The following is a 57,671-nucleotide window of genomic DNA, read 5'->3' as shown; positions in this document are numbered from 1 at the left end:
CGAAAACGCCCGGCCCGACCGCGAGATCGATCTGCCCCATCGGGGCGACGCCGGTCAGGTGCTGCAACGGAATGCGCTGGGCGCGCCGGTCCACCAGGGCGCGGTAGTCCGCGACGAGCACCGGATCCACCAGCGGCACCAAAGCCAACCGAGTCCGCTCGACCCCGAGCAGATGCGCGGCGAGCTGCTCGGCGTCCGCGCGCGGACTCGGCACCCCGGCGGCCTGCAGTTGTTCGACGGCTTCGTTGATCACTGAACGCAGAGACACTCGACCCACCACCCCACTCTCGCCGATTTCATTGCGCCATTGTTCACTTCCCGGAACCGGGACCGCGCACATCCACGCGCAGGCGCGGTCTATTCGGCCGCCATGCGGGCCTCGCGGTCGGCCTTGCCGAGCGCGTCGAGGAGCGCGTCGAGGTCGCCGTCCAGCACGGAGTCGAGGTTGTGGGCCTTGAAGCCGATGCGGTGATCGGTGATCCGGTTCTCCGGGAAGTTGTAGGTGCGGATGCGCTCGGAACGGTCCACCGTGCGGATCTGGCTGGCGCGACCGGCCGCGGCCTCCTGCTCGGCCTGCTCCTCGGCCAGCGCTTGCAGGCGCGCCGCGAGGACCTGCATGGCGCGGGCCTTGTTCTGCAGCTGCGAGCGTTCGTTCTGGCAGGTCACGACGATGCCGGAGGGCAGGTGCGTGATGCGGACGGCGGAGTCGGTGGTGTTGACGCCCTGACCGCCCTTGCCGGACGAGCGGTAGACGTCGATGCGCAGATCGGATTCGTCGATCTGCACCTCCTCGACCTCGTCCGGCTCCGGGTAGATGAGCACGCCCGCGGCCGAGGTGTGGATGCGGCCCTGCGATTCGGTCACCGGAACGCGCTGGACGCGGTGCACGCCGCCCTCGAACTTGAATCGCGACCACACGCCGTCGCGCGCGGCGTCGCGGCTCTTGATGGCGAGCGTCGCGTCCTTGTATCCGCCGAGGTCGGAGATGGTGGCGCCGAGGACTTCGACCTTCCAGCCGTGCCGCTCGGCGTAGCGGATGTACATGCGGGCCAGATCGGCGGCGAACAGCGCCGACTCCTCGCCGCCCTCGCCGGACTTCACCTCGAGCACCACGTCGTCGCCGTCGTGCGGGTCGCGCGGGGCGAGCAGGTCGGCGAGCGCCTGCTCCAGCTCCTCCACCTGACGCCGCAGATCCGGAATCTCGGCGGCGAAGGCCGGATCGTCGTCGGCCAGTTCCTGCGCGGCGGCCAGATCGTCGTGCGCGCTCTTCAGCTTGTTGTAGGTGGCCATGATCGGGGCGAGTTCGGCGAACCGCTTGCCGACGCGGCGCGCGGCGCCCGGATCGTTGTGCAGCGCCGGATCGGCCAGCTGCGTTTCCAGTCCCGCGTGCTCGGCCAGGATGTCGTCGATCGCGGACGGCTGCGTCATGATGCTTCCTTCTCTCGGTTCCCGGCCTGCGCCGGGTCGGCATTTCTCGTCATCCGGCGCGTACCGCACCGGGCCAACAAATGCGCCGACGCCCGGCCTGCAGTGCAGAACCGGGCGTCGGCGAGGAAGCTACTTGGCGTCGGCCTTCTTGCCCGCGCGCTTGCCGTAGCGAGCCTCGAAGCGGGCCACGCGGCCACCGGTGTCCAGGATCTTCTGCTTGCCGGTGTAGAACGGGTGGCACTGCGAGCAGACCTCGACGGTGATGTGTCCCGACTCCTTGGTGCTGCGAGTCTGGAAGGTGTTGCCGCAACCACAGACCACCGTGGTGTCGACGTACGTCGGGTGGATTCCTGCCTTCATGGATGGTGTCCTCTCGATAGTGGTCGCCGGGTCGCCACGCTGGGCGTGAACCGGAACCGCTGGTTCCAAACTCTGCTTCGCAGAGGTCGGCGGGATTGTCTGCGGGACGCAGACGCACAGCGGTCCAGTATGCCAGAACCGCTACTACGCACCCAAAACACACCGGGCAACCATTTTGTTCCCTGCTTCGTGTATCTAAGGCAACCCCGCATACGCAGCACCCCAGAAAGTGAGGGCACGCGGTTTCTTCGCCCCTACGGAACCCTTAAGTCGAGTAGTCCGCTACTCGGGAAGGCGAACAGCACTGTTCATAGAGTTCGTAGGTGTCGAGTTCCCCCTGCACATCGGCGTGCCGAGACAGAAAGGAGAACGCTATGAACAGCCGAATCGCCCTCGCGGTGTTCGTCCTGTTGATTCTCACTGTCGCGGTGGGCTGGTTCGCGATCCCCGAGACCACACCGTCCGCGGCCTACACGACCGCCGATACGGTCGCGTACTACGAGCGGTCCGCCGATTCGGACGACGACGTCTCGGTGTCGGCGACGACGATGTTGCTCGCCTGCATGATCACCGGCGCGGCCGCCATCGGCCTGATCTTCTTCCGCCCGTACACGCCGAAGGGGCTCCGCGACAGCGAAGCCCCTTCGGTGGCACGGAAACTCGTACCGTTACTCGTCCAGCGCGCCCGGCGCGGTCTTGCTGACCTGCATCAGGAACTCGAGGTTGTTCTTGGACTTCTTCAGGCGGTCGATCAGCAGGTCGATCGCCTGGTGCGAGTCCAGGCCGGAAAGCACGCGGCGCAGCTTGTGCAACACCGCCGCCTCGTCTGGGCTCAGCAGTAGCTCGTCCTTGCGGGTGCCGGACGGGTTGACGTCCACCGCCGGGAACACGCGCCGTTCCGCGATCTTGCGGTCCAGCTTGAGCTCGGCGTTACCGGTGCCCTTGAACTCCTCGAAGATCACCGTGTCACCGGTCGAGCCGGTCTCCACCATGGCGGTGGCCATGATCGTCAGCGAGCCGCCGTTCTCGATGTTGCGCGCCGCGCCGAGGAACCGCTTGGGCGGGTACAGCGCGGTCGAGTCGACACCACCGGAGAGGATCCGGCCCGAGGCGGGCGAGGAGTTGTTGTACGCGCGGCCCAATCGGGTGATCGAGTCCAGCAGCACCACAACGTCTTTGCCCATTTCGACGAGTCGCTTGGCGCGCTCGATGGCCAGCTCGGCGACCGAGGTGTGATCGCTCGGCGGACGGTCGAAGGTCGAGGCGATGACCTCGCCCTTCACCGAACGCTGCATGTCGGTGACCTCTTCGGGACGCTCGTCGACCAGCACCACCATCAGGTAGCACTCGGGGTTGTTGGTCGCGATCGCGTTCGCGATGTCCTGCATGATCGTGGTCTTACCGGCCTTCGGCGGGGACACGATCAGCGCGCGCTGGCCCTTGCCGATCGGCATGATCAGGTCGATCACGCGGGTCGTCAGCTTGTTGGGCTGAGTCTCCAGCCGAAGTCGCTGGTTCGGGTACAGCGGGGTCAGCTTGCTGAATTCGGGACGCCGCTTGGCCGCCTCGACGTCGCCGCCGTTGACCGTGTCCAGCCGCACCAGCGGATCGAACTTCTGCCGCTGGTTGGCCTGTTCGCCGTCGCGCGGAGCCCGCACGGCGCCGGTGATCGCGTCGCCGCGACGCAGGCCGTTCTTGCGGACCAGGTTCATCGAGACGTAGACGTCGTTCGGTCCGGCCAGGTAGCCCGAGGTGCGGACGAACGCGTAATTGTCCAGCACGTCGAGGATGCCCGCGACCGGCTGTAGGACGTCGTCCTCGCGGATCTCGAGCTCGCGGCTCTCACCGCCGCCGGTCTCGCGGTCGCGCCCACGACGACGCTCACGGAACCGGCGACCACGACGACCGCGGCCGCCTTCCTCGTCGTCGCCACCGCGACCGCCTTCGCCACGACCACCGTCGCCGCGACCACCCTGAGCGCGCTGCTCGCCGTTCTGACCGCGCTCACCCTGGCCACGCTCACCTTGACCACGCTCACCCTGGCCACGCTCGCGGCGCCGTTCGCCCTGCTCGGCTTCCGGCTTCTGCTCGTCACCACGCGCCTCGGCGGTCTCGCCGCCCGAACGCGCCTGGTCACGGCCGCGACGCTGCCGACCACGGCCGCGCTGACCACCTTCGCGGCCGGACTCTTCGCTGGTCTCGGCGGCGGGGGCGGAATCGTTCTGCGGCGACTCGGCCTGCGCGGACTTCGAAGGAGCGGGATCGGAGGGAGCCTCGGGCGCGGGCGCGGCGGCCTTCTCGGCGGGCGCGGCTTCCTTCGCCTTGGCCTCCTTGGCCGGAGCCTTCTCCTTCGCCGGCGCGGGCGTCACGTCGAGGGCCGCCTGCTCGGCCTTCTCGCCGCGCGCGGGCTTGTCCGACTTGGCGGACTTACCGGCCTGGTTCTCCTTGATGGCGGCGATCAGATCACCCTTGCGCATACCGGAGGTGCCTCGGATACCGAGCTCCCCCGCCAGCGCGCGCAACTGCGGCAACAACATTCCAGTCAGCCCCGATCGTGCGACGTCGGTTTGTTCGCTCATCTTCGAAATCTGTCCGGATTCACTTTCGCGGCCGCCCGAGGAACTTGGGTTGGATTCCACCCCGGGTGTCGCGAGCAGGTCCGTATCTGTCACGGAAATCCTTTCCTTCCCTCGACCGCCGTGTGCTGTTTCGAGGGTTCGTCCCGCAGTCCGGGCACTCTGCCGGACTCGGTATTGCCGTATCGCCTGCCCCGCCGGACCGGAGGCTTCGCCACCGGTTGTGAAAGGTGGGAGAGATCATTCCAGTTGCGCAGCTACGCAGTACCCCCATGGCCTGGAGGCTCGAGCCTGGAGCCTGCTGGAGCGATTGCCCTGATGAAGCACCGGCGTCTGATGCGCACGATGTACGGACTTGCTCAGAATAGCTGGCAACTGTGAACCTCGGCAAGGCAGACGCGCCGTCAGTCGACCTGGACGCCTTCGGCGAGTCCTGGCTCGACCACCCGGAGTCCGTCGGCCGCCGCGAGTTCTCGGAGTTCCGCTGGGAATTCGCTGGTACCGAGGGCCAACACGGTCGGACCCGCACCCGAGACGGTCGCCGGAATGCCTGCCGCGCGCAACCGCTCGATCCACGCCGTGGTGAGCGGTAGCGCGGGGGCACGCTGGCCCTGATGCAGCCGGTCGGCCGTAGCGGGCATGAGCAGGTCGGGACGCTGGGTCAGCGCGACGACGGCCAGCGCGGCCCTGCTGACGTTGAAGGCGGCGTCGCCGTGCGGCACCGTCTCGGGAAGCAGACCCCTGGTGTGCGCGGTGGACGAGCGGACCTCGGGAATCAGCACCACCGGGCGCAGGGACGGGTGCGGGTCGAGCCGGACGGCGCGGTACACCCGGCCGTGCTCGGGGATGTCCGCGCTCGCCTCGGTCGCGTCGGCGGCGGTCTCGGTCCAGGACACCACGATCCCGCCGAGCACGCTGGCCGCCGCGTTGTCCGGGTGGCCTTCGAATTCCGAGGCCAGCTGCACCAATCGTGCGGCGTCGACGGCGAGCTCGGGATCCAGCTTCGCGGCGAGCGCGCAGCCCGCGGCCAAGCCGCCGACCACCGCGGAGGCCGACGAGCCGAGCCCGCGCGAATGCGGAATCACGTTGCGGCACACCACATCGAGGCCGTCGGCCCACACACCGGCGGACTCCAGGCCGCGTTCGATGGCGCGCACGACGAGATGCGAAGGGCCCCACGGGACATCGTCGGCACCCTCACCCTCGACCCGGATCGTCAAGCCGGAATCGGTGGTGCGCACCTCGATCTCGTCGTAGATGCCCAAAGCCATACCGAGCGAGTCGAATCCGGGACCGAGGTTGGCGCTCGACGCGGGCACCCGCGCCGTCACCGAGAGTCCGGCGGGCAGGGTCCGCGACATCAACTGGCTTTCGCGTGAACTCAACTCAGGCCAGCTCGAGTCGGGCGGCGACCGCCACCGGGTCGACCGCGATCGGCTGCACCTGCGGCATACCGAGCAGCGCGGTGTCGGGATCCTTCAGACCGTTGCCGGTGACGGTGCACACCACCGTCAGGCCCGCGTCCAGCCAGCCTTCCCTGCGGGCCGCGAGCACGCCTGCCACGCTCGCCGCCGAGGCGGGCTCGACGAAGACGCCTTCCTTCGCCGCGACCAGGCGGTACGCCGCGAGGATCTCCTCGTCGGTGGCCGCGCGGAACGCGCCGCCGGACTGCTCCTTGGCCTCCACCGCGCCGTTCCAGGACGCGGGCGCGCCGATCCGGATGGCGGTCGCGATGGTCTCCGGGTCCTTCACCGGAGCGCCGTTGACCAGCGGGGCCGCACCGGCGGCCTGCACGCCGAGCATGCGGGGCAGGCCGTTGGTGATGCCGTCGGCGTAGTACTCGCGGTAGCCGCGCCAGTACGCGGTGATGTTGCCCGCGTTGCCCACCGGGAGCGCGTGCACGTCCGGCGCCTTGCCGAGCACGTCGCAGATCTCGAACGAGGCGGTCTTCTGGCCCTCGATGCGCGCCGGGTTCACCGAGTTCACCAGGCCGACGGCCGGGAAGTCGGCGGTGACCTTGCGGGCCAGCTCGAGGCAGTCGTCGAAGTTGCCCTCGACCTGAATGATCTGCGCGCCGAGCATGACGGCCTGGGCCAGCTTGCCCATCGCGATCTTGCCCTGCGGGATCAGCACCGCGCAGCTCATCCCCGCCCTGGTGGCGTACGCCGCGGCCGACGCCGAGGTGTTGCCGGTGGACGCGCAGAGCACCGCCTTCTGACCGCGATACTTGGCGTCGGTCATGGCCATGGTCATGCCACGGTCCTTGAACGAGCCGGTCGGGTTGGCGCCCTCGACCTTGAGGTACACCTCGCAGCCGGTCAGCTCGGACAAGTACGGCGCGGGCACCAGCGGGGTGCCGCCCTCGAACAGCGTGACCGGCTCCCAATCGGCCGCACCCGCGAGCCGATCACGGTAGGCCGCGATCAGACCCGGCCAGCGGGAGTGCACTCCTGCCTGCGGGGCGACGCCTGTCGCGCTCATGCCAGCCCTCCCTGCCTCGAACCGGGAGCAATGGTGCACCGGAAGCCTGTAAACCTATCGCTTCGAATGTCGGCGACGATCCGCACATTCGTACTCATTCTTCGGTGCCTTCCAATCTCAAAACGCTTGTCACTGATGTGACGGACGCCATCTCCGCCAAAGCCGACACGGTGTCCGCGAGCGCCGACTCCACCGCGTGGTGGGTCACCACGACCAGGCGCGCACCCTCGCCGTGCCCTTCCTGACGGACGGTCGAAATGCTCACCCCGTGCTTGGCGAATTCGCCCGCAACCTTGGCCAGGACGCCGGGGACGTCTTCGACCTGCAGGTTCACGTGGTAGCGGGTGGGCGTATCGCCGATCGGCGCGATCGGTAGCTCAGCATAAACCGATTCGCCCGGCGCGCGGCCACCGAAGAACTTGTTGCGTGCGGCCATCACCAGGTCACCGAGCACCGCGGAGGCGGTCGGAGCGCCGCCCGCGCCCTGCCCGTAGAACATCAGCCTGCCCGCGTTGTCCGCCTCGACGACCACGGCGTTGAACGCGCCACTGACCGCCGCCAGCGGGTGCTTGCGCGGGATCAGCGCCGGGTAGACCCGCACCGAGACGCGCTCCTTGCCGCCCTCGGCCAGGCTCGGCTCGCCGGGCCCCGCGTCCACGCGCTCGCAGATCGCCAGCAGCTTGACCGTGCAGTTCACCGCCGATGCGGTCTCCAGGTCCTCCGCGGTGATCTTGGAAATGCCCTCGCGGTACACATCGGCCGCGGTCACCCGGGTGTGGAAGGCCAGCGACGCCAGGATCGCGGCCTTGGCCGCCGCGTCGTAGCCCTCGACATCGGCGGTCGGGTCGGCCTCCGCGTAGCCGAGGCGGGTGGCCTCGGCGAGGGTCGCGGAGTAGTCCGCGCCGGTCTCGTCCATGGCCGAGAGGATGAAGTTCGTGGTGCCGTTGACGATGCCGACCACACGATTCACCCGGTCGCCGGACAGCGACTGGATCAGCGGACGCACGACCGGGATGGCGCCCGCGACCGCGGCCTCGAAGTACAGGTCGGCGCGGTTGCGCTCGGCGGCCGCGGCGAGTTCGCCGGTGTAATCGGCCAGCAGCGCCTTGTTCGCGGTGACCACGGATTTGCCCGCGTTCAGCGCGGCCAGGATCAGACGGCGCGCGGGATCGATGCCGCCGATGACCTCGACGACCAGGTCGACGTCCGGGCGGTCGACCAGCGCGTCCGCGTCGGTGGTCAGCAGTTCGGCGGGCAGACCGCGATCCTTGTCCAGGCTGCGCACCGCGACGCCGCGCAGCACGACGGGCGCGCCGACGCGCGAGCGCAGGTCGTCGGCGTGCTCGCGCAGAATCCGCACGACCTCGGTGCCGACATTGCCCATGCCGAGGACCGCGACACCGATCGGGCGATCGGTCCCCCAGGTACCGTTCTTGGCCACTTCGGTCATGCCTCAACCTCCAGACTCAGCAGATCCGCCACCGTTTCCCGGCGCAGCACCAGTCGCGGCTGACCGTCGCGAACGGCGACGACCGCCGGACGGGTCAACTGGTTGTATCGACTGGACATCGAATAGCAATACGCTCCGGTCGCGGCCACCGCCACCAGATCGCCGGGGCCGACGTCGGCGGGCATCCAGGTGTCGCGGATGACGATGTCGCCACTCTCGCAATGCTTTCCGACGACGCGCGCCACGACGGGCTGTGCGTCGGAGGAGCGCGAGACCAGGCGGCAGTCGTAATCGGCCTGGTAGAGCGCGGGGCGGATGTTGTCGCTCATACCGCCGTCGACGCTCACGTAGCGGCGGCGCAGGCCCGCGTCCAGCGAGACGTCCTTGGTGGTGCCGACCTCGTAGAGGGTGACGGTGCCGGGTCCGGCGATGGCGCGGCCCGGCTCGACCGCGATGGTCGGCTCGGGCAGACCCGCGCGGGCCGCCTCCTCGGCGACCAGGCGGCGCAGGTTCGCCGCGAACTCGCCGAGCGGCGGCGGGTCGTCGTTCGGCAAGTACGAAATACCCAGTCCGCCACCGAGATCCAGCGTCGAGATCTGCGCGGTGCGCTCCACGCCGAACTTGTCGATGGCCTCGCGCAGCAGGCCGAGCATGCGACGCGCGGCGATCTCGAAACCGTCGATCTCGAAGATCTGCGAACCGATGTGCGAGTGCAGTCCGACCAGCCGCAGGTTGCTGGCCTCGAAGACGCGGGCGAGCGCTTCCATGGCGTCGCCGCCCGCGATCGAGAAGCCGAACTTCTGGTCCTCGTGCGCGGTCGAAATGTATTCGTGAGTATGGGCTTCCACGCCGACGGTGACGCGGACCAGCACGTCCTGCACCACACCGGCGCGCCCGGCGACCGCCTCGAGCCGGTCGATCTCGATCAGCGAGTCGACCACCACGTGGCCGACACCGGCCTGCACCGCGGCCTCCAGCTCGGTGACGGATTTGTTGTTGCCGTGCAACGCGATTCGCTCGGCGGGGAAGCCGGCGTGCAGCGCGATGGCGAGTTCGCCGCCGGAGCAGACGTCCAGCGAGAGGCCCTCGTCGCGGATCCAGCGGGCGATCTCGCCGCACAGGAACGCCTTGGACGCGTAGTGCACCCGGGCGTTGGGACCGAAGGCCTGCACCATGTCCCGGCAGCGGGAACGGAAGTCGTCCTCGTCGACCACGAACAGCGGGGTGCCGAACTGCGCGGCGAGGTCGTGCACCGGCACACCGGCCAGCCGCACCACGCCGTCGGCGTCGCGAGAGGCGTTGCGCGGCCAGACATTCGCGGGCAGGTCGATCATCTGCTGCGGATCGGTCGGCCGCTCCGGCAGGTTGGGAGCATGGGGCAGGCGCGTAGCCTGCGAAGCGCCCGAAGAACTCAGCTCCGCGTGGCGTGGCCCGGCGGGGTGCGCGCTCATAGTTGTTCCTTCCTTACCGCACGCGCCGAGCACGTGGACAGATACGAATTCACGAGTCGCCCGCGCACTACATACGCTCCGGTGCGCTGACACCCAGCAGGCCGAGGCCGTTGGCGAGCACCTGGCGGGTGGCCTTCACCAGCTCCAGGCGGGCGGACTTGAGCGGAGTGACCGGCTCGTCGCCCTTGGGCAGCACCCGCATGTCGTCGTCGGACTGGAACGGGTGGTAGGCGCCGGCGAGTTCCTCCAGGTAGCGCACGACCCGGTGCGGCTCCCGGTTCTCCGCCGCCGTCGCGACCACCCGGGGGTACTCGCCGAGTGTGCGGATCAGCTCGCCCTCGCGATCCGAGGTCATCAGGGCGAAATCCGGTGCGACCGAAGCGAAATCGAACGCGGCCGAGTTGTCGATGATGCGGCAGGAGCGGGCGTGCGCGTACTGCACGTAGTAGATGGGGTTGACGCTGTCCTGCTTGGTCCACAGGTCCAGGTCGATATCGATGCTGGAGTTCACCGAGGACCGCACCAGCGAGTAGCGCGCGGCGTCGACGCCGATCGCCTCGACCAGGTCGTCGAGCGTGACCACGGTGCCCGCGCGCTTGCTCATGCGAACGGCCGCACCGTCTTTCAGCAGATTCACCATCTGGCCGATCAGCACCTCGACGGTGTCCGGGTCGTCGCCGAACGCCGCCGCGGCGGCCTTGAGGCGGCCGATGTAACCGTGGTGGTCGGCGCCGAGCATGTAGATGCACAGGTCGAAGCCGCGGGCGCGCTTGTCGTGGAAGTAGGCGATGTCACCGGCGATGTAGGCCGACTTGCCGTCGCTCTTGATGACCACGCGGTCCTTGTCGTCGCCGTACTCGGAGCTGGCGATCCACCAGGCGCCGTCCTTCTCGTACAGCTTGCCGGAGGACTTGAGCTCCTCGACGGCCTTGTCCACCGCGCCGGAGGCGAACAGCGAGCTCTCGTTGAAGTAGACGTCGAAGTCGGTGCCGAACTCGTGCAGGGTCTGCTTGATGTGGGCGAACATCAGCTCGACGCCCTCACGGCGGAACACCTCGTGCCGCTCGTCCTCGGGCAGGTCGACGACGCCCGGGTTCTCGGCGACCACCCGGTCGGCGATCTCACCGATGTAGGCGCCCGCGTACCCGTCCTCGGGGGTCGGCGCGCCGGTGGCGGCGGCGACCAGGGAGTTGGCGAACCGGTCGATCTGCGCGCCGTGGTCGTTGAAGTAGTACTCGCGGGTGACGTCGGCGCCCTGCGCGGCCAGGATGCGCCCCAGCGCGTCGCCGACCGATGCCCAGCGGGTGCCGCCGAGGTGGATCGGGCCGGTCGGGTTCGCCGAGACGAACTCCAGGTTGATCCGGGTGCCCGCGAGCGCGTCGGCGGTGCCGTAGGACGCGCCCGCCGTCAGCACCTTCCGCACGATCGCGCCCTGCGCGGCGGCGGCGAGGCGGATGTTCAGGAAGCCGGGGCCCGCGACCTCCGCCGAGGAAACGCTCTCGGTGGCGCTCAGCGCGTCGGCCAGCCAGGTGGCCAACTCGCGGGGATTCGTTCCGGCCTTCTTGGCCACCTGCATGGCCACATTCGTGGCATAGTCACCGTGTTCCGGATTGCGGGGGCGCTCCACGTTGACCTCGTCGGGCAGGACCGCGGGGTCCAGTCCACGTTCGACAAGCACCTTCGCCGCGGTGGAGCGAAGGAGATCTGCAAGGTCAGCTGGAGTCACGAGTCTCTATCCTATGGTCTGGGCAGGTGTACGCCGTCGGGCGGGCACTGCCCCGGATCCGTCCGCAATGAACAGCACAGCGGTTCATCACATCGAGAGAGCAACGAGCAATGCCGAGTAGCAACAGCGCCTCGAAGTCGGCCAAGGCCGTACGAGCCGCGGGGAAGGCGTCGCCTTCCCGCAAGGGGGGCGGCGGCAAGGGCCAACTTCCGAAGAAGCGCCAGGTCCCGTGGTTGGCCATCGGCGCGGCCGCAGTAATCATCGCATTGATCGGTGCCCTCGCCTACAACCTGGTCCCCAAATACCGCGAACAGGCCGAACTGGACAAGTACACGCCCAGTGCGCAGAAGAAGGACCCGTCGGATCAGATCGCGGGCGTGGTGAAGAAGGACTACGCGCAGGGCGCGGGCAAGCACGTCGACCCGACGCAGCGGGTGGCCTACGACCAGACGCCGCCGTTCGGTGGTCCGCACGACCAGGCGTGGGCCGACTGCACCGGTGTCGTCTACGCGAAGCCGATCCGCACCGAGAACGCGGTGCACTCGCTCGAGCACGGCGCGGTCTGGATCGCCTACAACCCCGACAAGGTGGACGCTGCGGGCATCGACACGCTGAAGAAGAAGGTCGAAGGCAAGCAGTACACGCTGATGTCGCCGTACCCGGGGCTGGACAGCGCGATCTCGCTGCAGTCGTGGGGCCACCAGCTGAAACTGGACGACCCGCAGGACAAGCGGATCAACCAGTTCATCACCGCGCTGCGGCAGAACCAGTACACCTATCCCGAGGTCGGCGCGGCCTGCTCCAACCCGTACTTCGACCGGGAGAACCCGGAACCGTTCGATCCCGCGCCGGCGGGGCCGGACGCGGTGCCGATGGATGGTGCGGGGATCCCGACCGATCCGTCCGAGCTCGGAGGTGGACTGCCGCCCGGTATTCCGGGTGTGCCGGGCATCCCCGGCGTTCCCGGCCTGCCTGGTACGCCCGGCCTGCCCGGTACCCCTGGCGCACCCGGCCTGCCCGGTACCCCTGGCGCACCCGGCCTGCCCGGCACACCGGGTCTGCCCGGTGCACCGGCCGCGCCGACGGCGGGTCCCTAGATGCAGGCCGACGCCGAAGCCGAGTCGGAGACCGGGTTCAAGGCGCAGGTGCGCAGGCAGGGGGTGGCGCTGCTGATCCTCGGCGCCATCGGCGCCATCCTGCTCGGGTTCGCCATCGGGACGCTCGTGCGTCTGCCGCTGGACGGCGGCTCCGGTGAACCCGACCCCAACGCGGTCGACATCGGCTTCGCCCAGGACATGTCCGCGCACCACGCGCAGGCCGTGGAGATGGCGGGCATCGCCCTGCTGCGCTCGACGGACAACGACGTGCGCAGGCTGGCCTACGACATCATGACGACCCAGCAGAATCAGGTCGGGCGGATGCAGGGTTGGTTGCAGCTGTGGAACAAGCCCGCGCAGGGCGCCGAGGGTTTCATGGGCTGGATGAGCGAACCCGACTCCGGGCACGGGCACGGCGGCGGGCATCAGATGTCCGGGTCGATGGCGAGCATGCCCGGCATGGCGACCCAGGAGGAACTCGCCGCGCTGCGCCAAGCGCCCGTGCCCGAGGCCGACGCCATGTTCCTGCGGCTCATGCTGCGCCACCACCAGGGCGGCATCCCGATGATGGAGTACGCGACCAAGCACGCCGCGACCACCGCCGTGCGCACCCTCGCCGCCAGCATGGTCGAAACCCAGCAGGCCGAATCCCGCCTGCTGACCACCATGCTGACCGCCCGCGGCGGCACCCCCCTCCCCCTCAACTGACCCGGCGTCGGGCCGGACCGTTCGAAAGCGCCCGGCCCGACGCCCTTTTTGGCGTCCAGCGCGCGATGCGATACGCTTGCCCCGCCCGATCGGACCACCCGGCCCGACCGAGACCTATCCCGCCCTCGTAGCTCAGGGGATAGAGCGTCTGCCTCCGGAGCAGAAGGCCGCAGGTTCGAATCCTGCCGAGGGCACTCCACTCGCTGCATGGCCCATGCCCACGGAGGGCGTGGGCCGTTGCTCGTTTCGTAGTGTTTTGTGGGGGTGCAACCCCCACGCCCCGCCCGGAGGGCTTTGCCCCCGGACCCCCATGGGGTGGGGTGCGTTTTGGGGGGATGTTCTGTCGGGGGTTTTTCTGTCGTAGCTGGGCCATGACCCATGTTCGATACGCGCGCCTCGACGCGTGAAGGGCAGGCCCTATGAGGTGAGGCAGGCGGAAGCCAGTTTCCGGCGAGCGCCAATCACCACAGAGCGGCTCGAACTCCTCCACCGCGGCTTACGTCCACCGCATTTCCATGACCGCTCGGCCGCCGCGGAGGGCTTCATCGCCGCTTTGGAGCGCAATCTCGGCAAAGAATTCTCTGATGAAGCACGTGATCAACTTCTGCTACATTTGCCGCGTGAACGGCTCGGTACCGGAGAAACAACCTGGTATGGGGCCGAATTCGCGTTGCCGGTTCATCGCGTTCCCGGTCTGCCTGGTCCTGGCAGCAGGTGCTCTGATTTTCGCCGATGCCCTGATGCGCGATACCGAGCAGCTTCAGCGCTTCGAGCAGCCTGCCGATGTCTGTTACGCCGACGGGTCGACCCACTACATCGGCCTCATCGAGGTTCGCAGTGCGCTGTTCCACCGGCAGCTGCCCTATTGGATCTATGCCGGTCGTTACCCGGAGATGGGGTACGGCCACTTCGTGGACGTCCCGAGCGACCATCGACTCGTCATCAGCGTCGTGGACTGGGAACCCGAAGGCGTGCGCGTGCATTTCGATTCCGCCCCCGCAGTGTTCATCCCCGCAGAGAACTTCACCTTCGGTCGCTGACGCAGTCGAGCGACTCGTCATTCGTGATCGAATTTCGTTCTGGGAGCGCCGCCGGAGTGAGTGAAGCCGGTCGAGGCACACGAGCGGTACCGTCGAGGCTACGGACGTAAGGGGTGGTTATGCCGTTGGTGTGGATGGTCATTGGCCTTGTGGTGTTCGCCGTGGTCCTCGACCGGCTGTTCGTGTTGGCTGAGATTCGCGGCTGGGTCGCCCCGCGCGGCAAGTTCGGCACCGGCGGCGCCGCTGGCCTTTTCGGGGAGTTACAGGCACTGTTCGCCCCGTCGAGCCAGCACACGCAGCAGGAGATTCGAAGCCGCCAGCTGCGCGGTGAACAGCTCGACAGCGCCGCTGATCCGCTGGGCGTGGATTTTGCGAAGGGCGTCGTGCGCCTGCCCGGTGCGAAATGCGCGCAGCGTCAGTCGGACACGCCCGACACCTGAGAAGGCAACCACGAATCCGCCCGGCACCTCGTCGAGGTGGACATAGTCGCGCCATCGGCTGTCCTCGCCTCGGGCGGGGAGCGGAATCGGTGTGTGGCGTTCTTGTCCGAGCCGTGCAGTACGGTCCCGAATCAGACGATCTTGGACGGCACGGTGGGTGTCGCGCCATCTGGTGACAGGCGGCGAGCTGCCTCGGCCGCGAGCGTCTTTTGCACCGGCACAGCGCATTTCGATATCAGAGAGAACTCATGGACCTGCATCAGTCCGCCAGCCGCTACTTCGGCGTCCGCGTTCCCGCTCGTGTGGCCGAGGCCGTCGACGATCGGCTGCTCGAGTATTGGACGGGCGATCGTGGCCCGCTCGTGGACGCCCACTTGGCGATCAACTACCCGTACTTCGGAGCGATCGACAAATCGCTGAGCGGATTCCTCGTCATCGATGACGAAGGGGACGACTACACGCTGCTGGATCTGCGCGGCGATGGCCGGGTGTGGTGGCAGGATCACGAAACCCGCGAATTGGACCTGTGGTTCGAGTCTTTCGATGACTGGCTGGCCTACCGGGACGAACTCGAGCGGGCCGAGGAGAACGACGAGGACGAGCGGTCGAGATTCGATATTCGCGACTCCTTCCGTCCACGTTCATTCGCCGCGGAGACCGGGCCCGGCCCGACCAGCGCCGAGCTGGCGACGCGCTATCAGTGGCTGATGTGGTTGCTGGCGCAGCCGTTGCTGCACGACGGAAAGCCCATGCAGTCCGCGGAAGACCTGGCCTCCAGTGCCGCCGGGCACTTCACGCACCTGTGGAGTGCTACCGACGCTCAGCAGGTATTCGAGGTGGAATTGCCACTGCTGCACCGAGATCCACATCTGGCCATCTACTGGCTGCTGCACACCGGCCTGCTCGCACAGGACGACGACCGCGAACGCGTACTCGCCGAAATCGGCCGTGCCGGGGAGCGTCCTGAGCTACTGGACGCCTTCGCCGAGTCCTTCGGAACGCTGGCGATCGACGGCGACGTGGCGTCCGTGCCGGAGTTCCGTGTCCGCCGTTCGCTGCTCCAGCAGTTCGTCGCTCCCGATGACGAGGCGCGAACGCGGGCCGCGCTCACCGCCATGGAGATGGCGCCGGAGCACGTGCCGCTGGCCCGGGCGAGCTGGATCAATCACGGCTTGGACGACGGAACGCTCACCGCCGAACAGGTGGGCGCCGCCCTGGATCGGATGCCTGTCACGACCGGTACGGCACTGCTGCGAGCCGAAGCGGATCGGCGAGCTGGACGCGATCACAGCCCGGCCGCGGACACTCTCGTGCGTTTGCTGCCCGCATCCACCTGCGCTTGGTCGCTTCGCGTGTGGGCGCTTTCGGTGGCGACGCCGCTGGTGCGCGACGGCGCGGCGCTCGCCGCGGCGGCCGGAGAACTGCTCGGCAAAGATCCGTACAGCAGGGCCTGCCTGATCGCCCTGCGGCGGGCCCACGAGCTGTGCGCGACCGAACCGGTGCTGACCCGCGCGGAGCTCGACCTCCGCTGGGCCGACGCCGAGGTGTCGTCCCCCTACCTGCAGCGGCTGAGCGCAGGCGACCACGCCGCCGCCCTGGCCGAGATCGATGACTCCGAGCTGAGCGATGTTGTCGCACAACGCGTTCTGCTGCGCGCGGACATCGGTGAGTCGCCCGCCGAAGTGATCGAATGGGCGCTCGACGCCATGCTCGGCAGTGCGCATCCGGATCGGGCCGCGCTGGCGGCCAGCGGTATCGAGCACCTGCCCGCCCAGGTGCGCACCCGCGTGGTCAAGGGCATGCGGGTGGACGCCCCGGACAGCGCCTTGGTTCCGGTACTTCTCCGGCTACTCGAGCACACACCGGAGCCGGATGCCTCCGACATCGTCGCCGAGATGAACAACGACGAACTGAAGAAGGCCGTCTGCCTCGCCCTGGCTCCGGTCGCGCATCATCCGCAGGTGTTCGACGAACTGCTCCGGCTGGCGGCCCTGCCCGCACCGGCGAGTACGGTCGAAGCGCTGTGGGAGCAGCTGTTCCGGCCGAGCGGGGAGCAGTATGTGCTGCCACGGCTCTCGCCCGAGCAGGCCGTGCGGGCCGCCGCCGCCATGATCGACACCGTCTTGTCCCATCCGGGGATAGGCGCTCGCAATACCGCTGGCCACCAGCTGTATCGCTTCCAGCACGCCGGTGCGCAGGACTTTCTCATCGCGGCGCTCGACGACTACGGTCGTCGCTACGCCGACTCCGACCCGGCGCACAGCGTGCTGCTCAGCCACGGGCAGACAGTGGACGACCAGCTCGAAACAGTGGTCGCCAACCTGTATTCGGCGGTACGGAACCTGAAGACCGACACCGCGCGCACGGCATTGATCGAGCGGCTGTTCACCGAACGGCGCAGCATCTGGCGCATGGGAAACGCACTCGGTGAGATCTTCTCAGCGGAGGTGCACCGGGATGTCCTGCGGCGGTTGCGCGATCGGCGCGACCATCGTGCCGCCGCGCACTACGCCAATGCCGTCACCGATCACGTGAAGCAGCGATGGCCTCTCGTCGAACTGCTGCGTGAGATCAGCGGCTGGGCCACACCGGCGGACGAGACCGAACAGCGGGTGTTCAAGTACGCGCTGGCCGTCGGCATCGTGGCCGCGTGGGAAGCCGACGAGTACGACCTCGTCCGAACCGCCTACGTCAGTTGGACGTCCATCGCGGTCGACGCCGTCGAGCCCGACGATCTTTCTCGCGGCCGGGACTGGTTCGATCCGCTCACCTCGGACGACATGCGCGCGCAGCTCGCCGAAGTGCTGTCAGGAGAGGCGGATTCGGCACGGAGTGCGCTGCTCGACAAGGGCGAGCGAGCCCGCGCGGCAGGGCGGCCGCTCGTTCGGATCGGTGACGACGACCTCGGCACCTTGGCGGGCACCACCGTGCGGCGCCGCCTGCTCACCGACCGAAGCACGGGCGAGGTGTGGTTCCTCGACTCGGACGGCGAAATCTACGCCTTCGACGGCTTCGGTATCCTGGGCGACAACCCCTTCCAGACGAGCCCGATCGGCTATCACGGGATGCGGGAGTTCCTGGGCGAGGCGCGCGAACAATCCGAGCGTGCGTTGCTGTGGACGACTTCAGGCAACGAATTCGTCGAACTGGTGCGCTATCTCGACCGAGTCGTCTATCGGTGGGGCGTCAACAACGGCCGCTTCGACACGGTCGGCCTCATCTTCCCCGACCCGGCCGCCGCCGGAAACGCCTTCACCCGAATGAAGACCACCTGCGCGGCGGCGAAATACACCGAATCCGATCCCTGGTATCTGCCCGGTCGTGCGGCCATCATGCGCACCTTCTACCGGCCCGACGCCGACAGCGAACGCCTGGTGGCCTTCGACCGGCCACGGTTCGCGGTGGACCCGGAACTCGCGGCGGCGCACGAACGCCGGGAGCTGGAGCTGTACCGCGACGGTGCGGCGCTGTCCACCCTGGAATGGGTGACCTGGAACGGCTACCGGGTACGCGAGGAACTGACCGTCGCCGAATGGGTCCGCGCTCGCATCCGCGACGACAATCAGGATCCGGCCTGGCATGTCACCGCCCTCGGCGAGATAGCTGAATACCTTGTGGCACAGGGATTCACCACACACTCACCCGGTCTGGACGAGTTGAAAGTGGAAGTCGGCCCGCCCGCCCCGGCCGAGGAGATCGACGCGCTCGAGGAGGCGCTCACGGCACCGCTGCCCGCGAGCCTGCGTACGCTCTGGGAGCGCATCGGCTACGCCGAGTGGCGGATCGGAAGGGCCGGTCTGCGACTGCTGAGTCCCGCCGAGGTACGGCGGGAGCGGGGGCCCATGCGCAAACTCGGGGCGAAGTACACGGTCGCGCTGCGCCCTGACGAGCAACTTCATTGGGACCCCGTGCTGTCGACCCTGAGTGCGCTCGTGGTCGGCCTCGACGGCACGATCGACACCGTATTCTCCGACGTGTCACCGAGTTCCGACGGCCGGGTCTTCACGAATTCGGATGCGCATCCGGCCTACTCGTGGTGGGAGAAGTCGCTGTCGTGGATCCTCGCGACCTCGTTCCTGAGCCTGTTCGCCGACCACCTCGAGCAGGCCGCGCCCGAAACCACCATGCTCTTCGGCGGCCAGCGGCGCGGCCCCGGGCTCACCCGCCGGTACTTCGAGGCCGTCGGGCCGAACGGCACGAAGTTCTGGGAGATCGTCACCGACCCCGGCCTCGATACCGTCGCCACCCGGCACGGTAAAGAAGGCAGCGTCGGCACCGTCAACACGAAGCGCTACGGCGACCCGGCCAAGGCCGCCGCCAAGGCCACGAAAACGATTGCCGCGAAAGAGAAGAGCGGATACGAGGAGACCGTCGACTGACGCACCGGCCAGCCGAGCAGCTCAGTCCGTCACCGACGGCGGCCGAGCAGCTCGGCGCAGCGGTCCCCCGCACGCACCGCAGCCGACCTTTGGCAGGATGACACCGTGCGTTCTGTATTGCGGGTGGGGGCCGTTGTGGCCGCGATGATCGCCCTGAGTTCTTGTTATCCGGAGGATGTTCCGACATCGGCGTCCACCACGACGTCGGCGGCGGCGCCCACGAGTGTGCTGACGCCGGAGCAGCGGCGGCTTCAGGGCATGCTGGCCGAGGGTACGCGGATGGCGGATGTGCTCGCGCTGCCGACAGATATCGATCCGGAGGTCACGCTGTATGGGCGGGCGGGGGTGTTGACCTCGGCGATGCTGGTGGTGATGGCTGGGCACAGTCAGGAGATGAAGGCGGTGGCCGAGCGCAACGGGCTGCTCACCGGATTCATCTCGCATCGCACGAACGGTGATCGGGAGCGACGGAAAGACCTGACACACGGCGTGATGCGGTTCCCCGATGCCGATACGGCGACGAAGGCGGCCGACAAGTTCGGGGATACCGCGGCGAGCTCTCCCGGCCTGTTGCAGAACGAAGCGCAAACGCCCGCACCGCTGCCCGACGCCCCGGAAACGCGCTTCAGCTACCTGGAAGATCGGGGACGGTTCCAGGGAATGGCCTTCACCGCCATGCGCGAGTACGTGATCTACACCTCGGTGGGGGCCACGACCCGCGCCGACCTGGAGCGAATCGCGCTGCGCGCCATAGAGTTACAGCGTCCCCTCCTCGATGACTTCCGCGCGACACCACCCGCCGACTATCCCGATCTGCCCTACGACCCGGACGGCGTTTACGCCCTCGCCATCGGCGACGGTGACGCGCAGCGTGGCGCGTATCGCCGCCGCGGCGCGGTGCTCTTCGCGCAGGACCAGCCCCGGGCGGCGACTTTGTTCTCCGAAGTCGGATTGAACGCCATGGCGAACAAGGACACGACGGTCTATCGCACCGACGACTCCTCCGGAGCGCAGCGCCTGAGTGCGGCCCTGGCGGAGATGCAGCGCGAGCTGCAGCCCGCGCCGACCGCTCCCGGCATCCCGTCTTCGTCGTGTCGGTCGGACCCGCAAGGCGGTGCCAATTCCTGGTTCTGCGTCGTGACCGCGGGGCGGTACGTCGGCGAGATCTGGGCGAAGACCCAGGACGACGCCCACCGGCTGCTCGAAGACCAGCACCGAGTGCTGCTGGCCGCGAAGTAGATCGGATCGTACGGGCGTTTTGCCGTACCCTCGCGTTCATGAGCTGCTGCGGGCCGTCGCGCCGGACCCTGCTCGGCGCCTTCGCCTCCGCAGCCCTGCTTTCCGCGTTGCCCGCGAGTCGAGCGCGGGCGCACCGCGTTTCGCCGCTGGCGACGGATCTGGAAGTGGTCACCGTCACCGACCGCTCGGTCGCGCTGACCTGGACGACGGTGGCGCCGGACGACTCGGGACGCCTGACGCCGGTCCCCTCCGATGCCGAAGTTCGTTTGGGTCCGGCGGATTCCGCTAGTACGCCGGTCCCCGTCTTCGCCGATCCCGAGCGAACCCCCTTCCACTACGCGGAGATCGGCGGTTTGGAGCCGGGCCGACGCTACCGTTTCGAAGCTCGGTCGCAGGGCGTGCGGGCGACGCCCGCTCTCTCGCTGACGACGCTGACTCCCGGAACACCGGAAACCACCGGCGAATTCACCACCCTGGTGCCGCCGCCAGGCCGCCTGTTGCGCACCATCGCGCTGGCCAACGACGTGCACTACGGCGAGACGGTGAGCGGCCTTGTGGTCGGCGGGTTCCCGCCGGGGTTCCGCCAGCTCGCCGGTCTGCCGCCCTACCCGGAAGTCATGCTGGACGCGCTGCTCGACGACCTGCGGGCCAGGGGCGTGGACCAGCTGGTCGTCGCGGGTGACCTGACCAGCGAGGCGACGCCGGAGGAAGCGCGCGGTGTCCGCGCCCGGCTGGACACCTGGGGCGCGCTCGGCAGCGACTACCTGGTGACGAGAGGCAATCACGATCGCCCGCACGTCGGTTACCGGGGCTGCACGCACCTGGGCGAACACCGCGACTGCTGGGGCGACAACTTCCTGCCCAGGCAGCAACTGGTCGAACACGAGGTCGGCGGCCTGCGCCTGCTCGGCGTGGACACCAGTGAACTCGACGGCTCGGGCGGCCGCATCGAACGACCGCAGTTCGATCACCTCGCCGAGGTGCTGCGCGCCGACCCGGACCGCCCGACCCTGGTCTTCGGCCACCACCCGGTGACCCGCGAGTCCGGGCTGACCAACACCGCGGGCCCCGGCTTCGTTCTCAACGGTCCGGACAGCGCGGAGCTACAGCGCCACTACGAGCGCGCGCCCGGCGTCTTCCTGCACCACAGCGGCCACACCCACCGCAACCGGCGCACCCGCCCGGACGCGAACATCGCGGTGGAATTCCTCGAGGTGGCCGCGGTGAAGGAGTATCCGGGCGGCTACAGCCTGCTGCGCGTGTACGAGGGCGGGTACATGGTGAACTTCTACAAGACACGCGCCGAGGGCGCCCGGCGGTGGAGCAGCACCACCCGCGGCGAATACTTCGGTCTGTTGCCCGACTACACGTTCGGCACTTTCGCCGATCGCAATCACGTTGTCGCGCGCGACTTTTCCGGTCTCGCATGAACGATGGCACGCACGCCACCCTGGATCGCCCGCGTCGTGGCGAACGGCCCACGGTGGGTGAACACCCATGCGGCCACTCACCGCGTGCGGCAACCGTCGGCGACGCCCCGATCCGACATCGAACCGGGGCGTCGACGACCGGCGCACCCTTTGCATGGAGCGAGCGGCGGGAATCGAACCCGCGTAAACGGCTTTGCAGACCGTTGCCTGAACCACTCAGCCACGCCCGCCTCACCTTCGAGAATGCCGGGCCGGGCGTCGAGCGACCAGGCTTGGGCTCGAGGTGATTCGAAAGCGGGCCTGAACCCCGTGCGAGTGATAACGACGCCGGAACGTCGGCGCACGACACGGAAACGGCCACTCGGCATGGAATGATCGGGGACATGTCTCGGCCACGCCCGCTTCCAGTCGACCCGATCGAGGAGGCCCACCGCCAGTGGGTCGGCCACGGCTGGGGCGATGTCGCCGACGGCATGGCGGCGGTGACATCGCTGGTGCGCGCCCAGCAAATCGTGATGGCCCGGGTGGACGAGGCACTGAAACCGACCGGTCTGACCTTCTCCCGGTACGAGCTGCTGATGTTGCTCAGCTTCAGCAAGACCGGCGCGCTGCCGATGGCGAAGGCCAGCGCCCGCCTGCAAGTGCACCCGACCAGCGTCACCAACACCGTCGATCGCCTGGAGGCGGCACGACTCGTGGAACGAGTTCCGCACCCCAGCGACCGCCGCGCCACCCTGATCGAGATCACCGACGCCGGAAGGGAATTGGTCGCCGAGGCGACCAAGGAACTGAACACGAAAGTGTTCGCCCAGCCAGGTCTGCCCCCGCAGCGACTGCACACGTTGTTGCAGTTGCTCGCGGAATTCCGGCATGCCGCGGGCGACTTCGACACCGGGGACGCGCCCGCCCGCTGGAACACCCGCGATCGCTGAACTTCGGTCCGTACCTACCGGTCTCGTACACCACGGAAACGACCGCCGCGTAACGTTCCGGCATCCAACTAGCGAATTAGCGGCGGTGTTGCCTTGGCAGCGGACGGGAAAAGGTCCACCATGTAATCCATGGTGCTGGTCTTGGGGGTATCGGCGGGCGCTGGTGGCGCGCGCGCGATGTTGACACATTCCGACCAGCCGCACTTGCCTCCGATCGACCGCTGCCACGTACCGCGTCGTATGGGCGGCGGCGTCGAGGAAGCAGTGTTCGAGGCGATCAGCCGAATGAGCCGTTCAGCGCAGCTACGAGACGAGCTGATCACCGGAACCGCGGTCACCTGCCGCTGCCCGCTGCACGCCGACGCCATTCGCGCCGCGGCGGGCCGCAGCCGACTGACCATCGTCGACGAGCCGCTCGCCCAGTTGCGATACCTGCGCTTCACCGGAAGCCTGCCGGAGTCGGGCACGGTGATGCTCTACGACCTCGGCAGCTCCGGGCTGACGGTCACGCACGCCGACTGCCGCACCGACACCATCCTCTCCAGCAAACGCAGCACGGTGCTCGGCGGCGACGGCTACGACGCGCTGCTGCGCTGGCAACTCGCCCGCGGCGGCGTGCTCACCGATCGGCTGACCAGCCGACGGCATCGCGAGGCGCTCAGCACCGCGCGGGTGGTCACCGCGACCGACACCGGCTCCGGCGGGCGCGCCGTGGTGACCCGCAGCGACCTGGCCGAACTGTGCGCGGCCAGCATCCACCACTCCGCGTCGTTCGTCCGCCAGCTCATCGAGGAAAGCGGGGTGCGCCCCGACGCGCTCGTGCTGCTCGGCGGCTGCACCCGCAGCCCCAGCGTGCGCGCCGAGCTGGCCGAACTCGTCGATCTGCCGGTGGTCTACGACCCGGAGCCGGAATACGTCTCGGCCCGCGGCGCGGTGCTGCTCGCCGCCGAACGCCCGTCCGGCGACGTGCGGATGGCGCGCCTGCGGGCGGGCGCGACACTGTACCGGCCGGCCACCGCGGGCGTCGACCGCCGGAAAGTCATCGCGGCCGTGGCGGTCACCGCGGCCCTCGGCGCGACGATCGCCGGTCTGCTCGCGGTGGAACGGAATTCGGCGCGGCCGCCGCACGGCGGAACCGCGCCGACGCAGATCGAACTGCGCAGCACCCCGGAGCCCTCGGGCAACTGAGACCGGAGCCCGCCGCGTCCCGTTGGCTAGCATGGCGCGAGAACCACACGCGCACGACAACGGGGGTGTACACATGGCATTCGCCGCCGCAAGAACCATGCTCACGACCGGATTCGGCGTGCTGACCTCGCATCGCGCACTTCGCGCGTTTCCGAGGCGGTCGGCCGTCACCGGCGCGGTCGTAATGGGCGCGCCGATGCTGTTGGTCGGCACGGACATCGTCGGCACCGCCTCGGCGACGCCGTTACTGCTGGCGGGCGCCGCCTACCTGCTGACGATGATCGTCACCACGTTCGGCAATGCCGCGCTCATCGCGCAGACCGACATCGTGCTTCGCGGCGGGTACCCCACTGCGGCCGAGGGCAGGCGGGCGGCGCGGGCACGGTGGGCCGCGGTCCTGCTGTGGGCGCTCGCGGCGGCGACCGTGCTGCCGGTGCTGCGCCTGGTCGAGCACGACTTCCGCGACATGCGCGCGATGCGCGGCCGTACCCGCACGGCGTGGGCGGACGTGGCCAACCTGACGCTGCCGAAGATCGTCCTGGAGCATCGAAATCCGATCGACGCACTGCGTGATTCGCGGGCGACGCTGGAGCGCGGGTGGGGCCCCGGCGTGGCGAGCAGCGCGCGCCTCGGCGTCGTCGGCTACGTGCTCGTGCTCGTCGGGCTCCTGGTGAGTGTGTCGGTCGGTGCGGCGTTGGGCGCGCAGGCACAGGCCGGGATCGGCCTCCCCTACGGCGCGGCGGTCGGCGGCTGGTTCGGCCTGTCCGTCTTCACCACCGCGCTGATCTTCGTCTCGGCCGCGACCGCGGTGTATCAGGTCGCGCTCTACCGTTACACGGTCGACGGACGCACGCCGCCCGCGTTCGCCGCGGATCTCACGCGTGCGTTCCAACCCTGAGCAGAATCGTCTGCGCGCGAAGCCATTCCCGCTCAGATTCGAACCGAGCCGTCCGCCCCGAAAAGAGCGACGGCGCGCGTGAACGCCCCGGAAGGCGACGCACGCTGCCTGCGTTCACCGCGAATCTCGAGCGCTCGCTCCAACCCTGAGCGGAGGCGTCCGAGCGCGAAGTCACTCCCGCGCGGGATCGAACCGAGCCGTTCGCCTTCTGGAAACAGCAACGGCTCGCGCGAACGCCTCGGGGGCGGGCGCGCGAGCCGTGCGCCGACTCAGCGGTTGTTGAACTTCGCCGGACGCTTCTCGACGAAGGCGGTCATGCCTTCCTTCTGGTCCTCGATCGCGAACAGCGAGTGGAACACGCGGCGTTCGAAGCGCAGGCCCTCGGCGAGGGTGGTCTCGAAGGAGCGGTTGACCGACTCCTTCGCGATCATGGCGACCGGCAGCGACATCCCCGCGATGGTCTCGGCCACCTCGAGCGCGGTGTCGAGCAGCTCGGCGGCGGGCACGATGCGCGAGACGAGTCCGGCGCGCTCGGCCTCCTCGACATCCATATTGCGGCCGGTCAGCACCAGATCCATGGCCTTGGCCTTGCCGATCGCCCTGGTCAGGCGCTGCGAGCCGCCGATGCCGGGGATGACGCCCAGCTTGATCTCCGGCTGCCCGAACTTGGCTGTGTCGGCGGCGATCAGGATGTCGCAGATCATCGCCAGCTCACAGCCGCCGCCGAGCGCGTAACCCGCGACCGCCGCGATGGTCGGCTTGCGGAAGTTCGCCAGCCGGTCCCACCGGGCGAAGAAATCGTCCATGAACATGTCCATGTACGACTTGGGCTGCATCTCCTTGATGTCGGCGCCCGCCGCGAAGGCCCGCTCCGAGCCGGTGATGACCACGGCGCCGATCTCGTCGTCGTGCTCGAGCTCGTCCAGCGCGGCGATCACGTCGTCGAGGACCTGCGCGTTCAGCGCGTTGAGCGCCTTCGGACGGTTCAGCGTGATCCAGCCGACCCGGCCCTTGCGCTCCAGCAGAATCGTCTCGAAGTCTGGCCCACCCGTCGCCCGGCCGCCACCCCTCACGGAATCGCTTCGCGATGCATCCATCTTCAGGCCACCTCTTGATCGGATCGGTTACGGATATCGGTGACGATAGCCGAGAAGTCCTTGCCCGCGTCCGTCTGGTTGAACCGGGTGTAGATCTCCGCGGCGAGCGCGCCGAGCTGACCGTCGATGCCGTTGGCGCGCAAAGCGTTCGCGGCCAGACCGAGGTCCTTCGTCATCAGCGCGGTGGCGAATCCCGGCTGGTAGTCGTTGTTCGCCGGGCTGGTGGGAACCGGGCCGGGGACCGGGCAGTAGCTGGTCAGCGCCCAGCTCTGGCCCGACGCGGTGGAGACCACGTCGAAGAACGACTGGTGGCTCAGGCCCAGCTTCTCGCCGAGCACCAGCGCCTCGGACAGGCCGATCATCGAGATGCCGAGCAGCATGTTGTTGCAGATCTTGGCGGCCTGGCCGACGCCCGCGTCGCCGCAGTGCACCACCTTGCCGCCCATCACTTCGAGCAGCGGGAGCGCGTCGGCGAAATCGGCCGCCGCGCCGCCGACCATGAAGGTCAGGGTGCCCGCCGCCGCGCCCGCGACGCCGCCCGAGACGGGTGCGTCGAGCGCGCGGTGCCCGGCCGCGACGGTCCGCGCGGCGGCCTCCTTGGCGTCGGCGACGTCGATGGTGGAGCAGTCGATGAACAGGGTGCCGGGGTTCGCGGCGGGCAGCAGATCGGCGTAGACGTCGAGCACCAGCTTGCCGTTGGGCAGCATGGTGATCACCACGTCGCGGTCCGCGGCGGCCGCGACGGCGGTCTCCACCACGGTCGCGCCATCCTTACGCGCCTGCTCCTTGGCCGCAGGCACCGGGTCGAACGCGAGCACGTCGTAGCCCGCGCGGACCAGGTTGGCCGCCATGGGCGCGCCCATGTGACCGAGGCCGAGGAAACCGATCTTCTGCCCGCCCGTCACCCGGTCACCATCCCTGGTCGAATCGCTGTGCGATGCTGCGTTCACTGCTCTGCCTCCGGTGTCGCCAAACCCAGTTCCTTGTCGCCCAATTCGGCGAAATACGCCGCCACCTGCGCGTCGGTGACCTCGGCAAGGGACGCCGGTCGCCACTGCGGGTTGCGGTCCTTGTCGACGACCTGCGCGCGAATGCCCTCGACCAGGTCGTGCGATCCGAGCGAAGCGATGGACACGCGGTACTCCTCGTTCAGCACCGCCTCCAGGCTCGACAACTCGCGCGCCGCGCGCAACGAGCGCAGCGTGACCTTCAGCGCGACAGGCGACTTGGCGAGCAGATCGGACGCCGCCTTGCTCGCCTCCGGCGCGTCGTAGGCTTGCAGCCGGGCCACGATCTCCTCGACGGTGTCCGCGCTGTAGCAGGCGTCGATCCAGTCCCGCTGCCCGAGCAGTTCGGATTCCGGTGCGGCCTTGGCGAACTGGGCGATCGCGGCGTCGGCGCTCGCTGTGCGCAGGGCGTCGAGCAGCGCCGGGATGTCGTCCGAAGGCACGTAGTAGTCGGCGAATCCGGCCGCGATGGCGTCGCCAGCGCCCATCCGCGCGGTGGTCAGCGCGACGTGCGTGCCGATCTCGCCCGGCGTGCGCGCGAGCAGGTAGGTGCCACCGACATCGGGGATGAAGCCGATGCCCACTTCGGGCATGCCGACCTTGGACCGCTCGGTGACGACGCGGTGGCTGCCGTGGCCGGAAAGGCCGACGCCGCCGCCCATCACGATGCCGTCCATGATCACCACGTACGGCTTCGAGTAGCGGCTGATCAGCGCGTTGAGGATGTACTCGTCGCGCCAGAACAGACCGGTCGGCGAATCGGCTCCCGCGTCACCGGTTTTCGCGGAGCTTGCGGAGCGATCATTCAGCGCGAGCGCGTCGGCGTGGATCGCGACGATGTCGCCGCCCGCGCACAGCCCGCGCTCCCCCGCGCCGGTGACCACGACAGTGCGCACCTCGTCGTCCTCGGCCCACGCGCGCAGCGCATCCGTGATGGCCAGCGCCATCGGGTGATTCAGCGCGTTGATGGCCTTGGGCCGGTTCAGCGTGATCAGGCCGAGGCGGTCGCGCTTCTCGATGAGTACGTCGCTCATGCCTGCGCCTCGCTGACGCTCGGCTCCGGCATGCGCGAGGCGCGCTGGCACATGATTCGCTCACTTCGTTCGCTCATGCTGCTCCTATGACCGAGCGGGCGACGACCACCCGCATGATTTCGTTGGTGCCCTCGAGGATCTGGTGGACGCGCAGATCCCGGACGATCTTCTCCAGACCGTATTCGTGCAGATAGCCGTAGCCGCCGTGCAATTGGAGTGCCTTGTTGGCCACCTCGAAGCCGACGTCGGTGGCGAATCGCTTGGCCATCGCGCACAGTTCGACCTTGTCGGTCGCGTCCGCGTCGAGCGCTGCGGCCGCGCGCCACAGCAGCGTCCGCGCGGCCTCCAATTCGGTGCGCATATCGGCCAATTCGAATTGCAGCGCCTGGTTCTTGTTCAGCGGCTTGCCGAAGGCCTGGCGATCGGCGAGATACGGCACCGCCTTGTCCAGCGCCGCCTGCGCACCGCCGACCGAGCACGCCGCGATGTTCAGCCGCCCGCCGTTGAGCCCGTTCATGGCGATGCGGAAGCCATCGCCCTCCGCGCCGAGCCGGTTGGCGACCGGGACGCGGGCGTCCTCCAGCACGACCTGGCGGGTCGGCTGGGCGTTCCAGCCCATCTTGCGCTCGTTCGGCCCGACCGACAGGCCCGGCGTGTCGGCGGGGACGATCAGCGCCGAAATGCCGCGCGCCCCTTCCTCACCCGTGCGGACCATCAGCACGTAGACGTCGTTGGCGCCCGCGCCGGAGATGAACTGCTTGGCCCCGTTGAGGATGTAGTCGTCGCCGTCGCGAACGGCCTTGGTGCTCAACGCCGCCGCGTCGGAGCCGACGCCCGGTTCGGTCAGCGCGTAGCTGCCGAGCAACTCCATCGAGGTCAGTCCGGGCAACCAGTGCTGGCGCTGCTCCTCTGTGCCGTAGGCATCGATCATCCAGGCGGCCATGTTGTGGATGGAGATGTAGGCCGCCACCGCCGGACAGCCGGTGGCCAGCTTCTCGAAGATGCGCACGGCGTCGAGTCTGCGCAGTCCCGAGCCGCCCACGTCCTCGCGGACGTAGATGCCGCCGAGACCGAGTGGGCCCGCCTTGCGCAGCACGTCCACCGGAAAGTGTTTCCGCTCGTCCCATTCCAGCGCGTTGGGCGCGAGGAACTCGTCGGCGAACTGACGCGCGGTCTCGCCGATCGCGCGCTCGTCCTCGTCCAAGGTGAACATCCGGCTCAGTCCATCGTCGGGATGACGAACGCGTTGGACTCCTTCAGACCGGAAGGCCAGCGCTGGGTCACCGTCTTGGTCTTGGTGTAGAAGCGGATCGAGTCCGGGCCGTGCTGGTTCAGATCACCGAAGCCGGAACGCTTCCAGCCGCCGAAGGTGTAGTACGCGATCGGCACCGGGATCGGCACGTTGATGCCGACCATGCCGACCTCGACCCGGGACGCGAAATCGCGGGCGGTGTCGCCGTCGCGGGTGAAGATGGCGACGCCGTTGCCGTACTCGTGCTCGTTGGCCAGGCGCAAGCCCTCCTCGTAGTCCTTGGCGCGGACCACGGTGAGCACCGGGCCGAAGATCTCCTCCCGGTAGATCCGCATCTCGGAGGTGACCTTGTCGAACAGGGTCGCGCCGACGAAGTAGCCGTCCTCACCGCCCTCGACGGTCAGGCCGCGGCCATCCACGACCAGATCGGCCCCCTCATCGATGCCGATCTGGACGTAGTTGTTCACCCGGTCCACGCCGTCCTTGCCGACCAGCGGGCCGAAGTCGGCGCCCGGATCGTCCGAGCGGCCGATGTTGAGCTTGTGCACGCGCTCGGTCAGCTTGGCCACCAGGCGGTCCGCGGTCTCCTCGCCGACCGGCACGGCCACCGAGATGGCCATGCAGCGCTCGCCCGCCGAGCCGTAGCCCGCGCCGATCAGCTGGTCGGCGACGTCGTCGAGATCGGCGTCGGGCATCACGATGGCGTGGTTCTTGGCGCCGCCGAAGCACTGGGCGCGCTTGCCGTTCGCGGTCGCGGTCTCGTAGATGTACTGCGCGATCGGGGTGGAGCCGACGAAGCCGACGGCCTTGATCCGCGGATCGTGCAGCAGGGTGTCGACGGCCTCCTTGTCGCCGTTGACCACGTTGAACACGCCCGCGGGCAGACCCGCCTCCAGGAACAGCTCGGCGAGCCGCAGCGGCACCGAGGGATCGCGCTCGGACGGCTTGAGCACGAACGCGTTACCGCAGGCGAGGGCCGGGCCCGCCTTCCACAGCGGGATCATGGCCGGGAAGTTGAACGGGGTGATGCCCGCGACGACGCCGAGCGGCTGACGCATCGAGTAGACGTCGATGCCGGTGCCCGCGCTCTCGGTGTATTCGCCCTTGAGCAGGTGCGGGATGCCGGTGGCGAACTCGATGACCTCGAGCCCGCGCTGGATGTCGCCCTTGGCGTCGGCGATGGTCTTGCCGTGCTCGGCGGAGAGCAGCGCGGCCAGGCTGTCCATCTCGTCCTGCACCAGGGTCAGGAACCTCATCAGCACCCTGGCCCGCTTCTGCGGATTGAACGCCGCCCACTCCGGCTGGGCCGCCGCCGCGTTCGCGATGACCGCCTCGACCTCGGCCTTGCTCGCCAGCGGCACCCGCGCCTGCACCTGACCGATGTTCGGGTCGAAGACGTCGCCGAAGTTTCCGGAGGTGCCCGGGACGTGCTGCCCGCCGATGAAATGAGTGAGTTCGCGAACCATGCCAGTCCTTGTCTGTCGTCGTCGACGCGCGAAGGCGCGATCTGCGGTCATCCTATAGTTGGATGTCCAAGTAATGATCCGCCGGTTGGCGATTGTGATCCATCCCACCTCGCCGAGTCGCCGTGCGCCTTCAGCCGCCTCTCCGGCCGGGCCGCTTCGGTCGAACCGCCCCGCGTCAGTCGGATCTGCGCGGCGAACGCGTCATAGCGATGGCGCCCGCCGCCAGCAGCACCGCACCGACGATCAGCACGAACCCGGCCGCGCCGAGCCTGCCCGACAGCTCCGAGACTGTCTCGGCGATCGCGAGCGCGACCGCCCCCGCGTACGCCGCGACCTCCGCGCGGAGCTTGCCCGGCGACGGCCGAGCTGCCTCCTCGGCGGCCACCGCCGCCAGCACGGCGTCGCGCTGCTCCGCGCTCAGCACACCGTCGTCGACCAGCCGCCGCAGCGCGTTCCCCACCCGATGCTCGCACGCCATCGGATCAGCATGTCCGAGGGCGTGGGAACAGACCCGGGCTACGCGACGGGCGCCGGGGCGATCAACCGAGACCGCCGCCGGTCGCGAGCCATTCCATCGTGAGCAACGGAACCGGGCCGACCCGCAGATCGGTGAGCACTCGCATCTCGCGCGGTCCGACGGCGGACGCGGAGCCGGGTCGCGCCGGGCGCCAGCAGGCGGCGGCTCGCCCACTCGGGGTCGGGCGATCGCTCATATCCATTGACCTCCAGACCTTTTCGAGAGACCTAGCGAGCACGTGGTGATGCCAGCGGCACGCGACAGGGCGGGGAGCTCGGCGCCGGGACGGACTGCCACCGAGGGAGGACGCGGCGGCGCCCAGACCCTCGCGGTGATGAAGCTGTTCATAATCCGGCCCTTCGCTCCGATTACGACGGTCTCCATCGGAACTCGAGTGCGCGGCCGATGTCGCCGGTTGCGGTCAGGCTGATCGGAACCCTCGCGAGGACCGGAAACCGGCACGGTCGCCGGGACCGCCGCGAATCCTGGCGGTGTGATCCCCATCACCGTAGAATTACTTTGACGTCCTAGTATCGGGCGTCAGGACGACTCGCCGGAGGACTCCCGTGGCCGACAGCAGCGCGCTCTACACGCCCACCCATCCCGTGCGTTTCGTGACGTCGGCCGCCCTCTTCGACGGGCACGACGCCGCGATCAACATCATGCGCCGCATCCTCCAGTCCCAGGGCGCGGAGGTGATCCACCTCGGCCACAACCGCGCCGTGCACGAGGTGGTCGCCGCCGCGATCGAGGAGGACGTGCAGGGCGTCGCGGTCAGCTCCTATCAGGGCGGCCACATCGAGTACTTCGAATACCTCGCGGCCGCGCTGAAAGAGGCCGGGGCAGGCCACATCCGGGTCTTCGGCGGTGGCGGCGGGGTGATCGTGGCCGAGGAGATCGAGCGCCTGGCCGCTTCCGGCGTGCGGATCTTCTCCCCCGAGGACGGCCAGCGGCTCGGCTTGCCGGGCATGATCAACGAGTTGGTGCGCATCTGCGATGTCGATCTCGCCGAGGATTTCCCCGCGACCGAGGCGGTGCTCGCGGGCGAGCGACCCGCGTTGGCCCGCGCCATCACCTGCCTCCAGCAGGACACGCTGCCCGCCGCCGCCCGCGAGGCGCTGCTCGCCGCGGCCGACGCGCGCGCCGTGCCGGTACTCGGCATCACCGGCACCGGCGGATCGGGAAAGTCCTCTCTCACCGACGAATTGGTGCGGCGGCTGCGCTCGGACCAGCAGGACAAGCCGCGCGTCGCGATCCTCGCCGTCGATCCGACCCGGCGCCGCGGGGGCGGCGCGCTGCTCGGTGACCGCATCCGGATGAACGCGCTCGACGGCGCGCACCTGTTCTTCCGCTCGCTGGCCACCCGCGGCAATCACGAGCTGCCGCGGAACGTCGACACCATCATCGCGGCGTGCAAGGCGGCCGGATACGACCTGGTCGTCCTGGAGACACCGGGCATAGGGCAGGGCGACACCGCCATCGTCGACCACGTCGACGTGTCGATGTACGTCATGACGCCCGAGTTCGGCGCCGCCTCCCAGCTCGAGAAGATCGACATGCTCGACTACGCCGACGTGGTGGCGATCAACAAGTTCGAGCGCCGGGGCGCGTCGGACGCGGTGCGCGACGTGTCGCGCCAATTGCTACGCAACCGTGAGGCATTCGGCTCGCGCCCGGAGGACATGCCCGTGTTCGGCACCAGCGCGGCGACCTTCAACGACGACGGCGTGACCGCGCTCTACCAGCACCTGACCGGCCTGCTGAGCGAGCACGGCCTGCGGCTCGAGCCAGGGGCGCTGCCGCGGGTGGACACCAAGGTCTCCACCCGCTTTGCCCAGATCATTCCGCCTGCCAGGGTGCGGTATCTGGCCGAGATCGCCGAGGCGGTGCGCGAATACCATGCCGAGACGGCCCGGCAGGTCGCGGCGGCGCAGCGCGTCCAGCGGCTCGAGCAAGTGCTGGCCGAACTACCCGAGGCCACCGCGGTGGCCGAGCTGCTCGATACCGCCCGCCGCGAACTGAGTGACGACGATGCCGCGCTGCTGGCCGAATGGCCCTCGGTCGCCGAGAGTTACCGTGGCGCGGAGCAGGTGGTGCGGGTGCGCGACCGTGAGTTGCACACGCCGCTGAGACGGGAGTCGTTGTCGGGCAGCAGCATCGCGCGCGTCGCGCTGCCCCGCTTCACCGATCACGGTGAGCTGCTGCGGTTTCTGCGTGCGGAGAACCTGCCCGGTCGCTTCCCGTTCACGGCGGGGGTGTTCGCGTTCAAGCGGGACAACGAGGATCCGGCGCGGATGTTCGCGGGCGAGGGTGATCCGTTCCGCACCAACCGGCGGTTCAAGGTGCTCTCCGAACACTCCGATGCGAAACGCCTTTCGACCGCTTTCGACTCGGTGACGCTCTACGGCCGCGATCCAGACGAGCGCCCCGACATCTACGGCAAGGTCGGCACGTCCGGTGTCTCCATCGCCTCGCTCGACGACATGAAGGCGCTCTACGACGGCTTCGACCTGACCGCGCCGACCACCTCGGTCTCCATGACCATCAACGGCCCGGCCCCGACCATCCTCGCCTACTTCCTCAACACGGCCATCGACCAAGCGCTGGAACGATTCTCGACGAGCGCGGGCCGCGCGCCGACCGAGCAGGAGGCAGCCGACATCCGGGCGCGGACGCTGTCCACCGTGCGCGGGACCGTGCAGGCCGACATCCTCAAGGAGGACCAGGGCCAGAACACCTGCATCTTCTCCACCGAGTTCAGCCTGCGCATGATGGCCGACATCCAGGAATGGTTCGTGCGCAACAAGGTTCGCAACTTCTACTCGGTGTCCATCTCGGGCTACCACATCGCCGAGGCGGGCGCGAACCCGATCAGTCAGCTGGCCTTCACCCTCGCCAACGGATTCACTTATGTGGAGGCCTATCTCGCGCGCGGCATGGACATCGATGACTTCGCGCCCAACCTGTCGTTCTTCTTCTCCAACGGCATGGACCCCGAGTACTCGGTGATCGGCCGGGTCGCGCGGCGCATCTGGGCGATCGCTATGCGCGACCGCTACGGCGCCAACGAGCGCTCGCAGAAGCTGAAGTATCACATCCAGACCTCGGGCCGTTCGCTGCATGCCCAGGAGATGAACTTCAACGACATTCGCACCACGCTGCAGGCTCTGATCGCCGTCTACGACAACTGCAACAGCCTGCACACCAACGCCTACGACGAGGCGGTGACCACCCCGACCGAGGAATCGGTGCGCCGCGCGCTGGCGATCCAGCTGATCATCAACCGCGAGTGGGGGCTGGCGATGAACGAGAACCCGATGCAGGGCAGCTTCATCGTCGACGAACTCACCGATCTGGTCGAGGAGGCGGTGCTCACCGAGTTCGAGCGGATCAGCGAGCGCGGCGGCGTGCTCGGCGCCATGGAGACCGGCTACCAGCGCGGCAAGATCCAGGACGAGTCCATGCTCTACGAGCGGCGCAAGCACGACGGCTCGCTGCCGATCGTCGGAGTCAACACGTTCCGCAATCCCCACGGCGAACAGCACCGGGTAATGGAACTCGCCCGCGCCACCGAAGCGGAGAAGAAGTCCCAGCTCGATCGGGTGCGCGAGTTCCAGCAGCGCCACCGGGACGCGGCGCACACGGCGCTGGCCCGCCTGGACGCGGTGGCCCGCACCGACGAGAACATCTTCGAGGTGCTGATGGACGCCGCGCGGGTATGCACGCTGGAGCAGATCACCGACGCCTTCTTCACCGTCGGCGGGCAGTACCGCCGCAACGTGTGAGGCGGGGGCGATCGGCGACACCGGGCGAAGTCCGTCAGCAGCCCACGCACGGCCGGAGCGAAGCATTTCCCCCAGGCCCGGCACCGGTCGTGTGACAATCGCCGGGCCGGGAAATCCGCCAGACAGGAGGGACACGATGGACCTCGCGGGTCTACGCGTGATCGACGCGCACATCCACCAGTGGGATCCGCTGACCACGCCGCGCGATTTCAGCAATCTCGCCCGGCTGTTCAAGTACCTGCCGGTGCCGATCGATCTCGCCACCCGGCTGGCCCCGCGCCGCGACCGCGAATTCGTCGGCGACCCAACACCATACGTGCATCCGTACCTGCCCGCCGACTACCGGACCGACACCGCGGGCGTCCCGGTCGAGTCGATCGTGCACATCGAGGTCGAATGGACCGGCACGGGTCCGACCGCCAAGGCCGACGAGACCCGCTGGGTCGCCAGCCTGCCCTTCGGTGTCGACACCCCGCGGCTCGGCGCCGTCATCGGATCGGCCGACCCGGCCGCCGACGGCTTCGCGGCCCTGCTCGACGCGCACCAGACGGCGTCGCCGCTGTTCCGCGGCATCCGCACGATGGTCGCGCACCACCCCGACACCGCCATCCGCTCCTTCACGGGCAACGCGGGCGCACTCACCACGAGCCGCTTCCTCGACGGGTTCGCCGAGCTCGCCGAGCGCGGGCTGTCCTTCGAGGCGTGGGTGTACTCGCACCAGCTGCCGGAGGTGACGGCACTGGCCGCGCGCTATCCCGACGTCACCATCGTGCTGAACCATCTCGGCACGCCCGCGGGACTGTTCGGCAAGGTCGGCAAACACACCGGAGCCAACCCGGGCGAGCGCAGGAAGCTGCTGCTGACCTGGCGCGACGACCTGAGCGCACTGGCTGCCCAGTCGAATGTGGTCGCGAAAGTCAGCGGATTGATGATGCCCATCCTCGGCCACCCGGTGCCGACGCGCGGTAGCGCGACGCCGGTGCCGACGCTGGTCGAGCGGATCGGTCCGCTGGTCACGCACGCGATGGATGCCTTCGGACCCGACCGCCTGCTGTGGGGCTCGAACTTCCCGGTGGACAAGCCCATCACCAGCATCGACCACAGCGCCCGGGCCATCGCCGAGATCGTGACCGGCCACGGTGGCGGCCCCGCCGACCTGGCCCAGATCTTCCGTGGCACCGCGGAACGCGTCTACCGTGTCGAGGCTCCCGAGTAGCACCGCGGCCCGTTGACAAAGCCGGCGGGCGCGCGCCTAATGAGGTGGCAGGTGCGGACAATGATGTCGCCCGACATCACATGGGTTCGTACGCCGGACTCATGAAGCGAGCGGTGCGATGAACGACGAGACCATCGACCACGAAGTGATCATCGTCGGAGCCGGGTTCTCCGGCATCGGCGCGGCGATCAAGCTGCGCGAGGCCGGTTTCGAGGACTTCCTCATCGTCGACGACGCGGACGGCGTCGGCGGCACCTGGCACTGGAACACTTATCCCGGTGTGGCCGTGGACATTCCGTCGTTCAGCTATCAGTTCTCGTTCGATCAGCGGGCGGACTGGACCCGCGTCTACGCGCCGGGTCGCGAACTCGAGGCCTACGCCGAATCGTGCGTCGACAAGTACGGGCTGCGCCCGCGCATCCGCTTCAGCACCACCATCACCGACGCCGAATTCGACGAAGAGCGGCACCTGTGGCGGCTACGCACCGGCTCCGGGAAGGAGTTGCGGGCACGCTACGTGATCAGCGCGACCGGTGTGCTGACCCGGCCGAAGATGCCGGAGATCCCGGGCGTCGGCGATTTCCGCGGCGTCACCATGCACACCTCGCGGTGGGACCACGGGCAGAGCCTGCGTGGCAAGCGGGTCGCGATCATCGGGACCGGCGCATCCGCGGTGCAGGTCATCCCGGAGATCGCGCCCGAGGTATCGCAGCTCGTCGTCTTCCAGCGCACGCCGATCTGGTGCCTGCCGCGCCCGGACATGCCGCTGCCCGCCCCGCTGCGGCTGGCCTTGCGGCTGCCCGGTGGACGGTCGCTGACCAGGTTGATCAGCCAGACCTACGTGGAACTGACCTTTCCCATCGCGGCGCACTACTACAAGTCACTGCCGACCGCCGCCGTGGGCGAGCGCGCCGGGCTCGCCCACCTGCGCCGCCAGGTCCACGACCCGGTGATCCGCGAAAAGCTCACGCCCCGTTACGCACTCGGCTGCAAGCGCCCCAGCTTCTCCAACGACTACCTGGCCGCTTTCAACCGCGACAACGTGCTGCTGGAGACCGATCCGATCCGGGAGATCACCGCGACGGGCGTGCGAACCGACGCGACCGAGCATCGGGCGGACGTGCTGATCCTGGCCACCGGGTTCAAGGTGATGGAGTCGGGCAACATGCCGACCTACGACCTGCGCGGCGTCGGCGGCCGGGACCTGGAGAAGTGGTGGGACGAGCACCGGCTACAGGCCTACGAGGGCGTCAGCGTCCCCGGCTTCCCGAACTTCTTCTCGGTGATCGGGCCGTACGGCTACAACGGTTCGTCGTATTTCGCGCTGATCGAGAACCAGGTCCGCCACATCCTGCGCTGCCTGCGGCACGCCCGCGCGACCGGCTCGACCCTGGTCGAGGTCACCGAGGAAGCCAACGACCGCTTCTTCCAGGAGATGCTGTCCCGGCGCGGCGGGCAGGTGTTCTGGCAGGAGTCGTGTTCGGTGGCCAACAGCTACTACTTCGACAAGCACGGTGATGTTCCGCTGCGGCCGTCGACCACGGTGGAGGCGGCCTGGCGCAGTGGGCATTTCGATCTGACCGACTACCGGTTCGCCTCGGTGCCTCAGGCCCTGTCTAGCGGTGGTCGGCGGTCGCGGCGGTGATCTGCCTGGTCAAGGTGTCGCGGGCGGTGACGAGCGAGGGGCCGTACCAGGTGAGGCTGCGTCCTTCGACCAGCGCGACCGGTATGCCCGGGAAAGCTTCGGGTCCATCGGTTTCGGTGAAGACGTACGGCTCGTCGGGCAGGATCGCGAGTTCGACGCCGCGGGTGAGTTCGTCCTCCGTGACGCGCGGGTAGCGCTCCGGGCGGTCGGCGTGGACGAGTCGCAGCCCGAGGCGGCGCGCCAGGTCACCGGTGAAGGTGTCGCGACCGACGACCATCCAGGGCTTGCGCCAGATCGGGATCACTGCCGCCCGAACTGGCTCCGGAGGAGGGGCGGCCCAGATCTTTTCGGCTTCGACCAGCCAGGACGGCGCCGGGACTCCGAGCGCCTCGACGAAAAGCCTGGTGAGCGAGGGGAACGCGTCCTCCAAGGTTTCGATCCTGGTGACCCACACCGGGATACCGGCCTCGCGCAGCCGCTCCACGTCCCTGCGGCGATTCTCCTCCTGATTGCACAGCACCAGATCGGGAGCCAGCTCGACGATCCGGCGGACATTCGGATTCTTGGTGCCGCGCACCCGCTCGACGGGGAGGTCGGCCGGGTGCGTGCACCACTGCGTCGCCGCGACGAGCAGCTCCGGGCAGGTGAAAGTGACCGACTCGGTGATCGACGGCACCAGGGACACGACCCGCCGGACCGGGCGGACGATCGGGACCTCGCCGCCCAAGTCGTCGGTGGACGAGACAGGCTGCGGCGGAACGGCATTCACGACAGGATCCGGTCGCACAAGACGCGCAGCCGCTCGGGCGGCACCTCGGGCAGCGTGTTGCCCGCGCCGAGCACCAGCAGGTAGAGGATCTGCGAGGTCTGCTCGGCGGCGGGTTCCGGGTAGCCGATCTCGCCGAGCAGCTCGCGCAGGAACGCCAGCCTGGCCGCGTCGACGCGCTGCTTGGCCGCGGCCGCGACCGGATCGTCCAGCGCCCAGGCCCGGACCGCCACCTCCAGGCGTGCGGGTGCGCCATCGGCGAGCACCAGGTCGATCAGCAGATCGAGTTTGGCGCGCGGGTCCAGATTCTCGGCGGCCTGCACCTCGCGGATGTAGCGCAGCGTCTGCACCTCCTCGAAGTGCGCGAGCAGCGCCTTCTTGTAGCCGGGCATGCCCGCGAAGTGGTGATAGAAGGACCCGGTGCTGAGTCCGGTGGACGCGACGAGCTTGTCGATGGTCAGCGCCGTCGGTCCCGCCGCGCCGAGGATCGTCAGCCCGGATGCCAGCCATGAGGTCTTGCCCGCCACATCGCCCAGCCTATAACATAAATTTTGTTCTGTTCTGGGTATGTCAACTCTCGGAGGTCGCGATGACCGCGATGACGTCCACCATCCAGCCCAACCCCATCGTCGCCCGATGGCCTTTACCGGCCCACTACGCGGGCGGCGTGTTCCTCGGCCTGATCGGCTTCGGCCACTTGCTCGCACTGCACGTCTTCAACGGGGCCGATGTCGCGGGCGAGGAAGTGATCAACGAGCTGGGCAGGAACACCACGACCGCACTGTTCGAAGGCGGCAGGGAAGTAACGGTGTTCGGGCTCAATACCGGCTACAGCGTGGCCTTGGGGCTGTTCGGAATGCTCTTCCCGCTGCTCGCGGCCGTCGCGGTGCGGGCGGCTCCCGAGCTGATCGCACGCTGGTCGCTGTTCAACTGGATCTGCGCGGTCACGGCGGGCGGCACGTTCTGGATCTCCTGCCTGTACTTCCCCGAGACCGTGGTCGCGTTCGCCGGGCTGTCCGCGCTCTGCTACGTGGTCGTGCTGGTGGGCGGGCCGCCCAAGTCAGCGCATCAGCGCAGGTCAGAGAGGTAGCGCCGCAGGTCGGGTCGGCCGCGCGACTCTGGAAGGTCCTGGCAGCGCAGGTTCGGCACATGGGCAGTGAATGAACAGCGCTCAGGCATTACCTCGCCCGTCCCGCGAGAGCAGACTTGGAAGTGGCACCCGGTACCGAGAAACCGGCACCCAGCGCACGGACGGGATCCGCCCGACGAAGTCCGGAGACGCAGGGCCCGACCTCGATGCCGGGTGCTGGCCGCGCGGCAGCGGATCGCCGCGGCGATCTCAGCGCCGCAGCAGCGCATACAACGCACCGAGTTCGCGCAACCCGGTGGCGGCGCGCGCCTCGTCCTCCGAGCTCATGCGCAGCGCCTTGCGCAGCAGTACGGGATCGAGATCGTCCATCGCGGAACGGAATTCGACCTTCGGCAGGTCGGGAAGCAGCGCCTCGTCGCCGTACAGATCCTCCGTGGCGACCGGTCGCGGATCGCGCTCGATACCGCGAATCAGCGTGTCGAGGTCCAGTCCGCGCAGCGTGAGGATCTCGCGGGGCCGCTCGTCGAGGCGCTCGGCGAGCAGGTAGCAGACGGCCGCGACGTGTTTGCACGGCCAGCCGGGGTCCGGGCAGGTGCAGTCGAAGTCCAGCTCGGCCGCGGTGGTCGGCAACAGCAGCGGGCCGAGTCCGGAGGGCAGCGCGCCCGACGCTATCTCGGCCAGCATGCCCGGTGATCTGCGGATCGTCTCGATCAGCAGCTCGAGTTCGTCCTCGCGCAGCGCGCGGACGCGGAACGCCGCGGTGAACGGGCGCGGCTGACTGCCCTGCACCTCCGCGACCACCGCGCCCGGTTCGATCCGATAACTCACCACCTGTCCCGAGCGCGCGTAACTGCGCCCTCGGGCCAGCCTGCCGGGCTCGGCCATCGCCTCGACCGCGTCGATCAGCGCCTTGCCCCACCAGGTGCGCCCGAATACGCCGCGCCTGCTGCGCGCCGTCACGCCGCCCTCGACCGGTAGCCGCTTGCCGTACTTGCTGTAGTCCTCGAAGCTCATTCGCCCACCGCCTCGGCGCCGAGGGTGAACAGGTCACGCAGTTCGTCGGTGCTCAGCTCGGTGATCCAGTTCTCCCCCGCGCCGACGGCCAGGTCGGCGAGCCTGCGCTTGCCGTTGATCATCTCGTCGATCCGCTCCTCGATGGTGTCGACGCAGACGAGCTTGCGCACCTGCACCGCGCGCCGCTGGCCGATGCGGAAGGCACGGTCAGTCGCCTGGTTCTCCACCGCGGGATTCCACCAACGGTCCAGGTGCACTACGTGATTCGCGGCCGTCAGGTTCAGTCCGGTGCCACCGGCCTTGAGCGACAACAACATCAGCGGCGGACCGTCCTCGGCCTGGAACCCGGTCACCATGGCGTCGCGGCGGCGTTTGGGCACACCGCCGTGCAGGAACGGGATCGGGGCGCCGAAGCGCTCGGCGAGGAACGGAGCGACGAGCTCGCCGAACTCGCGAAACTGGGTGAAAAGCAATGCCTTCTCACCATCGGCGAGCACCGCGTCCACCACGTCCTCTACCAACGCCAGCTTGCCGGAACGGTGTTTGCCGCGCGCCAGCACGCCGGAGCCGTCGCCGAGGAAGTGCGCGGGGTGGTTGCACACCTGCTTGAGGCGGGTCAGCGCGCCGAGCACAGCGCCCTTGCGCGCCATGCCTTTCGCGTTTTTGATCTTGTCCATCATGTCGTCGACCACCGCCTGGTACAGCGCGGCCTGTTCGACGGTCAAGTTGGCCCGCACCGTCATCTCCAGCTTTTCCGGCAGGTCGCTGATGACGGACGGATCGGTCTTCACCCGGCGCAGCACGAACGGCTGGGTGACGAAGCGCAGCCGCGAGATCGCGTTCTGATCGTTCTCCCGCTCGATCGGCACCGCGAACCGCGCGCGGAACGTCTGCGCGCTGCCGAGCAGCTTCGGCATCGCGAAATCCAGCAGCGAACGCAGCTCCTCGAGCCGGTTCTCGACGGGAGTTCCGGTGAGCGCCAAGCGATGTCGCGCTTGCAACGAGCGGGCCGCGCGGGCCTGGCGGGTCGCGGCGTTCTTGATGTGCTGGGCCTCGTCGAGCACGACGCGCTCCCAGTCCTGTCTGCCAAGCGCCTCGACATCCCTGGCGAGCAGCGAGTAGGTGGTGAGCACCAGGTCCGCTTCGGCGATCGCCGCGTCCAGGTCCGCGCCGCCCCGCCGACCCGCGCCGTGGTGGACCAGCACGCGCAGGTCGGGTGCGAACCGCTCGGCCTCGCGCTGCCAGTTGCCGACCACCGACATCGGGCACACCAGCAGCGTCGGGCCAGGGTTGTCGGACTGTTCCCGCTCGTGCACCAGCAGCGCGAGCACCTGGATCGTCTTGCCGAGGCCCATGTCGTCGGCGAGGATCGCCCCGCAGCCCATTCGGCTCATGGTGACCAGCCAGGACAGCCCGCGCAGCTGGTAGGGACGCAGCTGCGCCTTCAGACCGCTCGGGGCGGGCACCGGCTCGGCGTCGTGCTGCCGATCGAGCAGATCGGCCGCCCACCCCGTGGCGGTGACCTCGGTGATCGGCACCTGCTCGACGCGCCCGCCCGCCAGTTCGCCGATCATGTCGGCGAAGGTGATCGGCGAATCGTCGCTGTGCGCGGCGACGTAACGAGCCGCGGCGGCGAGCACCTTGTGATCTGCCTGCACCCACTCGCCGCGCAACTGGACGAGATCGGATTTCGCGCGAACCAGGCGCTCCATCTCGGCCGTGGTCAGCACGGTGTCGCCGAGCGCCAATTCCCAACGGTAACGGACCAATCCGCGCATACCGACGGTGCTCTCCGCCGCCGGGACCGCGCTCTCCACGCGCAACCGCATCGACGGCGCGGAGATGCTCCACGCGCGCGGCAGCAGCAACCGGACGCCCGCCGCCTGCAACGCGTGCGCGCCGTGCGCGACGAGATCGGCGACCACCTCGGTGGGCAGCAGCAGATCCATCGTGCGCGGATCGGTCGGCAGATCGCGCAGGCGCGGATAGGCGCGCTGCGCCTCGCCCAGCTTGTCGATCGCGGTGCGGATCAGGCTCGGGTCGCCGTGCAGCGGGATCGGCGAGGGCGCCTCCCCCTCGGTGCGCAGGCAGACCTCGAGCCGCCACAGCGCGACCGACTCGTCGGCGACGCCCAGCTCGCCGTCCGGCTCGAGCAGCCGAAGCACCAGTTCCGGCTCGTCCACGGTGAGACTGGCCCGCCAGCGCTCCAGCACCTCGGCGAGCTGATGGCTGCCGCTGTCGAGCGGACTGTCGCCGACCAGCGCGGCGAGCAGCGGGTGCGACGGCGGCGGGCCGTCCAGCAGCCGCCTGGCGATCGGGTCGGTCAGTTCGCCGACGAGTCTTCCAGCATCGCGGCGGGGCGTCCGGCCACGTGCAGCGCTGCCGGTGCGGCCACCGCGAGCTCGGCCAGCCAGGCGCGCTGGGCCGCGCCGCCGACCAGTCGCCAGCGCACCCACCATTGGCCGTCGTCCCTGCGCAGTTCCGGGACGACCCGCCCGGCCCGCACCCAGCGTTCGACACCGTGCGCGACATGAGCGAGAAAGCGCAGATCACCCGCGACGGCCGAAGCGGGCAGCGGCTGGCGCAACGCCGCGGCGGCGGCCTCGGGCGCGAGCGCGTGCGCGCGCACCGTGGCGGGCTCGGCCGAACCGGACGCGAACACGAGAACCTCGGCCCGGTGCCGGAACCGCGACGCGCGCAGAACGGCGCCCAACGGGTCGGGCAGCGCGTCCGGCACCCCGTCGTCGGTCCACAGCAGCAGACCGGCCCCTGGCGACCACAGTCCGTGCAGCATCCGCCCATCAAATCAGGTGAGTCCGACACTTCGCCGCGGGGTGCGCGCGGTGTTCCGCAGGTGCGTCCATGCGAAGTTCGCGGTTCAGGGGCACTATGGACGGTACCGAGAGCATGCCGCGACCAGCGGAGACAGCCCGGGTCCAGTGGTACCGGGTGTCCGTCGACGCGTCCCCGAGCCACGCCGGGATGTGCTGCTACCGCTGGCGCCGTTTTCGGCACATACTGGGATATTCGCTGGTCACGACTGAGAACCACAGCTGGGCGTCAACGAGCGGAGGGCAGCAGCATGACGATTCTGCTCCAGGTACTCGAGCAGAGCTTCACGCCGACTACGCATTGGGAACGACGCAAGTACACCTTCGTCAACGCCGCCAAGATCGTCGGGATGCGTCTCGACGGCGAGTGCGGTGTGTGGCTGGACCTGTCACGCCCCGGGGAATCACAGCACCTCGCGCACACCCCGGACCCGCATCAGGCGATCACGTTCCTGCTCACCACTTTCGCCAAGATCGCCGAGTGCGAGGAGCGCGGCGGCTCGTGGTTGATCGGGCACGACGGCGCGCACCACGAGTCCATCGCGGCCACCCGATACCCGCCGCGGGCCAGCGAGGTCGCCGATGACGACCTGCTCGCGCGCGCCTGGTTGTGAGCAAACCTCGCCGCTGATCGGCGCCGTCCCGGCGAAGCCCTCGGATGTCGGTGCCCCCGAGTACAACTGGCGCCGTGCGCATCCGTGGTCGTTTGCTCGTGCCGCTTCTCGCGGCGCTGCTGCTTGTCGGCTGCGGCGGGTGGCCTGCCGGACCGGTGGCCCCCGCGCCGGGTAGTCCGAGCCGAGCCCAACTCGAAGAGCTGCTCGCCGAGGTGCGGGTGGTCGCCGAGCGGCCGCGGCCCGGCGGGTACGAGCGCGGCTGCGGGAATGGACAGGCTTGCGTCTTCGGGCCGTCCTGGAGCGACGACTACGACGGCCCCGGCGGGCACGACGGCTGCGACACCCGCAACAACGTGCTCGCCGCCCAGCTCAGCGACGTGCGTTTCCGCGCGGGCACCCGGGACTGTGTCGTCGTGTCCGGCACTCTCGACGACCCATACACCGGTGAACGGAGCGCGTTCCGCAAGGCCGATGCCCGCGCCGTGCAGATCGACCACGTCTACCCGCTCGCGGCCGCCTGGGACATGGGCGCGTTCGCTTGGCCGCCGCAGCGCCGCGTGCGGTTCGCCAACGACGTCGAGACGAATCTGCTGGCCACCGCGGCGGGCGTCAACCAGGCCAAAGGCGACAGCACGCCCGCGGAATGGCTGCCGCCGTCGCGCGCGAACCACTGTTTCTACGCGGGCCGCTACCTCACTGTCGCGGTGCGCTACGAACTGCCGCTGACCGCGGCCGACAACGCCACGCTGCACGACATCGCACGCACGTGTCCATGACGCCGGTCCGTCGACCAGAGGTGCTATCGACGGACCGGGCGCCTTCGTTCCAGCAGGATGCCGCCCGTTGCCGCGGCGGCCGCGCTACCTCGTCGTAGGCGTCTCGCACTCGCCGACCGACTACTGCGCGCCCGTGGCGACCGGACGTTTGGGATCGTTCGACCACTGCGACCAGGAGCCCGGGTACAGCGCGGCCTCGACGCCCGCGACCGCGAGCGCGGCGACCTGGTGGGCGGCGGTGACGCCGGAACCGCAGTACACCGCGACCGGGCCGGAGCCGAAACCCGCGAAGCGCTCGCGCAATTCGGCCGCGGCGCGGAAACGTCCGTCGGCGGCCAGGTTCTCGGCGGTCGGCGCGCTCACCGCGCCGGGGATGTGTCCGGCTTTCGGGTCGACCGGCTCGATCTCGCCGCGGTACCGCTCGCCCGCGCGGGCGTCGAGCAGCACGCCCTTCCACTTCGCGACGGCGTCGGCGTCGACCACCGGCAGCTGGCCGGGCCGCAGTTCGACGTCGCCGGGTTCCGGATCGGGTTCGGCGCCCGCGGCGAGTTCGCCGCCCGCGTTCGTCCAGGCGGGCAGGCCGCCGTCGAGAATGCGCACGTCGGCGATGCCCGCCCAGCGCAGCAGCCACCAAGCCCGTGCCGCGGCCATGCCGCCGGTCGCGTCGTAGACGACCACCGGATCGCCGGTGCGGATGCCCCAGCTGCGCGCGCACTTCTCCAGCTGCGCGATGTCGGGAAGCGGATGCCGTCCGCGCGCGGGTGAGGGCGGTGCGGCCAGCTCGGTCTCCATGTCGACGAAGACCGCGCCGGGAATGTGGCCCTCCAGATAGTGCTGCGGCCCGTCCGGGTCGCCCAGTGCCCATCGCACATCGAGCAAGCGAACCCGCTTGTCCGCCAATGTTTCCCGAAGGTCCCCCGCAGAGATCAGTACCGCGCTCAACCCAGCTCCTCGTCCAGTTTCTCTCGCGCGCCGACCGTCTCACCTTAATCGACACCGCACGACGACGTCGTCGATAGCGGCGCATGTTCGGAGCGAATGCTGAGGTACGCCTGCGCACCGCGCGCCGCGGATGTGCGTGCTCGCGCGATATACCCATCGGTAGGAAGTCGGTCCAGTTTCCCGGCACTGGCCGGTGACACGCCGTCCGACCAGCGGCATCATCCGAACAATGGCCACGATTTCCACGCCCGCCGGGCTGGCACAACCGCTCGGGGCGGGCGCGGTGACGGCGCTCGTCGGGTTCACCAGTTCGTTCGCGGTGGTGCTGAGCGGGTTGACGGCGGTCGGCGCCACCGCGGCCCAAGCCGCGTCCGGACTCCTCGCGCTGTGCGTCACCCAGGGCATCGGGATCATCCTGCTCAGCTACCGCTACCGGATGCCGATCACGCTGGCCTGGTCGACGCCCGGCGCCGCGCTGCTCGCGGGGGCGGGCACGATCGCGGGGGGCTGGCGGGCCGCGCTCGGGGCTTTCGCGCTCACCGGGGTCCTGATCGTGATCACCGGCCTGTGGCAGCGGCTTGGGAATCTGGTCGCGGCGATTCCGGTCGAGATCGCGCAGGCCATGCTGGCGGGCGTGCTGTTGCCGATGTGCCTCGCGCCGGTGGAGGCGGTGGCGACCAGCCCGGCGGTGGTGGTTCCGGTGATCGCGGTGTGGCTGGCGCTCCAACGTTTCGCCAAGCGCTGGGCGGTGATCGCCGCGTTCGTCGTCGCCGCCATCGGCGCCGGGGTGAGCATCGTTGTCGAGCATCGCGAACTCGATCTCACGGCTATGGCGCCGACAGTGGAACTCGCTCTGCCGCAGTGGAATTGGCAAGCGATGATCGGCATCGCCATCCCGCTCTACATCGTCACCATGGCCTCGCAGAACATTCCGGGCACGGCGGTGATGCGGTCGTTCGACTACCGGGTGCCGTGGCGCGCGGCGATGACAGTCACCGGTATCGGCACCATTCTCGGCGCACCGGCGGGCGGCCACGCCATCAATCTGGCCGCGATCAGCGCCGCCCTGTCCGCCGCGCCCGCCGCGCATCCGGACCCGAAGCGCCGGTGGATCGCGGCCTGCACCGCGGGGGTCGCCTACCTGCTGCTCGCGCTCGGCTCCGCGGCGCTGGTCACCCTGGTGGCCGCCGCGCCGGAGGGGACGTTGGAAACGGTGGCCGGGCTGGCGCTGCTGGCGACCCTGGCGGCGGCGCTGGCGGGTGCTCTGCGCTCCGAACAGCACCGGGAAGCGGGGGTGATCACCTTCGTCATCGCCGCGTCCGGTGTCGGATTCCTCGGCATCGGGGCCGCGTTCTGGGCGTTGCTCGCCGGGTTGATCGTGCGGCGGGTGCTGGATACGCGAGCCGCGCCGGAGGCGACCGTCAGCGGAACACCGCAGGCGCTCGCCAGCCCTGCGCGCGCTACATCCGGCTGAGCAGGGTGAGTGGGTCTTCCAGCAGTCCGGCGGTGGTCGCGAGGAAGCGCGCGGCCAGTTCACCGTCGATCATGCGGTGGTCGAAGCTGACGCCGAGCGTGGTCACCCAGCGGACGGCGAGTTCGTCGCGGAACACCCAGGGCCGCTTGCGGATCGAACCGAGGCACAGGATCGCGGCCTCGCCGGGATTGACCAGCGGCACCCCGGCGTCGACGCCGAAGACGCCGACGTTCGTGATGGTGAAGGTGCCGCCGCGCAGGTCGGCCGGAGTCGCCGAGCCGGAGCGCGCGGTCTCGGCCAGCCAGCCGATCTCGCGGCACAGGTCGCGCAGGCTGAGCGATTGTGCCTCTTTGAGATTGGGCACCAGCAGGCCGCGGTCGGTGGCCACCGCGATGCCGAGATTCACGTAGTGCTTGGTGACGATCTGCTGATTCGCCTCGTCCCAGTACGCGTTGACGCCGGGGAAGTCCGCGATGGCGGCCAGCGTTGCCTTGGCGACCAGCGCCAGCGGCGTGAGCGTCAGTCCCGCGAAGGATTTGGTGGTGCGCAGGTGGTCGAGCAGTTCCATCGACGCGGTGCAGTCGATCGTGACGAAGGCGCTGGCCTGCGGAATCGTCCGCGCGCTCACCACCATGGCCGCCGCGGTGCGCTTGCGGATGCCGGTGATCGGCGCACGCTCCTCGCGCACCGCGGGGCGGATCACGCCGGCGTTCGGCTCGGTCACCGGCTGCGCGGGGCGGTTCACGGGCGCGATATCGGTTCTGGGCGCGGCGATTCGGGGTTGCGAGACGGGCACGGCGCCGCGCACGTCGTCGACCGTCACCGCTCCGTTCGGGCCGGAGCCCGCGACGAACCACAGATCGATGCCGAGTTCCTTGGCCAGTTTGCGCGCGGCGGGCGTTGCCGCGGCGCGTCCTTCCGGCGCGGGCCTGCGCCGCCGCGACTCGGCTTCGCCTTCCGGTCCGTAACCGACGAGCACCGAGGTGCGGCCGTTGCCGGCGGCGGTGTCCGGCGACGACGGGACGGCCTCGGTCGCGTCGGCCTCGGAGGACGGCGGGACCGGCGCTTGTGTCGCGTCAGTGCCGGGAGACGGCGGAAGCGGGGCTCGGATCGCGGCGGACTCCCGGGCGGCGGAAGGCGGCGACTCGACCCGCACCCGGATCAGCGGCGCGCCCACCTCGACCGTCTCCCCCGGCTCGGCGAGCAACTCCTCGACCCGTCCCGCGAACGGCGAGGGCAGCGCCACCACGGCCTTGGCGGTCTCGACCTCCGCGATCGTCTGATTCAGCTCGACACTGTCGCCGACGGCCACCGACCAGGACACCACTTCGGCCTCGGAAAGACCCTCCCCGAGATCCGGGAGCCGGAATTCCAGAACGTGGCCGTCGTCTTCCACGGGGCGCCTCTCGGATCGGGTCGGCGGTCAGGCGGCGAGCGAACGGTCGACCGCGGCGAGGATGCGATCGGCGTCGGGCAGGTGGTGCTTCTCGAGCTTAGCCGGGGGGTAGGGGATGTCGAACCCGCCGACGCGCAACACCGGCGACTCCAGGTGATAGAAGCAGCGTTCGGTGATCCGTGCCGCGATCTCGGCGCCGAGCCCACCGAAGACGGGAGCCTCGTGCACGATGACCAGCCTGCCGGTCTTGTCCACCGATTCCTCGATGGTGTCGAAATCGATCGGCGCGAGGCTGCGCAGATCGATGACCTCGAGCGAATGTCCTTCCTCCGCGGCGATTCTGGCCGCCGTGAGCGCGGTCGCGACGGTGCCGCCGTAGGCGACGAGAGTGGCGTCCTCGCCGGTGCGACAGACCCGGGCCCGATCCATCGCCAGCTCCGGCGGTGCGTCGAAGTCGACGTCGGCCTTGTCCCAGTAGCGGCGCTTCGGCTCGAAGAAGATGACCGGATCGTCCAGCGCGATCGCTTGGCGCACAAGGTGATACGCGTCGGACGGATTGCTCGGCGTCACCACCCGCAGCCCCGCGGTGTGCGCGAAGTAGGCCTCCGGCGATTCGGAGTGGTGTTCCACCGAACCGATGCCACCGCCGAACGGTATGCGAATCGTGATGGGCGCGATCACCTTTCCTTTGGTCCGGTAGTGGATCTTGGCCACCTGGGAGACGATCTGGTCGAACGCCGGATAGACGAACCCGTCGAACTGGATCTCGCAGACCGGCCGGAACCCGCGCAGCGCCATGCCGAAAGCCGTTCCGACGATGCCGGATTCGGCCAGCGGGGTGTCGACGACGCGGTTGTTGCCGAAGTCCTTCTGCAAGGTGTCGGTCACCCGGAAGACGCCGCCGAGCTTGCCGATGTCCTCGCCCATGAGCACGACCTTGGGATCGTCCTCCAGCGCCCGGCGCAGCCCGGTGTTCAGCGCGTTGGCGAAGGTGGTGATCATGGTCGGACTCCTTCCGGTCGCGCGGAGGACGCACCGGGATCGCCGGTCAGGTACTCCGCGTACTCCCGCCGCTGTTCGTCGAGCAGCGAGTGTGGTGTCGCGTAGACGTGGTCGAACAGCTCCATCGGCGCCGGATCCGGCATCTCGATGGTCGCGGCGCGCAGCTGTCGCGCGACGTCGTCGGAGTGGGCGGTGACCTGCCGCGCCCAGTCCTCGTCGAACTGCCCCTCCCGCTCCAGGAGCCTGCGCACCCGGTCGATCGGATCGCGGCGCTTCCACTCCTCGGTCTCGGCCGCTGCGCGGTACCGGGTGGGGTCGTCGGCGGTGGTGTGCGGACCCATCCGGTAGGTGAGCGCCTCGATGAAGGACGGCCCGCCGCCCGAACGCGCCCGCGCCACGGCCTGCCTGGTCACCGCGAGCACGGCGAGCACGTCGTTGCCGTCGACCTGAACGCCGGGCATGCCGTAGCCGTAGGCGCGGCGGGCGATCGGCGTCGCGCTCTGGATCCGCACGGGAGCGCTGATCGCCCAGTGGTTGTTCTGGCAGAAGAACACCACCGGCGCGCTCCAGCTCGCGGCGAAACCGAGCGCCTCGGCGATGTCGCCCTGGCTCGTCGCGCCGTCACCGAAGTAGGCGATGGTGGCGATCTCGGCGCCGTCCAGGTTCGCGGCGTAGGCGTATCCGGTGGCGTGCAGGCCCTGCGAGCCGACCACGATGTTCGGGTTGGTCATGTTCACCGCGCCGGGGTCCCAGCAGGAGTGCGCCGCGCCGCGCCACAGCCGGGTGAGCTCGGTGGGCGAGACGCCGCGGCAATAGGCGACGGCGGCTTCGCGGTAGCTGCAGAACACATAGTCGTCGGCGTGGAGGGCGCGCGCCGAACCGACCTGCGCGGCTTCTTGGCCGAACAACGGCGGCCACAGTCCCAGCTGGCCTTGGCGCTGCAACGCGGTCGCCTCGACGTCGATGCGGCGACTCACCACCATGTCCTCGTACAGCGCGCGCAGGTGATCCGGGCCGATATCGGCGACGAGCGCCGCGTGCTGACGATCGAGAACGCGGCGGCCGTCGGGCTGGATCAACTGCACCGGGTATGTGGGCTTGTCCGCCATGACCGCTCGCCTCCTCATCCTGCGCCGAGCACGATGTGTCCTACCTCACAGCATCCACGAGAAAGCGGTCTGCGCAAGTGACCGGTAGACCAATGGGCAGAATGCTCAAATCGGTGGGCCACGGTGGTGTCATACTGCGTTGTATGTCCAGTAAGGAACCCGTCGACGCCACGTTGGACGCCACCGATGCGCGCCTGCTGCTGGAGCTGGTCGCCAACCCGAGGGCGACCGGCGTGGAGCTGGCGAACCGGCTCGGCCTGTCCCGCAACACCGTGCAGGCGCGGCTGTCTCGCTGGGAGGCCAGCGGGGTGCTCGGCAGTTTCGAACGGCGGGTGCGGCCGCGAGCGCTGGGCTATCCACTCGCCGCGTTCGTCGCGGTGGTCGTCGATCAGCACCAATTGGACTCGGTGGTGGACGAACTCGCCGAGGTCCCGGAGGTCACCGAGGTGTGCGGCATGACCGGACTCACCGACCTCACCGTCCGCGTCGTCGCCCAGGACGCCGACGACCTGTATCGAATCGCCGGTCAGATCCTCAAGATTCCCGGGGTGGAGCGGACCAACATGGCGCTGGTCATGCGGGAGCTGGTGGGGCCGCGGACCGCGCCGTTGCTGGATCGGCTGGCCGGGTCGAGCTGATCGCCGTGCCCGCTACTGTGCGGGTATGGAGATTTCGGGCAAGGTCGCGATCGTCACGGGGGCGGGAGCGGGTATCGGTGCGGCGCTGGCGCGGCGGCTGGCCGAGCGCGGAGCGCGCGTCGTGGTCGCCGACCTGGACGGCGAGTCGGCTGCTGCGGTAGCGAAATCCATTGGCGCCCAGGCGGTATCGGTGGGCGGCGACGTCTCCGACGAGCAGGTCGTCCAATCACTGATCGATCGCGCCGAGGCCGAATTCGGGCCGGTGGACTTCTATTTCGCCAACGCGGGCATCGGCGGCGGTCCCGGACTGGAGAGCACCGACGAGCAGTGGTCGGCCGCGCTGGAGGTGAACGTGCTGGCGCACGTGCGCGCCGCTCGGCTGCTCGTCCCCGGTTGGGTGGCGCGCGGCGAGGGATATTTCGTCGTCACGGCGTCGGCCGCGGGGCTGTTGACCCAGATCGGCTCGGCGCCGTACTCGGTCACCAAACACGCCGCGGTCGGTTTCGCCGAATGGCTTTCGATCACCTACGGGGACAACGGGATTCGAGTCAGCTGCGTGTGCCCGATGGGCGTCGACACCAAGCTGCTGCACGGCGATCTGATCCCCGGCGACGAGGCGGCCGCCGCGATGGCGATCAAGGCGGTCACGTCGGCGGGCGCGGTGCTCTCGCCCGAAGAGGTCGCCGATGTGGTCTTGGCGGGCGTCGAGGCCGAGCAGTTCCTGATCCTCCCCCACCCGGAGGTGCTGGAGATGTACCGCCGCAAGGGCGCCGACTACGACCGCTGGCTGGCGGGCATGCGCCGGTTCCAGAGCGCGCTGCGCGGATAGCCGCGCGCTGCCGCGGCTCGAGCTCTTCGAGGGAACCGTCAGTCGGTGACGAGTTCGGCCGCGGCAGTACGGACGACCTCCGGGATCTCGACCGGCTTGCGGGTCTCGGCGTCCACGTAGACGTGCACGAAGACGCCCGTGGCCGCGAGCTCGAGCGAACCGTCGGCGTCGCGGAAGATCGCCAGGTCGTAGGTGATGCTGGAGCGGCCGAGCCGGGATATCCGCAGGCCGACCTGCAGCTGGTCGGGGAAGCTGATCGAGCCGAGGTACTGGCAGGAGGTCTGCGCGACCACGCCGAGCGCGGGCAGCTCCCTGATGTCGGTGCCCGTCGCGTGCATCAACCAGGCGTTCACCGCGGTGTCGAAGTACGAGTAGTACGTCACGTTGTTCACGTGGCCGTAGTGGTCGTTGTCCGCCCACCGGGTCGGCATCGGCCAGAGCACGGGATACTGCTGCGTCACCCGGCCGACGATAGCTCAGCGTGGGCGGCGCCCTGCCGGTGGTCGCGCGGACTCACCCCGAAGTGGCGTTTGAAGGCGGCGCTCAGCGCGAAGGCCGAACCGTAGCCGACCTGGCGCGCGATGGCCTCGATGGTGGCATCCGACTCCTGGAGCAGATCGGCGGCCAGCGCGAGGCGCCATTCGGTGAGGAAGGCCATCGGCGGCTCGCCGACCAGGTCGGTGAACCGCCGAGCCAGCGCGGCGCGCGAGACGCCGACCGTCTCGGCCAGGCTCGCGACGGTCCAGCCGTGCGCGGGATTGTGCTGGAGCAAGCGCAGGGCCTTGCCGACCAGCGGATCGCTGTAGGCGTGGTACCAGGCGGGTGCGTCGTTGCGGGCGAACCAGGCGCGCAGCGCGGCGATCAGTACCATGTCGAGAAGGCGGTCCAGCACCGCGCCTTGGGCGGGCTGGTCCTTGGTCGCCTCGTCGGCGAGGATGTCGAGCAGGCGGCTGTCGAAATCGCCGTGCGACAGCACCGCGATCGGGGGCAGGGCGCGCAGCAGCCGCTGGCTCGCCGCGCCCGCGGACTCGTAGGTGCCGGTGACCATCATGGTCGCGCCCTCCGGGTCGGTGCCCCACTGACGCACGCCGAGACTCAATGTCTCGCAGAGGATCTCACCGTCGGGCGTCTTCGTGATCTGGCCCGGATGGATGATGATCTGCGGTGGCGTCGCTGGATCGTCGGCGACGGTGTAGGGATGCGGGCCGCGGAAGATGGCGACGTCGCCCGCGAGCAGTTGGCGCGGCTCGCTCTTGGCCGAAACCTTGCTCGCCCGAGGCGAATTCGAGGTGCCGTCCGGGACGATCCAGGCGGTGCCGCGGATCATCGAGAGCACGGTGAGCGGCGCTTCGTCCTGGATGCGCAACGACCACGGCGGATCCAGCAGCGAACACATCAGGAACGCGCCCCTCGCGCGTGGGCCTTCGAGCAGACTGGCGAGCGCATCCACGTCTCCAACAGTAGACGCACGCGCATGGTCGCGAGCGGCTGAACTATGTTTCGTCTCGGCTCGAGACGGTGTACTCGAATCATGAACAGCAACGACAGCCGACAGCTCCGCATCCTCGTCACCGGCGGCACCGGAAAGACCGGTTCCCGGGTGGTGTCCCGGCTCCTGGCGGGTGGCCACGAAGTCCGTATCGGGTCCCGTTCCGCGGAGATTCCGTTCGACTGGACCGACCGCGCCACCTGGGGACCGGCGCTCGCCGATGTGGACGCCGCCTACCTGGCCTACCAGCCCGATCTCGCCGCGCCGGGAGCGCCGGACGTCATCCGGGCGTTCGCCGCGGCCGCGAAGACGGCCGGTGTGGGCAAGTTGGTGCTGCTGTCCGGGCGTGGCGAACCCGAGGCGCTGGAGTGCGAGCGGATCGTGCGCGAATCCGGGCTCGAGTGGACCGTGGTGCGCTGCGCCTTCTTCGCCCAGAACTTCAGCGAAGGCGCGTTCGCGGACTACATCCCGTCCGGAACGGTCGCGCTGCCCAACGGCGACGTACCGGAACCGTTCGTACACGCCGACGACATCGCCGACGTGGCGGTCGCCGCGCTGACCGAGCCGGGGCACGACGGCGAAGTCTACGAACTCACCGGGCCGCGGGCGTTGTCCTTCGCCGAGGCGACCGCCGAGATCGCCGAGGCCACCGGCCGCGACATCCAGTTCATCCCCCTCACCCGCACGGAATTCGTCGCGGGGCTGACGGAATACCAGGTTCCGGCGGACGAGGTCAGCCTGCTCGACTACCTGTTCGGCACGCTTCTCGACGGACGGAACTCGGCGGTCACGGATGGTGTGCGGCGGGCGCTCGGGCGGGAGGCCAAGGATTTCGGCGACTTCGTCGCGGAGACGGCGGCCGCCGGGGCATGGGCGGGGGCGGAGGTTCCGGTGCGGTGATCCGAGGGTTCGCGGCTCGAAGAGCGTCAGGGACAAAAGGATTGGAGCAGGAGTCATTGTCGACTCGACTGAGTCCAGTTGATGCGGTCCGCTGGTTCGGCGCGGAATAGCGGATGCCACCAGCCTGTTGAAATTGTCGGAAGCGAAATGTACCCACCCGCGGACGTGGAGCTCAACGGAGCGCCCCACGCAACCGGACCAGCCCGGGCCGACGATGTCCCGAACCGGCCCCGTGGGTGGGTGCTGCGGGACCCGCCCACTCCCAGCGCGGGTCCACTGGCGAACCGAGCTATCAGTGGGCGTCGTCCGTGGCCTTGGCGCTGAGGTCGGGCGCGGAGGGGGCCGGGGCGACGACGCCCGCCTTCCAGCAGCAGAGCAGCACCGCGACGAGGGGCACGAGCATGGCCGCGGTGAGGGGAACCAGTTCGGTGAGCCAACCGATGACGGCAGGCCCCGCGAGCAGGCCGAAGTAACCGAGGCCGAAGACGCGAGCCATGTCGGTGGCGGCGGTGCTGGTTCCGAGATTGCCTGCGGCGGTGAAGATCTGGGGGACGCTGCCGGAGAGGCCGAGGCCGCAGAGCGCCCAGCCGACAAGGGTCAGCGGTGTCCAAGCGGACAGCATGATGACACCGAGGCCGAGGGCGGCGAGCAGGGTTCCGTAGCGGACCACGGCGACCCGCCCGAACGCGCCGCTGACGCGGTCGGCGGCGAAGCGACCCGCGGTCATGGTCACCGAGAACGCGCCGAACGCCAGCGCGGCGGTGGCTTCGTCGACGCCGAGGTGGTCGCGCATCTGCAACGTGCTCCAGTCGGCGGCGACGCCTTCGGCGAGCAGCACTGCGAAAGCGATAGCGGCCAGCGCCAACACCTTTCGTCGGTGTCCGGGTTCCGGCACGTCGGCGGCGTCCTCAGTATGCGCGGGGCCGATGACTTCCGAGCTGGGTGGTTCGGGCCGCTGGGGCGCGGCCGGATCGGCCAGTAGACGCGGCACGCTCGCGACGACCAGCGCGACACAACTCGCCGAGGCCAGGACGAGAGTGACGCGCACGTCCCAGCCCGCGCGCAACGCGGCGGCGCCGAGCAGGGAACCCAGCAGGCCGCCGCCGGAGAACAGGGCGTGGAATGCCGACATGATCGGCCGCCCGTAGGCCCGCTCGACCTGCACCGCTTGGGCGTTCATCGAGACGTCGAGTGCGCCGTTGCCGAAGCCGAAACAGGCCAGCGCCACCGCCAGCGACACCGGGCCGGTCGCGAAGCCGGGACCGAGCACGGCTGTCGACGCGACGAGCGCGGCCACGCCCACCAGCCTCCTGCTGCCGAACCGGTCCGCGAGCGGGCCCGCGATGCGCATGCCGACGATCCCCGCGCCCGCCATGAGCAGGATGAACATGCCCAGCGTCGAATGCGAGACGCCCGTCCGATCGGTGATGACCGGGATGTGCACGACCCACATCGCCAGCAGGGCACCGTTCGCACCGAATACGGTGAACACCGCGCCGCGCGCCGTGCGTGTTCGACCGTCGACCGTTTTGGCTGGCACCAGTTCGACGGTACCGGTGTTCGGCTTCCGGCTTGGTCGATCGCGGACGACGCTGGCGAAACCCCGCGCTCGCAGCGCCTACAGGTACATCCCCGACTCCGGTTCGGGTGCGGTTGTATCGAGACTGGGCACGCCGCCTTGGAGGGCGATGAGTTCGGCGAGGGAGAAACCGTCGTCGGGGATCGGGGCCGGGTGGTCGCCGAGCCAGCGCCGCGCTTCGGTCGCGGAGAGGCGGCCGATCTCGAGTTGGGCGAGGCAGCGGCCGGGACGCGTGACGGCGGGGTGCAGGCGGGACAGGTCCTCGTTGGTGGTGATGGCGACGAGCACATCGCGCCCTTGCCCGAGCATCCCGTCGGTCAGGTTCAGCAGGCGCGAGAGCCCCTGGCCCGCCGAGGCTTTCGCTTCGGCACGGATGAGCTCGTCGCAGTCCTCCAGCACCAGCAGGCGCCAGCGGCGGCGCTCTTCGTCGACCTCGGTGGCGGCCGACATGAGGTAGCCGGGCTGACTGAACAACATGTCCGGATCCAGCACGCAGTCGACCTGGCACCACGGCTGCCACGCCCTGGCCAGCGCGCGCAGCGCCGTGGTCTTTCCGGTGCCCGGCGGCCCGTGCAGCAACAGGAGCCGACCGCGAATATCGGTGGGCGACAGCGCCATCAAACGATCCAGTGCGGCCGCGGCCGAGTCAGGATAATTGCGGCGGATGTCCGACCAGACCGGTGTCTCGATGTCGTGTTGACGCCGCCGCGGTCCCTGCTGGTTGTGCAGGTACCAGAACCCCATCTCGATGCCGTCCACCACCTCGGACGGCTCCTCGGCGTCGCGGATCGCCTCGGCCAGAACATCGTTGGCCAGCTCATCGGTGACGGCGGTGACCTCGACGACGGCGGAACGGTCGGCCCAGCGGTCCGCGCGCAGCGTCCAGCCGTCGCCGACCACCAGGATCGAGCGGCTGTTGTCCTCCTCGATGGCGCGGGCGATCCGCGAACCCGGCGGGCGCAGCGGCGCGTCGGCGCGCACGCGTTCGAGCTGCTTCTTGCGGTAGCGACCCTGTTCGCCTTGGACGAAAGGGGTCAGCGCGAGCACGTCGAGCACATCGCGCGGCGAGTAGTACGAATCCAGTGCGACGGACCACCGTAGGCTCTCGGCCGGATCGGCCGGCCCCGGCTCGGGCCCGACCAACCGAAGTGGTTCCTTGCGTTCCAACATTCCGACCATGATCGGCGTGTCGGACCGGCGACGTCCACCGAATTAAACGCGAAGCGGCCCCCGCTCCAGTGGAACGAGGGCCGCCTACCTGGTGCCTTACAGCGCCTTCAGTTCCTCGGTGACGGCACCGACGGACTTCTTGGCGTCGCCGAACAGCATCGAGGTGGTGTCGGCGTAGAACAGCGGGTTGTCGATGCCGGCGAAGCCGGA

General features: G+C 69.1%; 48 protein-coding genes, 2 tRNA genes and 1 pseudogene (1 of these 51 running past the window's edge). 21 read left to right on the top strand and 30 right to left on the bottom strand.

Annotated elements, in window-relative coordinates; translation table 11 throughout:
- From prmC to argS, 9 genes are all read right to left on the bottom strand, one after another.
- Positions 1-277, bottom strand: partial view of a peptide chain release factor N(5)-glutamine methyltransferase gene (prmC, locus tag AB0H49_RS32615; RefSeq protein WP_357256668.1) — the beginning only. 596 nt of this gene lie to the left of the window's left edge; the window shows 277 of its 873 coding nt (coding positions 1-277); the start codon lies at positions 275-277; its stop codon lies off the left edge, out of view.
- An 80-nt stretch (positions 278-357) separates the two neighbouring features.
- Complete coding sequence (gene prfA, locus AB0H49_RS32610; protein ID WP_354999888.1) at positions 358-1,428, bottom strand: peptide chain release factor 1; 1,071 nt, start codon at positions 1,426-1,428, stop codon at positions 358-360.
- A gap of 129 nt (positions 1,429-1,557) precedes the next feature.
- The gene (gene rpmE, locus AB0H49_RS32605) at positions 1,558-1,788 is read right to left on the bottom strand and encodes a 50S ribosomal protein L31 (RefSeq protein WP_039796334.1); all 231 of its coding nucleotides are present in this window, start codon (positions 1,786-1,788) and stop codon (positions 1,558-1,560) included.
- A 668-nt stretch (positions 1,789-2,456) separates the two neighbouring features.
- Positions 2,457-4,325, bottom strand: a complete 1,869-nt coding sequence (gene rho / locus AB0H49_RS32600; RefSeq protein WP_357256683.1) for a transcription termination factor Rho — start codon at positions 4,323-4,325, stop codon at positions 2,457-2,459.
- Between the two features lie 443 nt (positions 4,326-4,768).
- Positions 4,769-5,725 (bottom strand): homoserine kinase, encoded by a 957-nt coding sequence (gene thrB / locus AB0H49_RS32595; protein WP_355000520.1) that lies wholly within the window; start codon positions 5,723-5,725, stop codon positions 4,769-4,771.
- A gap of 25 nt (positions 5,726-5,750) precedes the next feature.
- Positions 5,751-6,845, bottom strand: coding sequence for a threonine synthase (thrC, locus tag AB0H49_RS32590; RefSeq protein ID WP_357256666.1), 1,095 nt, complete (start codon positions 6,843-6,845; stop codon positions 5,751-5,753).
- Positions 6,846-6,939: 94 nt separating this feature from the next.
- Positions 6,940-8,295 (bottom strand): homoserine dehydrogenase, encoded by a 1,356-nt coding sequence (locus tag AB0H49_RS32585; protein ID WP_357256664.1) that lies wholly within the window; start codon positions 8,293-8,295, stop codon positions 6,940-6,942.
- Complete coding sequence (gene lysA, locus AB0H49_RS32580) at positions 8,292-9,746, bottom strand: diaminopimelate decarboxylase (protein ID WP_357256662.1); 1,455 nt, start codon at positions 9,744-9,746, stop codon at positions 8,292-8,294. The genes AB0H49_RS32585 and lysA overlap by 4 nt, the downstream gene beginning before the upstream one ends.
- A 67-nt stretch (positions 9,747-9,813) precedes the next feature.
- Complete coding sequence (gene argS / locus AB0H49_RS32575; protein ID WP_354999892.1) at positions 9,814-11,472, bottom strand: arginine--tRNA ligase; 1,659 nt, start codon at positions 11,470-11,472, stop codon at positions 9,814-9,816.
- Between the two features lie 110 nt (positions 11,473-11,582).
- Between argS and AB0H49_RS32570 the strand changes: the two genes are divergently transcribed.
- The 8 genes from AB0H49_RS32570 to AB0H49_RS32535 all read left to right on the top strand — a co-directional run bounded on the left by AB0H49_RS32570 (position 11,583) and on the right by AB0H49_RS32535 (position 21,805).
- A complete protein-coding gene (locus AB0H49_RS32570) occupies positions 11,583-12,569 on the top strand; it encodes a DUF3105 domain-containing protein (protein WP_357256660.1) in 987 nt (328 codons plus the stop codon).
- Positions 12,570-13,277 (top strand): DUF305 domain-containing protein, encoded by a 708-nt coding sequence (locus tag AB0H49_RS32565; protein ID WP_357256658.1) that lies wholly within the window; start codon positions 12,570-12,572, stop codon positions 13,275-13,277.
- A gap of 121 nt (positions 13,278-13,398) precedes the next feature.
- Positions 13,399-13,471 (top strand) — tRNA-Arg (locus AB0H49_RS32560).
- 390 nt (positions 13,472-13,861) lie between these two features.
- Positions 13,862-14,317 carry a hypothetical protein gene (locus AB0H49_RS32555; protein ID WP_357256656.1) on the top strand — a complete coding sequence of 152 codons (456 nt, stop codon included), beginning with the start codon at positions 13,862-13,864 and terminating at the stop codon, positions 14,315-14,317.
- A 119-nt stretch (positions 14,318-14,436) separates the two neighbouring features.
- Positions 14,437-14,757 carry a hypothetical protein gene (locus AB0H49_RS32550; RefSeq protein WP_357256654.1) on the top strand — a complete coding sequence of 107 codons (321 nt, stop codon included), beginning with the start codon at positions 14,437-14,439 and terminating at the stop codon, positions 14,755-14,757.
- Between the two features lie 248 nt (positions 14,758-15,005).
- Positions 15,006-19,136, top strand: a complete 4,131-nt coding sequence (locus AB0H49_RS32545) for a WGR domain-containing protein (RefSeq protein WP_357256652.1) — start codon at positions 15,006-15,008, stop codon at positions 19,134-19,136.
- Between the two features lie 288 nt (positions 19,137-19,424).
- On the top strand, positions 19,425-20,375 hold the full coding sequence (locus AB0H49_RS32540) for a hypothetical protein (protein ID WP_357256650.1): 951 nt from the start codon (positions 19,425-19,427) through the stop codon (positions 20,373-20,375).
- Between the two features lie 38 nt (positions 20,376-20,413).
- A complete protein-coding gene (locus tag AB0H49_RS32535; protein ID WP_357256648.1) occupies positions 20,414-21,805 on the top strand; it encodes a metallophosphoesterase in 1,392 nt (463 codons plus the stop codon).
- Positions 21,806-21,960: 155 nt separating this feature from the next.
- Here AB0H49_RS32535 and AB0H49_RS32530 read toward each other — a convergent pair.
- Positions 21,961-22,035 (bottom strand) — tRNA-Cys (locus AB0H49_RS32530).
- Between the two features lie 153 nt (positions 22,036-22,188).
- Between AB0H49_RS32530 and AB0H49_RS32525 the strand changes: the two genes are divergently transcribed.
- The 3 genes from AB0H49_RS32525 to AB0H49_RS32515 all read left to right on the top strand — a co-directional run bounded on the left by AB0H49_RS32525 (position 22,189) and on the right by AB0H49_RS32515 (position 24,823).
- Positions 22,189-22,737: a MarR family transcriptional regulator gene (locus AB0H49_RS32525; protein ID WP_354999902.1), complete on the top strand. Its 549-nt coding sequence runs from the start codon at positions 22,189-22,191 to the stop codon at positions 22,735-22,737.
- 129 nt (positions 22,738-22,866) lie between these two features.
- Positions 22,867-23,925: an Hsp70 family protein gene (locus tag AB0H49_RS32520; protein WP_357256646.1), complete on the top strand. Its 1,059-nt coding sequence runs from the start codon at positions 22,867-22,869 to the stop codon at positions 23,923-23,925.
- A gap of 73 nt (positions 23,926-23,998) precedes the next feature.
- Positions 23,999-24,823, top strand: coding sequence for a DUF6159 family protein (locus AB0H49_RS32515; protein ID WP_357256643.1), 825 nt, complete (start codon positions 23,999-24,001; stop codon positions 24,821-24,823).
- A gap of 269 nt (positions 24,824-25,092) precedes the next feature.
- Here AB0H49_RS32515 and AB0H49_RS32510 read toward each other — a convergent pair whose 3' ends face one another.
- From AB0H49_RS32510 to AB0H49_RS32480, 7 genes are all read right to left on the bottom strand, one after another.
- Positions 25,093-25,920: an enoyl-CoA hydratase gene (locus tag AB0H49_RS32510; RefSeq protein WP_354999905.1), complete on the bottom strand. Its 828-nt coding sequence runs from the start codon at positions 25,918-25,920 to the stop codon at positions 25,093-25,095.
- A gap of 2 nt (positions 25,921-25,922) precedes the next feature.
- Entirely contained in the window at positions 25,923-26,825 is a 903-nt protein-coding gene (gene mmsB / locus AB0H49_RS32505; protein ID WP_357256681.1) for a 3-hydroxyisobutyrate dehydrogenase, read from the bottom strand.
- Positions 26,826-26,866: 41 nt separating this feature from the next.
- Positions 26,867-27,961, bottom strand: coding sequence for an enoyl-CoA hydratase/isomerase family protein (locus AB0H49_RS32500; RefSeq protein ID WP_357256641.1), 1,095 nt, complete (start codon positions 27,959-27,961; stop codon positions 26,867-26,869).
- 73 nt (positions 27,962-28,034) lie between these two features.
- Positions 28,035-29,174, bottom strand: coding sequence for an acyl-CoA dehydrogenase family protein (locus AB0H49_RS32495; protein ID WP_354999908.1), 1,140 nt, complete (start codon positions 29,172-29,174; stop codon positions 28,035-28,037).
- Between the two features lie 5 nt (positions 29,175-29,179).
- Positions 29,180-30,679 (bottom strand): CoA-acylating methylmalonate-semialdehyde dehydrogenase, encoded by a 1,500-nt coding sequence (locus tag AB0H49_RS32490; RefSeq protein ID WP_354999909.1) that lies wholly within the window; start codon positions 30,677-30,679, stop codon positions 29,180-29,182.
- Positions 30,680-30,854: 175 nt separating this feature from the next.
- Positions 30,855-31,157 (bottom strand): hypothetical protein, encoded by a 303-nt coding sequence (locus tag AB0H49_RS32485; protein ID WP_357256639.1) that lies wholly within the window; start codon positions 31,155-31,157, stop codon positions 30,855-30,857.
- A 61-nt stretch (positions 31,158-31,218) separates the two neighbouring features.
- Positions 31,219-31,392, bottom strand: coding sequence for a hypothetical protein (locus tag AB0H49_RS32480; RefSeq protein ID WP_357256637.1), 174 nt, complete (start codon positions 31,390-31,392; stop codon positions 31,219-31,221).
- 370 nt (positions 31,393-31,762) lie between these two features.
- Here AB0H49_RS32480 and icmF point away from each other — a divergent pair, with 370 nt between their 5' ends.
- From icmF to AB0H49_RS32465, 3 genes are all read left to right on the top strand, one after another.
- Positions 31,763-34,981: a fused isobutyryl-CoA mutase/GTPase IcmF gene (gene icmF / locus AB0H49_RS32475; protein WP_357256635.1), complete on the top strand. Its 3,219-nt coding sequence runs from the start codon at positions 31,763-31,765 to the stop codon at positions 34,979-34,981.
- Positions 34,982-35,117: 136 nt separating this feature from the next.
- Complete coding sequence (locus AB0H49_RS32470) at positions 35,118-36,197, top strand: amidohydrolase family protein (protein ID WP_357256633.1); 1,080 nt, start codon at positions 35,118-35,120, stop codon at positions 36,195-36,197.
- 118 nt (positions 36,198-36,315) lie between these two features.
- Positions 36,316-37,842: an NAD(P)/FAD-dependent oxidoreductase gene (locus tag AB0H49_RS32465; RefSeq protein WP_357256631.1), complete on the top strand. Its 1,527-nt coding sequence runs from the start codon at positions 36,316-36,318 to the stop codon at positions 37,840-37,842.
- Here the strand turns inward: AB0H49_RS32465 and AB0H49_RS32460 are convergent.
- Both AB0H49_RS32460 and AB0H49_RS32455 read right to left on the bottom strand, forming a co-directional pair.
- Positions 37,814-38,611 carry a helical backbone metal receptor gene (locus AB0H49_RS32460; protein WP_357256629.1) on the bottom strand — a complete coding sequence of 266 codons (798 nt, stop codon included), beginning with the start codon at positions 38,609-38,611 and terminating at the stop codon, positions 37,814-37,816. The two genes, AB0H49_RS32465 and AB0H49_RS32460, sit on opposite strands and share 29 nt — an antisense overlap.
- Entirely contained in the window at positions 38,608-39,135 is a 528-nt protein-coding gene (locus AB0H49_RS32455; protein WP_357256627.1) for a TetR/AcrR family transcriptional regulator, read from the bottom strand. Before AB0H49_RS32455 ends, AB0H49_RS32460 begins: the two co-directional genes overlap by 4 nt.
- A gap of 62 nt (positions 39,136-39,197) precedes the next feature.
- On the opposite strand from AB0H49_RS32455, the gene AB0H49_RS32450 reads away from it, so the two are divergent.
- Entirely contained in the window at positions 39,198-39,698 is a 501-nt protein-coding gene (locus tag AB0H49_RS32450; protein WP_354999917.1) for a hypothetical protein, read from the top strand.
- 249 nt (positions 39,699-39,947) lie between these two features.
- Here AB0H49_RS32450 and AB0H49_RS32445 read toward each other — a convergent pair whose 3' ends face one another.
- Positions 39,948-40,712 carry an SWIM zinc finger family protein gene (locus AB0H49_RS32445; protein ID WP_357256625.1) on the bottom strand — a complete coding sequence of 255 codons (765 nt, stop codon included), beginning with the start codon at positions 40,710-40,712 and terminating at the stop codon, positions 39,948-39,950.
- Positions 40,709-43,506, bottom strand: a pseudogene (locus AB0H49_RS32440) (DEAD/DEAH box helicase). The gene AB0H49_RS32445 and the pseudogene AB0H49_RS32440 overlap by 4 nt, the downstream one beginning before the upstream one ends.
- A gap of 288 nt (positions 43,507-43,794) precedes the next feature.
- On the opposite strand from AB0H49_RS32440, the gene AB0H49_RS32435 reads away from it, so the two are divergent.
- Both AB0H49_RS32435 and AB0H49_RS32430 read left to right on the top strand, forming a co-directional pair.
- A complete protein-coding gene (locus AB0H49_RS32435) occupies positions 43,795-44,157 on the top strand; it encodes a hypothetical protein (RefSeq protein ID WP_354999920.1) in 363 nt (120 codons plus the stop codon).
- A gap of 116 nt (positions 44,158-44,273) precedes the next feature.
- Positions 44,274-44,933, top strand: coding sequence for an HNH endonuclease family protein (locus AB0H49_RS32430; RefSeq protein ID WP_357256679.1), 660 nt, complete (start codon positions 44,274-44,276; stop codon positions 44,931-44,933).
- Positions 44,934-45,053: 120 nt separating this feature from the next.
- Here the strand turns inward: AB0H49_RS32430 and AB0H49_RS32425 are convergent, their stop codons facing one another.
- Positions 45,054-45,863 (bottom strand): sulfurtransferase, encoded by an 810-nt coding sequence (locus AB0H49_RS32425; RefSeq protein ID WP_357256677.1) that lies wholly within the window; start codon positions 45,861-45,863, stop codon positions 45,054-45,056.
- A gap of 241 nt (positions 45,864-46,104) precedes the next feature.
- On the opposite strand from AB0H49_RS32425, the gene AB0H49_RS32420 reads away from it, so the two are divergent.
- Entirely contained in the window at positions 46,105-47,349 is a 1,245-nt protein-coding gene (locus AB0H49_RS32420) for a benzoate/H(+) symporter BenE family transporter (protein WP_357256623.1), read from the top strand.
- Here AB0H49_RS32420 and AB0H49_RS32415 read toward each other — a convergent pair.
- The 3 genes from AB0H49_RS32415 to pdhA are packed head-to-tail and all read right to left on the bottom strand — an operon-like array spanning position 47,336 to position 50,856.
- A complete protein-coding gene (locus AB0H49_RS32415; RefSeq protein ID WP_357256621.1) occupies positions 47,336-48,745 on the bottom strand; it encodes a dihydrolipoamide acetyltransferase family protein in 1,410 nt (469 codons plus the stop codon). The genes AB0H49_RS32420 and AB0H49_RS32415 overlap by 14 nt on opposite strands.
- A 27-nt stretch (positions 48,746-48,772) precedes the next feature.
- Entirely contained in the window at positions 48,773-49,747 is a 975-nt protein-coding gene (locus AB0H49_RS32410) for an alpha-ketoacid dehydrogenase subunit beta (RefSeq protein WP_354999924.1), read from the bottom strand.
- Complete coding sequence (gene pdhA, locus AB0H49_RS32405; protein ID WP_357256619.1) at positions 49,744-50,856, bottom strand: pyruvate dehydrogenase (acetyl-transferring) E1 component subunit alpha; 1,113 nt, start codon at positions 50,854-50,856, stop codon at positions 49,744-49,746. Before pdhA ends, AB0H49_RS32410 begins: the two co-directional genes overlap by 4 nt.
- 143 nt (positions 50,857-50,999) lie before the next feature.
- Between pdhA and AB0H49_RS32400 the strand changes: the two genes are divergently transcribed.
- Both AB0H49_RS32400 and AB0H49_RS32395 read left to right on the top strand, forming a co-directional pair.
- Positions 51,000-51,494: an Lrp/AsnC family transcriptional regulator gene (locus tag AB0H49_RS32400; RefSeq protein ID WP_354999926.1), complete on the top strand. Its 495-nt coding sequence runs from the start codon at positions 51,000-51,002 to the stop codon at positions 51,492-51,494.
- A gap of 25 nt (positions 51,495-51,519) precedes the next feature.
- Positions 51,520-52,323 (top strand): SDR family oxidoreductase, encoded by an 804-nt coding sequence (locus AB0H49_RS32395; RefSeq protein WP_357256616.1) that lies wholly within the window; start codon positions 51,520-51,522, stop codon positions 52,321-52,323.
- Positions 52,324-52,361: 38 nt separating this feature from the next.
- Here AB0H49_RS32395 and AB0H49_RS32390 read toward each other — a convergent pair whose 3' ends face one another.
- Positions 52,362-52,754: a thioesterase family protein gene (locus tag AB0H49_RS32390; protein WP_355000522.1), complete on the bottom strand. Its 393-nt coding sequence runs from the start codon at positions 52,752-52,754 to the stop codon at positions 52,362-52,364.
- Between the two features lie 26 nt (positions 52,755-52,780).
- On the bottom strand, positions 52,781-53,773 hold the full coding sequence (locus tag AB0H49_RS32385; protein WP_357256614.1) for an AraC family transcriptional regulator: 993 nt from the start codon (positions 53,771-53,773) through the stop codon (positions 52,781-52,783).
- 81 nt (positions 53,774-53,854) lie between these two features.
- Here AB0H49_RS32385 and AB0H49_RS32380 point away from each other — a divergent pair, with 81 nt between their 5' ends.
- Entirely contained in the window at positions 53,855-54,712 is an 858-nt protein-coding gene (locus AB0H49_RS32380; protein WP_357256612.1) for an NAD(P)H-binding protein, read from the top strand.
- Between the two features lie 292 nt (positions 54,713-55,004).
- Here AB0H49_RS32380 and AB0H49_RS32375 read toward each other — a convergent pair whose 3' ends face one another.
- From AB0H49_RS32375 to AB0H49_RS32365, 3 genes are all read right to left on the bottom strand, one after another.
- The gene (locus AB0H49_RS32375; RefSeq protein WP_357256675.1) at positions 55,005-56,327 is read right to left on the bottom strand and encodes an MFS transporter; all 1,323 of its coding nucleotides are present in this window, start codon (positions 56,325-56,327) and stop codon (positions 55,005-55,007) included.
- Between the two features lie 3 nt (positions 56,328-56,330).
- On the bottom strand, positions 56,331-57,461 hold the full coding sequence (locus tag AB0H49_RS32370) for a DUF5925 domain-containing protein (RefSeq protein WP_357256610.1): 1,131 nt from the start codon (positions 57,459-57,461) through the stop codon (positions 56,331-56,333).
- Between the two features lie 96 nt (positions 57,462-57,557).
- Positions 57,558-57,671: NAD(P)(+) transhydrogenase (Re/Si-specific) subunit beta (locus AB0H49_RS32365; RefSeq protein WP_357253831.1), on the bottom strand; the 114-nt coding region annotated here is incomplete at its 5' end.

The sequence above is a fragment of the Nocardia sp. NPDC050713 genome, from assembly GCF_040654315.1.
Taxonomy (GTDB): domain Bacteria; phylum Actinomycetota; class Actinomycetes; order Mycobacteriales; family Mycobacteriaceae; genus Nocardia.
The sequence above is the reverse complement of the archived record's forward strand: the minus strand, read 5'-3'. Positions and strand labels throughout refer to the sequence as shown.

Bases quoted from the DNA above. Each gene is read 5' to 3' on its own strand.
- prfA (WP_354999888.1), bottom strand. From the start codon at position 1,428: ATGACGCAGCCGTCCGCGATCGACGACATCCTGGCCGAGCACGCGGGA.
- rpmE (WP_039796334.1), bottom strand. From the start codon at position 1,788: ATGAAGGCAGGAATCCACCCGACGTACGTCGACACCACGGTGGTCTGT.
- rho (WP_357256683.1), bottom strand. From the start codon at position 4,325: ATGTTGTTGCCGCAGTTGCGCGCGCTGGCGGGGGAGCTCGGTATCCGA.
- thrB (WP_355000520.1), bottom strand. From the start codon at position 5,725: ATGTCGCGGACCCTGCCCGCCGGACTCTCGGTGACGGCGCGGGTGCCC.
- thrC (WP_357256666.1), bottom strand. From the start codon at position 6,845: ATGAGCGCGACAGGCGTCGCCCCGCAGGCAGGAGTGCACTCCCGCTGG.
- AB0H49_RS32585 (WP_357256664.1), bottom strand. From the start codon at position 8,295: ATGACCGAAGTGGCCAAGAACGGTACCTGGGGGACCGATCGCCCGATC.
- lysA (WP_357256662.1), bottom strand. From the start codon at position 9,746: ATGAGCGCGCACCCCGCCGGGCCACGCCACGCGGAGCTGAGTTCTTCG.
- AB0H49_RS32570 (WP_357256660.1), top strand. From the start codon at position 11,583: ATGCCGAGTAGCAACAGCGCCTCGAAGTCGGCCAAGGCCGTACGAGCC.
- AB0H49_RS32565 (WP_357256658.1), top strand. From the start codon at position 12,570: ATGCAGGCCGACGCCGAAGCCGAGTCGGAGACCGGGTTCAAGGCGCAG.
- AB0H49_RS32555 (WP_357256656.1), top strand. From the start codon at position 13,862: ATGAAGCACGTGATCAACTTCTGCTACATTTGCCGCGTGAACGGCTCG.
- AB0H49_RS32550 (WP_357256654.1), top strand. From the start codon at position 14,437: ATGCCGTTGGTGTGGATGGTCATTGGCCTTGTGGTGTTCGCCGTGGTC.
- AB0H49_RS32545 (WP_357256652.1), top strand. From the start codon at position 15,006: ATGGACCTGCATCAGTCCGCCAGCCGCTACTTCGGCGTCCGCGTTCCC.
- AB0H49_RS32535 (WP_357256648.1), top strand. From the start codon at position 20,414: ATGAGCTGCTGCGGGCCGTCGCGCCGGACCCTGCTCGGCGCCTTCGCC.
- AB0H49_RS32525 (WP_354999902.1), top strand. From the start codon at position 22,189: ATGTCTCGGCCACGCCCGCTTCCAGTCGACCCGATCGAGGAGGCCCAC.
- AB0H49_RS32520 (WP_357256646.1), top strand. From the start codon at position 22,867: ATGGTGCTGGTCTTGGGGGTATCGGCGGGCGCTGGTGGCGCGCGCGCG.
- AB0H49_RS32515 (WP_357256643.1), top strand. From the start codon at position 23,999: ATGGCATTCGCCGCCGCAAGAACCATGCTCACGACCGGATTCGGCGTG.
- AB0H49_RS32510 (WP_354999905.1), bottom strand. From the start codon at position 25,920: ATGGATGCATCGCGAAGCGATTCCGTGAGGGGTGGCGGCCGGGCGACG.
- AB0H49_RS32500 (WP_357256641.1), bottom strand. From the start codon at position 27,961: ATGAGCGACGTACTCATCGAGAAGCGCGACCGCCTCGGCCTGATCACG.
- AB0H49_RS32495 (WP_354999908.1), bottom strand. From the start codon at position 29,174: ATGTTCACCTTGGACGAGGACGAGCGCGCGATCGGCGAGACCGCGCGT.
- AB0H49_RS32490 (WP_354999909.1), bottom strand. From the start codon at position 30,679: ATGGTTCGCGAACTCACTCATTTCATCGGCGGGCAGCACGTCCCGGGC.
- AB0H49_RS32485 (WP_357256639.1), bottom strand. From the start codon at position 31,157: ATGGCGTGCGAGCATCGGGTGGGGAACGCGCTGCGGCGGCTGGTCGAC.
- AB0H49_RS32480 (WP_357256637.1), bottom strand. From the start codon at position 31,392: ATGAGCGATCGCCCGACCCCGAGTGGGCGAGCCGCCGCCTGCTGGCGC.
- AB0H49_RS32470 (WP_357256633.1), top strand. From the start codon at position 35,118: ATGGACCTCGCGGGTCTACGCGTGATCGACGCGCACATCCACCAGTGG.
- AB0H49_RS32465 (WP_357256631.1), top strand. From the start codon at position 36,316: ATGAACGACGAGACCATCGACCACGAAGTGATCATCGTCGGAGCCGGG.
- AB0H49_RS32450 (WP_354999917.1), top strand. From the start codon at position 39,198: ATGACCGCGATGACGTCCACCATCCAGCCCAACCCCATCGTCGCCCGA.
- AB0H49_RS32445 (WP_357256625.1), bottom strand. From the start codon at position 40,712: ATGAGCTTCGAGGACTACAGCAAGTACGGCAAGCGGCTACCGGTCGAG.
- AB0H49_RS32435 (WP_354999920.1), top strand. From the start codon at position 43,795: ATGACGATTCTGCTCCAGGTACTCGAGCAGAGCTTCACGCCGACTACG.
- AB0H49_RS32420 (WP_357256623.1), top strand. From the start codon at position 46,105: ATGGCCACGATTTCCACGCCCGCCGGGCTGGCACAACCGCTCGGGGCG.
- AB0H49_RS32410 (WP_354999924.1), bottom strand. From the start codon at position 49,747: ATGATCACCACCTTCGCCAACGCGCTGAACACCGGGCTGCGCCGGGCG.
- pdhA (WP_357256619.1), bottom strand. From the start codon at position 50,856: ATGGCGGACAAGCCCACATACCCGGTGCAGTTGATCCAGCCCGACGGC.
- AB0H49_RS32400 (WP_354999926.1), top strand. From the start codon at position 51,000: ATGTCCAGTAAGGAACCCGTCGACGCCACGTTGGACGCCACCGATGCG.
- AB0H49_RS32395 (WP_357256616.1), top strand. From the start codon at position 51,520: ATGGAGATTTCGGGCAAGGTCGCGATCGTCACGGGGGCGGGAGCGGGT.
- AB0H49_RS32390 (WP_355000522.1), bottom strand. From the start codon at position 52,754: ATGCCGACCCGGTGGGCGGACAACGACCACTACGGCCACGTGAACAAC.
- AB0H49_RS32380 (WP_357256612.1), top strand. From the start codon at position 53,855: ATGAACAGCAACGACAGCCGACAGCTCCGCATCCTCGTCACCGGCGGC.
- AB0H49_RS32370 (WP_357256610.1), bottom strand. From the start codon at position 57,461: ATGTTGGAACGCAAGGAACCACTTCGGTTGGTCGGGCCCGAGCCGGGG.